This window comes from Actinocorallia aurea (assembly GCF_054783995.1).
The window spans coordinates 1-55,299 of record NZ_BAAGPQ010000032.1; the positions used below are offsets into that span (position 1 = coordinate 1).

General features: G+C 70.8%; 56 protein-coding genes, 1 pseudogene and 2 riboswitches (1 of these 59 only partly in view). Of the genes and pseudogenes, 23 read left to right on the top strand and 34 right to left on the bottom strand.

Translation table 11 applies throughout. The features are described 5' to 3' along the window. The 3 genes and pseudogenes from ACYVOM_RS34740 to ACYVOM_RS34750 form a co-directional block, all read right to left on the bottom strand. Positions 1-286: pseudogene (locus ACYVOM_RS34740) on the bottom strand (hypothetical protein); the annotation flags it as partial. Between the two features lie 170 nt (positions 287-456). Next, positions 457-1,596, bottom strand: a complete 1,140-nt coding sequence (gene macS / locus ACYVOM_RS34745; protein ID WP_460307826.1) for a MacS family sensor histidine kinase — start codon at positions 1,594-1,596, stop codon at positions 457-459. A gap of 39 nt (positions 1,597-1,635) precedes the next feature. Next, positions 1,636-2,355: a lysophospholipid acyltransferase family protein gene (locus ACYVOM_RS34750; protein ID WP_460307827.1), complete on the bottom strand. Its 720-nt coding sequence runs from the start codon at positions 2,353-2,355 to the stop codon at positions 1,636-1,638. Positions 2,356-2,534: 179 nt separating this feature from the next. On the opposite strand from ACYVOM_RS34750, the gene ACYVOM_RS34755 reads away from it, so the two are divergent. Then, positions 2,535-3,272, top strand: a complete 738-nt coding sequence (locus tag ACYVOM_RS34755; protein ID WP_460307828.1) for a hypothetical protein — start codon at positions 2,535-2,537, stop codon at positions 3,270-3,272. Positions 3,273-3,317: 45 nt separating this feature from the next. Here the strand turns inward: ACYVOM_RS34755 and ACYVOM_RS34760 are convergent, their stop codons facing one another. The 6 genes from ACYVOM_RS34760 to ACYVOM_RS34785 form a co-directional block, all read right to left on the bottom strand. Then, a complete protein-coding gene (locus ACYVOM_RS34760; RefSeq protein ID WP_460307829.1) occupies positions 3,318-3,734 on the bottom strand; it encodes a hypothetical protein in 417 nt (138 codons plus the stop codon). 124 nt (positions 3,735-3,858) lie between these two features. Beyond that, the gene (locus ACYVOM_RS34765; RefSeq protein ID WP_460307830.1) at positions 3,859-4,545 is read right to left on the bottom strand and encodes an endonuclease/exonuclease/phosphatase family protein; all 687 of its coding nucleotides are present in this window, start codon (positions 4,543-4,545) and stop codon (positions 3,859-3,861) included. Positions 4,546-4,562: 17 nt separating this feature from the next. After that, positions 4,563-5,507 (bottom strand): ROK family glucokinase, encoded by a 945-nt coding sequence (locus ACYVOM_RS34770; RefSeq protein ID WP_460307831.1) that lies wholly within the window; start codon positions 5,505-5,507, stop codon positions 4,563-4,565. A 50-nt stretch (positions 5,508-5,557) separates the two neighbouring features. Further along, the gene (locus tag ACYVOM_RS34775; protein WP_460307832.1) at positions 5,558-5,941 is read right to left on the bottom strand and encodes a DUF5304 family protein; all 384 of its coding nucleotides are present in this window, start codon (positions 5,939-5,941) and stop codon (positions 5,558-5,560) included. A 79-nt stretch (positions 5,942-6,020) separates the two neighbouring features. Further along, on the bottom strand, positions 6,021-6,470 hold the full coding sequence (locus ACYVOM_RS34780; protein WP_460307833.1) for an SRPBCC family protein: 450 nt from the start codon (positions 6,468-6,470) through the stop codon (positions 6,021-6,023). Positions 6,471-6,502: 32 nt separating this feature from the next. Next, positions 6,503-7,276 carry a metallophosphoesterase family protein gene (locus ACYVOM_RS34785; protein WP_460307834.1) on the bottom strand — a complete coding sequence of 258 codons (774 nt, stop codon included), beginning with the start codon at positions 7,274-7,276 and terminating at the stop codon, positions 6,503-6,505. A 138-nt stretch (positions 7,277-7,414) separates the two neighbouring features. Between ACYVOM_RS34785 and ACYVOM_RS34790 the strand changes: the two genes are divergently transcribed. Together ACYVOM_RS34790 and ACYVOM_RS34795 are read left to right on the top strand one after the other, a co-directional pair. Continuing rightward, positions 7,415-9,196, top strand: coding sequence for an AMP-dependent synthetase/ligase (locus ACYVOM_RS34790; RefSeq protein ID WP_460307835.1), 1,782 nt, complete (start codon positions 7,415-7,417; stop codon positions 9,194-9,196). Between the two features lie 100 nt (positions 9,197-9,296). Further along, a complete protein-coding gene (locus ACYVOM_RS34795) occupies positions 9,297-9,452 on the top strand; it encodes a hypothetical protein (RefSeq protein ID WP_460307836.1) in 156 nt (51 codons plus the stop codon). Positions 9,453-9,664: 212 nt separating this feature from the next. On the opposite strand, the gene ACYVOM_RS34800 is transcribed toward ACYVOM_RS34795, so the two are convergent. The 6 genes from ACYVOM_RS34800 to ACYVOM_RS34825 form a co-directional block, all read right to left on the bottom strand. Continuing rightward, on the bottom strand, positions 9,665-10,789 hold the full coding sequence (locus tag ACYVOM_RS34800; protein WP_460307837.1) for a glycosyltransferase family 4 protein: 1,125 nt from the start codon (positions 10,787-10,789) through the stop codon (positions 9,665-9,667). Between the two features lie 75 nt (positions 10,790-10,864). Continuing rightward, positions 10,865-12,052, bottom strand: a complete 1,188-nt coding sequence (locus ACYVOM_RS34805; protein ID WP_460307838.1) for a hypothetical protein — start codon at positions 12,050-12,052, stop codon at positions 10,865-10,867. A gap of 77 nt (positions 12,053-12,129) precedes the next feature. Next, a complete protein-coding gene (locus ACYVOM_RS34810) occupies positions 12,130-12,942 on the bottom strand; it encodes a CHAP domain-containing protein (protein ID WP_460307839.1) in 813 nt (270 codons plus the stop codon). An 11-nt stretch (positions 12,943-12,953) separates the two neighbouring features. Further along, positions 12,954-13,107: riboswitch (cyclic di-AMP (ydaO/yuaA leader) on the bottom strand. Between the two features lie 103 nt (positions 13,108-13,210). Beyond that, the gene (locus tag ACYVOM_RS34815) at positions 13,211-13,729 is read right to left on the bottom strand and encodes a C40 family peptidase (protein ID WP_460307840.1); all 519 of its coding nucleotides are present in this window, start codon (positions 13,727-13,729) and stop codon (positions 13,211-13,213) included. A 46-nt stretch (positions 13,730-13,775) separates the two neighbouring features. Beyond that, positions 13,776-13,977, bottom strand: a riboswitch (cyclic di-AMP (ydaO/yuaA leader). Between the two features lie 457 nt (positions 13,978-14,434). Beyond that, complete coding sequence (locus ACYVOM_RS34820; protein ID WP_460307841.1) at positions 14,435-15,415, bottom strand: C40 family peptidase; 981 nt, start codon at positions 15,413-15,415, stop codon at positions 14,435-14,437. 196 nt (positions 15,416-15,611) lie between these two features. Further along, on the bottom strand, positions 15,612-16,955 hold the full coding sequence (locus tag ACYVOM_RS34825; RefSeq protein WP_460307842.1) for an NYN domain-containing protein: 1,344 nt from the start codon (positions 16,953-16,955) through the stop codon (positions 15,612-15,614). A gap of 23 nt (positions 16,956-16,978) precedes the next feature. Here ACYVOM_RS34825 and ACYVOM_RS34830 point away from each other — a divergent pair, with 23 nt between their 5' ends. The 3 genes from ACYVOM_RS34830 (at position 16,979) to ACYVOM_RS34840 (ending at position 19,793) form a co-directional block, all read left to right on the top strand. Continuing rightward, entirely contained in the window at positions 16,979-18,715 is a 1,737-nt protein-coding gene (locus tag ACYVOM_RS34830; RefSeq protein WP_460307843.1) for a DEDD exonuclease domain-containing protein, read from the top strand. Then, complete coding sequence (locus tag ACYVOM_RS34835) at positions 18,696-19,445, top strand: rhomboid family intramembrane serine protease (protein ID WP_460307844.1); 750 nt, start codon at positions 18,696-18,698, stop codon at positions 19,443-19,445. The genes ACYVOM_RS34830 and ACYVOM_RS34835 overlap by 20 nt, the downstream gene beginning before the upstream one ends. A gap of 66 nt (positions 19,446-19,511) precedes the next feature. Beyond that, positions 19,512-19,793 carry an Lrp/AsnC family transcriptional regulator gene (locus ACYVOM_RS34840; protein ID WP_460307845.1) on the top strand — a complete coding sequence of 94 codons (282 nt, stop codon included), beginning with the start codon at positions 19,512-19,514 and terminating at the stop codon, positions 19,791-19,793. Between the two features lie 84 nt (positions 19,794-19,877). Here ACYVOM_RS34840 and qcrB read toward each other — a convergent pair whose 3' ends face one another. The 4 genes from qcrB to ctaE are packed head-to-tail and all read right to left on the bottom strand — an operon-like array spanning position 19,878 to position 24,057. Beyond that, positions 19,878-21,500 (bottom strand): cytochrome bc1 complex cytochrome b subunit, encoded by a 1,623-nt coding sequence (gene qcrB / locus ACYVOM_RS34845; protein WP_460307846.1) that lies wholly within the window; start codon positions 21,498-21,500, stop codon positions 19,878-19,880. Positions 21,501-21,502: 2 nt separating this feature from the next. Next, on the bottom strand, positions 21,503-22,585 hold the full coding sequence (gene qcrA / locus ACYVOM_RS34850; RefSeq protein ID WP_460307847.1) for a cytochrome bc1 complex Rieske iron-sulfur subunit: 1,083 nt from the start codon (positions 22,583-22,585) through the stop codon (positions 21,503-21,505). After that, positions 22,582-23,409 carry a cytochrome bc1 complex diheme cytochrome c subunit gene (gene qcrC, locus ACYVOM_RS34855; RefSeq protein WP_460307848.1) on the bottom strand — a complete coding sequence of 276 codons (828 nt, stop codon included), beginning with the start codon at positions 23,407-23,409 and terminating at the stop codon, positions 22,582-22,584. The genes qcrA and qcrC overlap by 4 nt, the downstream gene beginning before the upstream one ends. A gap of 12 nt (positions 23,410-23,421) precedes the next feature. After that, positions 23,422-24,057, bottom strand: coding sequence for an aa3-type cytochrome oxidase subunit III (ctaE, locus tag ACYVOM_RS34860; protein ID WP_460307849.1), 636 nt, complete (start codon positions 24,055-24,057; stop codon positions 23,422-23,424). Between the two features lie 193 nt (positions 24,058-24,250). Here ctaE and ACYVOM_RS34865 point away from each other — a divergent pair, with 193 nt between their 5' ends. Then, on the top strand, positions 24,251-24,679 hold the full coding sequence (locus ACYVOM_RS34865) for a response regulator (RefSeq protein WP_460307850.1): 429 nt from the start codon (positions 24,251-24,253) through the stop codon (positions 24,677-24,679). A gap of 100 nt (positions 24,680-24,779) precedes the next feature. After that, complete coding sequence (gene trpD / locus ACYVOM_RS34870; RefSeq protein ID WP_460307851.1) at positions 24,780-25,847, top strand: anthranilate phosphoribosyltransferase; 1,068 nt, start codon at positions 24,780-24,782, stop codon at positions 25,845-25,847. A 99-nt stretch (positions 25,848-25,946) separates the two neighbouring features. Here the strand turns inward: trpD and ACYVOM_RS34875 are convergent, their stop codons facing one another. From ACYVOM_RS34875 to ctaC, 4 genes are all read right to left on the bottom strand, one after another. Then, positions 25,947-27,236 carry a L,D-transpeptidase gene (locus ACYVOM_RS34875; protein WP_460307852.1) on the bottom strand — a complete coding sequence of 430 codons (1,290 nt, stop codon included), beginning with the start codon at positions 27,234-27,236 and terminating at the stop codon, positions 25,947-25,949. 238 nt (positions 27,237-27,474) lie between these two features. Then, positions 27,475-27,885, bottom strand: coding sequence for a cytochrome c oxidase subunit 4 (locus tag ACYVOM_RS34880; protein WP_460307853.1), 411 nt, complete (start codon positions 27,883-27,885; stop codon positions 27,475-27,477). 4 nt (positions 27,886-27,889) lie between these two features. Further along, the gene (ctaD, locus tag ACYVOM_RS34885) at positions 27,890-29,593 is read right to left on the bottom strand and encodes an aa3-type cytochrome oxidase subunit I (RefSeq protein WP_460307854.1); all 1,704 of its coding nucleotides are present in this window, start codon (positions 29,591-29,593) and stop codon (positions 27,890-27,892) included. Then, a complete protein-coding gene (gene ctaC / locus ACYVOM_RS34890) occupies positions 29,590-30,399 on the bottom strand; it encodes an aa3-type cytochrome oxidase subunit II (protein WP_460307855.1) in 810 nt (269 codons plus the stop codon). The genes ctaD and ctaC overlap by 4 nt, the downstream gene beginning before the upstream one ends. Positions 30,400-30,569: 170 nt before the next feature. Between ctaC and ACYVOM_RS34895 the strand changes: the two genes are divergently transcribed. Then, entirely contained in the window at positions 30,570-31,703 is a 1,134-nt protein-coding gene (locus ACYVOM_RS34895; protein WP_460307856.1) for a cysteine desulfurase family protein, read from the top strand. 47 nt (positions 31,704-31,750) lie between these two features. Then, complete coding sequence (locus tag ACYVOM_RS34900) at positions 31,751-32,053, top strand: sulfurtransferase TusA family protein (protein ID WP_460307857.1); 303 nt, start codon at positions 31,751-31,753, stop codon at positions 32,051-32,053. Positions 32,054-32,093: 40 nt separating this feature from the next. Here the strand turns inward: ACYVOM_RS34900 and ACYVOM_RS34905 are convergent, their stop codons facing one another. Then, the gene (locus tag ACYVOM_RS34905; RefSeq protein WP_460307858.1) at positions 32,094-33,056 is read right to left on the bottom strand and encodes a carbohydrate kinase family protein; all 963 of its coding nucleotides are present in this window, start codon (positions 33,054-33,056) and stop codon (positions 32,094-32,096) included. 110 nt (positions 33,057-33,166) lie between these two features. Continuing rightward, positions 33,167-33,511: a HesB/IscA family protein gene (locus tag ACYVOM_RS34910; protein ID WP_460307859.1), complete on the bottom strand. Its 345-nt coding sequence runs from the start codon at positions 33,509-33,511 to the stop codon at positions 33,167-33,169. 299 nt (positions 33,512-33,810) lie between these two features. Between ACYVOM_RS34910 and nadA the strand changes: the two genes are divergently transcribed. Beyond that, positions 33,811-34,962 carry a quinolinate synthase NadA gene (nadA, locus tag ACYVOM_RS34915; protein WP_460307860.1) on the top strand — a complete coding sequence of 384 codons (1,152 nt, stop codon included), beginning with the start codon at positions 33,811-33,813 and terminating at the stop codon, positions 34,960-34,962. A 70-nt stretch (positions 34,963-35,032) separates the two neighbouring features. Here the strand turns inward: nadA and pspAA are convergent, their stop codons facing one another. After that, on the bottom strand, positions 35,033-35,311 hold the full coding sequence (gene pspAA, locus ACYVOM_RS34920; RefSeq protein ID WP_460307861.1) for a PspA-associated protein PspAA: 279 nt from the start codon (positions 35,309-35,311) through the stop codon (positions 35,033-35,035). A 3-nt stretch (positions 35,312-35,314) separates the two neighbouring features. Continuing rightward, positions 35,315-36,100 (bottom strand): PspA/IM30 family protein, encoded by a 786-nt coding sequence (locus ACYVOM_RS34925; protein ID WP_460307862.1) that lies wholly within the window; start codon positions 36,098-36,100, stop codon positions 35,315-35,317. A 115-nt stretch (positions 36,101-36,215) separates the two neighbouring features. Here ACYVOM_RS34925 and ACYVOM_RS34930 point away from each other — a divergent pair, with 115 nt between their 5' ends. After that, positions 36,216-36,803 (top strand): DUF3043 domain-containing protein, encoded by a 588-nt coding sequence (locus tag ACYVOM_RS34930; RefSeq protein WP_460307863.1) that lies wholly within the window; start codon positions 36,216-36,218, stop codon positions 36,801-36,803. Positions 36,804-36,855: 52 nt separating this feature from the next. After that, positions 36,856-37,857, top strand: a complete 1,002-nt coding sequence (locus ACYVOM_RS34935; RefSeq protein WP_460307864.1) for an aldo/keto reductase family protein — start codon at positions 36,856-36,858, stop codon at positions 37,855-37,857. A gap of 300 nt (positions 37,858-38,157) precedes the next feature. On the opposite strand, the gene ACYVOM_RS34940 is transcribed toward ACYVOM_RS34935, so the two are convergent. Beyond that, positions 38,158-38,382: a hypothetical protein gene (locus ACYVOM_RS34940; protein ID WP_460307865.1), complete on the bottom strand. Its 225-nt coding sequence runs from the start codon at positions 38,380-38,382 to the stop codon at positions 38,158-38,160. Between the two features lie 83 nt (positions 38,383-38,465). Between ACYVOM_RS34940 and ACYVOM_RS34945 the strand changes: the two genes are divergently transcribed. The 6 genes from ACYVOM_RS34945 (at position 38,466) to ACYVOM_RS34970 (ending at position 45,679) form a co-directional block, all read left to right on the top strand. Beyond that, positions 38,466-39,398, top strand: a complete 933-nt coding sequence (locus ACYVOM_RS34945) for a bifunctional adenosylcobinamide kinase/adenosylcobinamide-phosphate guanylyltransferase (RefSeq protein ID WP_460307866.1) — start codon at positions 38,466-38,468, stop codon at positions 39,396-39,398. A 55-nt stretch (positions 39,399-39,453) separates the two neighbouring features. Continuing rightward, complete coding sequence (locus ACYVOM_RS34950; RefSeq protein WP_460307867.1) at positions 39,454-40,209, top strand: adenosylcobinamide-GDP ribazoletransferase; 756 nt, start codon at positions 39,454-39,456, stop codon at positions 40,207-40,209. 64 nt (positions 40,210-40,273) lie between these two features. Continuing rightward, a complete protein-coding gene (locus ACYVOM_RS34955; protein WP_460307868.1) occupies positions 40,274-41,743 on the top strand; it encodes a leucyl aminopeptidase in 1,470 nt (489 codons plus the stop codon). A gap of 124 nt (positions 41,744-41,867) precedes the next feature. Then, positions 41,868-43,247, top strand: a complete 1,380-nt coding sequence (gene lpdA, locus ACYVOM_RS34960; protein ID WP_460307869.1) for a dihydrolipoyl dehydrogenase — start codon at positions 41,868-41,870, stop codon at positions 43,245-43,247. 65 nt (positions 43,248-43,312) lie between these two features. Further along, positions 43,313-44,749: a 2-oxoglutarate dehydrogenase, E2 component, dihydrolipoamide succinyltransferase gene (sucB, locus tag ACYVOM_RS34965; protein WP_460307870.1), complete on the top strand. Its 1,437-nt coding sequence runs from the start codon at positions 43,313-43,315 to the stop codon at positions 44,747-44,749. Positions 44,750-44,785: 36 nt separating this feature from the next. Next, positions 44,786-45,679, top strand: a complete 894-nt coding sequence (locus ACYVOM_RS34970) for a TIGR01777 family oxidoreductase (RefSeq protein WP_460307871.1) — start codon at positions 44,786-44,788, stop codon at positions 45,677-45,679. A gap of 98 nt (positions 45,680-45,777) precedes the next feature. Here ACYVOM_RS34970 and ACYVOM_RS34975 read toward each other — a convergent pair whose 3' ends face one another. Together ACYVOM_RS34975 and ACYVOM_RS34980 are read right to left on the bottom strand one after the other, a co-directional pair. Further along, the gene (locus ACYVOM_RS34975; RefSeq protein ID WP_460307872.1) at positions 45,778-47,148 is read right to left on the bottom strand and encodes an aldehyde dehydrogenase family protein; all 1,371 of its coding nucleotides are present in this window, start codon (positions 47,146-47,148) and stop codon (positions 45,778-45,780) included. Between the two features lie 22 nt (positions 47,149-47,170). Beyond that, on the bottom strand, positions 47,171-48,706 hold the full coding sequence (locus ACYVOM_RS34980; protein ID WP_460307873.1) for an acyl-CoA synthetase: 1,536 nt from the start codon (positions 48,704-48,706) through the stop codon (positions 47,171-47,173). A gap of 99 nt (positions 48,707-48,805) precedes the next feature. Here ACYVOM_RS34980 and ACYVOM_RS34985 point away from each other — a divergent pair, with 99 nt between their 5' ends. Then, positions 48,806-49,405, top strand: coding sequence for a TetR/AcrR family transcriptional regulator (locus ACYVOM_RS34985; protein ID WP_460307874.1), 600 nt, complete (start codon positions 48,806-48,808; stop codon positions 49,403-49,405). 250 nt (positions 49,406-49,655) lie between these two features. Here ACYVOM_RS34985 and ACYVOM_RS34990 read toward each other — a convergent pair whose 3' ends face one another. Continuing rightward, a complete protein-coding gene (locus tag ACYVOM_RS34990; RefSeq protein ID WP_460307875.1) occupies positions 49,656-50,132 on the bottom strand; it encodes a hypothetical protein in 477 nt (158 codons plus the stop codon). Positions 50,133-50,387: 255 nt separating this feature from the next. Further along, positions 50,388-51,812: a type I glutamate--ammonia ligase gene (gene glnA, locus ACYVOM_RS34995; RefSeq protein WP_460307876.1), complete on the bottom strand. Its 1,425-nt coding sequence runs from the start codon at positions 51,810-51,812 to the stop codon at positions 50,388-50,390. Positions 51,813-51,946: 134 nt separating this feature from the next. Here glnA and ACYVOM_RS35000 point away from each other — a divergent pair, with 134 nt between their 5' ends. Then, entirely contained in the window at positions 51,947-52,420 is a 474-nt protein-coding gene (locus tag ACYVOM_RS35000) for an RDD family protein (protein WP_460307877.1), read from the top strand. A gap of 320 nt (positions 52,421-52,740) precedes the next feature. Here the strand turns inward: ACYVOM_RS35000 and ACYVOM_RS35005 are convergent, their stop codons facing one another. Beyond that, positions 52,741-53,415: a DUF4191 domain-containing protein gene (locus ACYVOM_RS35005; RefSeq protein WP_460307878.1), complete on the bottom strand. Its 675-nt coding sequence runs from the start codon at positions 53,413-53,415 to the stop codon at positions 52,741-52,743. Between the two features lie 10 nt (positions 53,416-53,425). Next, the gene (gene lipA / locus ACYVOM_RS35010) at positions 53,426-54,358 is read right to left on the bottom strand and encodes a lipoyl synthase (RefSeq protein ID WP_460307879.1); all 933 of its coding nucleotides are present in this window, start codon (positions 54,356-54,358) and stop codon (positions 53,426-53,428) included. 58 nt (positions 54,359-54,416) lie between these two features. Here lipA and ACYVOM_RS35015 point away from each other — a divergent pair, with 58 nt between their 5' ends. After that, positions 54,417-54,737 carry a heavy metal-binding domain-containing protein gene (locus tag ACYVOM_RS35015; protein ID WP_211359576.1) on the top strand — a complete coding sequence of 107 codons (321 nt, stop codon included), beginning with the start codon at positions 54,417-54,419 and terminating at the stop codon, positions 54,735-54,737. A gap of 111 nt (positions 54,738-54,848) precedes the next feature. Continuing rightward, a protein-coding gene (locus ACYVOM_RS35020; RefSeq protein ID WP_460307880.1) for a DUF1877 family protein crosses the window boundary here: on the top strand, positions 54,849-55,299 show its 5' portion. It continues 38 nt past the right edge of the window; 451 of the gene's 489 nt are visible here — the first part of the coding sequence; the start codon lies at positions 54,849-54,851; the stop codon falls past the right edge of the window.

The window sequence follows — 55,299 nt, forward strand, 5'->3', positions numbered from 1 at the left end:
GCACGGGCGGCAGGGCTGCGCCCGGCGCGGGCAGCGCGGAGGCGACCGGCGGCGCGGAAGGCGTTACGGGCGGCAGCGCGGAGGCGACCGGCGGCGCGGAAGGCGGCACGGGCGGCAGCGGCGCGGTGGCCGCGGGGCCGGGCGCGGACGGTGAGGGCGGCTCCGGCGCGGGGGCGGCGGCGTCCTGCTCGGGCGCCTTCGCGGGCGCGTCGGACTGCGGGGCGGGAGCGGGAGCGGGCAGCTTGCCCTTCTCACCCGCGACGGGCTTGTCCTGGCTCTCAGACATCGGGCTCTCCCTGGGCCGGCGCTTTCGGGGGTCGGGGGAGTGCGGCGGCGGCCCGAGCCCATCATGCCGGGAACCGGGTAAGCGCGACGTCAACCCGCGACGCTCAGCACGGCACCGTCAGCGCACCGTCAGCACGGCACGCTCAGCGCGGCTCAGTCAGCACGGCACCGTCAGCGCGGCACCGTCAGTTCGATCTCGGTGCCCTGGCCGGGCGCGGAGACGATCTCCACGGTGCCGCCGAGATCGCGGACCCTGCCGCGCACCGACTGGGCGACGCCGAGCCGCCCGTCCTCGGCGGCCTGCGCCAGCCGCCCCGCGGGCATCCCCGGCCCCTCGTCGCGGACGCTGACGGTCACCGCGGCCCCGTCGTCCTCGACCAGCACCCAGGCGCGCGTGCCGGGCGGGCAGTGGGCCGCGACGTTGTCCAGGGCCGCCCCGACGGCCGCGGCCAGCTCCCGGGCGGCGGTCGCGGGCAGCGGCACCGGCGTCGCCGGGGTGGCGAGCTGGACGGTGGCCGAGGCCCGCCGGGTGAGGAGGGTGCGCAGGTCCACTTCGTCGCCGTCCAGCGCGCTGGACGCCCCGGGTAGGCCGGGGACGGACGGAGGGTCCGAGGGGCCGGAGATCAGCGCGCGCAGGGCGGCCTCCTGTTCCCCCGCGAGCCTTCCGAGCTCCGCGGCCTCGCCGCCGAGCTCACCGCCGCGCCGCTGCACGAGCGCGAGGATCTGCAGGACCGAGTCGTGGATGTCGCGGGCGAGCCGCTCGCGCTCGCGGGTCGCGGTCTCCATCGCCACGGCCCGGGCCATCCGCCGCTCGGCCGCCAGCGCCAGCGTGCCGAGGGATCCGACGATCACGCCGACCATGAGCAGCAGGACGATCCCGTTGAACGTCGTCTGGGTGAAGACCCCCGCGTAGCCCGCGCGCAGCGCCACGTCCGGCACCGCCACCGCGACGGCCGCGGCGACCCCGTGCCCGACCCCGCCGCGCAGCGCCCACGCCATGACGGGCGCGGCCACCCAGCTGACGGTCAGGTTGGGCGTCCCCGAAGCGAGGTCCGCGCGGGTCTCCACCAGGCCCGTCGCCAGCAGGCACGAGACCGAGACGGCCAGGTCGGCCAGCCCGAAGACGGTCCCGCCCCGCACCCGCGCGGCCACCGCCGTCCAGCCGGCCATCACCGCGAGGACGGCGAAGCCGCCCAGCGGATGCCGGTAGCCGCCGTGCCCCGAGATGATCAGGATCCCCGCGTAGGCGCAGGCGACCACCCGGAAGACCGCGATCGACCGCCACAGGACCGCCTCGACGCCCGCGCTCACGCGCCGCACCTCACCCGGCGCCGCTCACTCGTCGTCGGCTCACTCGTCGTCGTCGTCCGACCGGCGCGCCTCGCGGCCCTGCTGCTCGGCCTTGACCTCGGCGGCGTACCTGTCGACGTACTCCTGGCCGGACAGCTCCTGGATCGCCTTCATGATCCGGTCGGTGACCGTGCGGAGCACCTCGCGGTCGTCCTCGCGGCCGTAGTACTCCGAGAAGTCCAGCGGCTCGCCGAACCGGACGCCCGGCCTGCCGGGCAGCCCGAAGACCTTGGGCCGCGCGCCCGCCGGCATCAGCTCGAACGTGTGCATCATCGCCATCGGGACGACCGGGACGCGGCCCTGCAGGGCGAGCCGGGCGACGCCGGTCTTGCCCTTGAACAGCCGGTTGTCCGGCACCCGGGTGCCCTCGGGGTAGATCCCGAGGAGCTTGCCCTCGCCGAGCACGCGCAGGCCCGTCACGAGGGCCTCCTCGCTGGCCTTGCCACCGGTCCGGTCGATCGGGATCACCCCGACGCCGCTGAAGAAGAACCGGCTGAACCAGCCCTTGATCCCCTTGCCGGTGAAGTAGTCGCGCTTGCCGAGGAAGACGATCCTGCGGCGCAGCGGCAGCGGGCCGAAGAAGTGGTCGGCGAAGGACAGGTGGTTGCAGGCGAGGATCGCCGGCCCCTGCTCGGGCACATTGCCGAGCCCGCTGTTCTTCGGCCGCCAGACCACCCAGAGAATGGGACCCAAGATGGATTTGACCACCCACCAGAACATCCGCGCCCGCCTCTCTTCGCCGTGCACCCGTATCCGATGCGCGAGACATCTTCGCACGGACGGGAGCCGTTTCCCCGGGGGAGTCTCCGCAACGATCGCGTCCCCGCGCGCTCCATGGGACGATTCGCACCGTAGGCTCATCGCATGATGGCCGACGGGTACCCGAGGAGCTGAGGGAAGTGAACCGCCGCGAGAACGGGCTGTCAGCGGACACCTACACGCCCTTGATCGACCTCGTCCCCGACCTCGCCGACGAGCTGCTCGCCGTGCTGGGCGCCGCGGGGATCGCCGCCTACGCGCTGGCGGGCGAGACCGCGGGCCCCGACGTGCTGGACCGCGTGCACGTGGACGCCGACCACAAGGGCGAGGCCGAGAAGCTGCTGCATCCCCTGCTGCGCGAAAGGCTGGCCGCCTCCCCTGCGGCGCCGGCCACCGAGCGCAAGGAGCCCGCCGAGCGCGACCAGAGAGCCGACGACGCGGCCTTCGCCGAGATCATCGCGGGTTTCGACGACGAGCCCGCCGAGCAGTCGTGGCCGGATTCGGAGCATCTGGACCCGGGTGAGGACCGCACCGGCCGCCTCCCCACGGCCCGGATCGTCTTCTCCGGCCCTCCCCCGGGCGACGACGAGGACGACGAGCCCGCCGTCAAGGCCGACGGATCACTCGAGGAGGACGCGGAGGGCCACTATGAGCCCCCGCCCCCTCCCCCACTGCCCACCGGCGACCCGACCACCCGGCTCGCCTGGGCGTGCCTGGTCGGCGGCCCCGCCTACATCCTCACGACCGTGGTGCTGCGCTGGTCGTCCCCGGGATGGGCGGCGTTCCTCGCGGTCGCGGCCTTCATCGGCGGGTTCGTCACCCTGGTCCTGCGGATGGGCGACGAGCCGCGCGACGGCGACGACGGCGCGGTCGTCTGACCCGCCGGCCCGCCTGCCGTTCTGCCCGCTGATCTCTCCGGCGATCTATCCGGCGACCTTGAGGTAGGCCTTCTCCACGGTGACGGTCGTCGTGCCGAAGTTCTCCACCTCGGCCCGGTAGGACTTGTCCGCGAACAGCGACACCAGCCCGGTCAGCGTGTACTCGACCTTGGTCCCATTGCCGACCTTGTCCTCGCCGACGAGGTCCTTGACGCGTGCGGACCCGTCCCGGGCGTACTCGGCCACCGCGAGCTTGAGCTTCTCGCCCGCGGTCTGGCCGCTGACGGTCACCGTCAGCGTGGTCACGTGCGGCCCGGACCGCTTCGGCAGCCACGCGGCGGTCGCGCCCCCGGCGTGCACCCCGTCGGGATCGTTCCACTCCACGTCGAAGGCGATCGGCACCCGCTTGCCCGGGGCCACGGTCACCGCCTTGCCGATCCCGAGATTGATGAGAATCTCCATGCCCGCCCTCCCACGCTGCCTGCTGCCGAAATCGGACTCTAGTGGCAGCGCGCCGGGCGCGGCGGTGAAGCGCGCCAGCGCGTCTGACCTGACCGGGCCGTAGGGTCCCGCAGTAAGCCGCCGGTCAGGACGGGCCGAGCCGCAGCAGGACCGGGAGGTGGTCCGTCGCGAGGGCGAGGTCGGCCTCGCGCGGGACGGGCGGGACGCCGCAGCCGAGGACCGGAAGATCCGGATCGGTGAAGAAACCGTCGATCCGCCGTCCGGGGCGCCAGGCCGGGAAGGTCATCTCACCGCCTTCGGGCGCGGTCGCATAAGCGTCGCGCAGCACCCCCGAGAGCAGGTTCCAGGCCCTGCCGTCCGGCGTCTCGTTGAAGTCGCCGCCCAGCACCACCGGGGCCCCGTAGGCGGGCAGCAGCCCCAGCAGCTCCCGGACGTGCCCGACCCGCTCGACCGGGTCGAGGCCCAGGTGCACGGACGCGACCGCGAGCTCCCGCCCCGCAACCTCCACCACCGCGACGGCCAGCGCCCTGCGGTGCCGGGGCGGCGCCCAGCTCAGCCGGTGGAACCCGGCCCGCACCAGCCGCACCCCGGGCCCGCCGAGGACTGCCAGGCCCGCGGTGCGCCGCCCGGCCAGCACCCGCATCCCGACGGCCCGGGCCAGCCCCTCCCGCGCCGCGCGCCAGCGGCCGTAGCGGGGCACCTCCTGAAGGCACAGCAGGTCGGGGGCGCAGGCCCGCACGACGCGCGCGAAGGCGGCCGGGTCGTCGCGCAGCGACCTCGCGTTGTAGGTGAGCGCCCGCACCGCGGCCACCCGACCTCCTCCCGCCGCTACTGGTGCCGGGCCAGATCCGCCGCGCCGACGATCCCCGCGTCCGGCCCCAGCTCGGCGATCCGGATCTCCGCGAGGCCCCGGTGGCCGCGGCCGGTGACGCTGTCGGCGTAGGCCTTGGTCATCCGGTCCAGGAAGAGGTCCGCGACCGCCGACAGCCCGCCGCCGATGATGAACAGCGCAGGGTCCAGGGTCGCGGTGAGGTCCGCGAGGCCCTGGCCCGCCCAGTCCGCGACGGTCTCGAAGCACTCCAGGGCCGCCGCGTCGCCTTCCCGGGCCGCCTCGGACACCGCGAGTCCGGTGATCTCCACCGTGCCGCCGCTCAGCTCCATCATCCGCGCCGCCCGCTTCGGCTCCACCCGGGCCAGGTCGCGCGCCTCGTGCGACAGGGCGTTGCCCGAGGCGTACTGCTCCCAGCAGCCCCGGTTGCCGCACCCGCAACGCCGCCCGTCCGGGACGACCCGGACATGGCCCAGCTCCGCGCCGATGCCGTGCCTGCCGCGGTAGAGCCTGCCGTCGACGATGATCCCGCCGCCGATCCCGGTGCCGAGGGTCACGCAGACGACATGGTCCTCACCGCGGCCCGCGCCGAACCGGTACTCGCCCCACGCCATCGCGTTGGCGTCGTTCTCCACCACCACGGGCAGACCGGTGAGCTTCTCGACCTTCTGCTTCAGCGGCTCGTCCCGCCACGCGAGGTTCGGCGCGAACAGCACGATCGAGCGGGTCTCGTCCACGAACCCCGCCGCGCCGAGCCCGACCGCGCTGACGTCGGCGTACTTGGCCTTCAGCAGGTTCGTCACCTCCGCGATGACCCCGGCGGTCAGCTCCGGGTTCGTCGACGGCGTCGGCCTGCGCAGCTTCTCGAGGATTCGCCCCTGATCATCGACCACTCCCGCGGCGACTTTGGTGCCACCCACATCCACACCGATGGTCAGCGACATCGCCGAATCCTCCTCTTCCCCCCGGACATCCATCGTCCGGGCGATCCACCTCAGCCGATGTCCAGCGGGTCGTCCCCGCCGGACCCGCGCTCCCCTTCCCGGGGGGCGCGATCCGCCCGCCACGTCTCCGCCCCTCCTTCGGGACGGGACGAGCGCGTGCGCTCATACCCCGCCACGGCCTCCTGGAAAGCGGCGAAAAGAGCCTGTCCGGCGTCGACCACATGGCCGACGACATCGGGCCCGGCGGCCTTGGCGGCCTCCATCGCACGGCACGCGGGGCAGTTGTGCGGGCAGCGGGCTTCCGCCGTCTCCTCACGTACCGCCTCGCTCCACACGTCGCCGCCCTGGCCCGGACGGTCGTCGCCCACCCTGCGGCGCACCGCCTCGAACAGCTTGAAGGCCTCTTCGAGGACGTTTCCCGGCTGATCGGTCATGCGCTTCCCATTCACCTCATGGTCGGCCGGTAACCGTACCGTGCCCGGCCGGTTACCCGCACGTACTGCCTGCGGGGGTTCAGTTGGCGGCCGCCGCCACCTCGACGCGGCGCTTCAGGCCCTTCAGGGCCGAGTCGATGATGACCTTCTCGGCCTTGCGGCGGATCATGCCGATCATCGGGATCTTGACGTCGACCGCCAGCTCGTAGCGGACCTCGGTGCCGTCGCGGCCGTCGGCCAGGGCGTACCTGCCGCTCAGGCCCGAGACCACGGCGCCGGCCTCGGAGAGGTCCCAGCGCAGCTCGTCCTCGCCGCTCCAGTGGCAGCGGACGCTGTAGGTGTCCTTGATCGGGCCGGACGCCAGCGTCATCCGGACGACCTCCGGCCTGCCCTGCTCGTCGGAGCTGACGACCTCGGCCGCGGAGATGCCGTCGGCCCACTGCGGGTAGGCGGCGTAGTCGGCGATCACCCCCATGATCTGCGACTTGGCGGCGTTGATCGTGATGCTGGAACTGGTCCGGTCGGCCATCGCGTCCCCTTCGTCATGGTCCTAGGCGGAGATTACTCCTCCAGGCTGAGCACGTAAGGCTCTCCGCTCGCCCGGAAGTGCCCGACGTTGACGCACTCGGTCCTGCCGATCCGGGTGCGCGTCGCCAAGGGCTGGTGCACATGGCCGAACAGCACGTACCGGGGCTGCGTCTCGCGGACCGCGTCGAGCAGCGCGTCGCTGCCGCGCTCGAACCGCCGGGCGACGGTGTCGTAGAGCAGTTCGGGGACCGCGGGCGGGATGTGGCTGCACAGCACGTCCACCGCGCCGACCGCGGCGACCTTGGCCGCGAACTCCTCGTCGGTGATCTCGTTCGGGGTGTGGTAGCGGGTGCGCAGGCCCCCGCCGACGAACCCGAAGGTCAGCCCGCCGATCTTGGTGGTCTGCCCGTCGAGGACGGTGTGGCCGTCGCGGACGAACTCGGGCCACAGCCCGGGGACGTCGACGTTGCCGTACGTCAGGTAGGACGGCACGGGCATGGCCGCGAACAGCGCGCTGTACTGGCGCCGGACCGCCGCCTCGATGTAGGTGCGCGGATCGCCGTCGAGCGAGGCCCACAGGTCGTCGGCCAGGGCCCGCGACCGCGCGTACTCCCCTACCGCTCGCAGCGCCAGGTACTCCTTGGCGGCCACCTCGCCGAACAGCTCCCCGAACAGGCCCTGGGCCGGATCGGCATAGTCGACGAACAGGATCAGGTCGCCCAGGCAGACCACCGCGTCGGCCCCGTCTCCGGCGCGGGCCAGCGCGTCTGCCCTGCCGTGGACGTCGCTCACCACGTGGATCCGCATGTCCTCCAACATAACGTCGCGCTGCGGTCAAGGAACGAGCACGCCGCGATATCCTCGAATCCGGGGCTACCCGCCGGTAGCCGATTCACGGTACGTTCCTGCGAGCCCCTGCCCGCGAAGACGCGAAGGACCAGTTCAGTGCGTGAATACACCGCCCCCGCCCTGGTGGAGGTGCCCGCCTCGGCCACGACGACGGACACCGTCTTCGAGCGTGCCGCCCGCGACCCGCGCAAGATCGCGTTCAGGCGGCCCGACGGCAAGGGCGGCTGGCGCCCTGTCTCGATCGGCGAGTTCCGCGACCAGGTCGTCGCGGTCGCCAAGGGCCTGGTGGCCCTCGGCGTCCAGCCGGGCGACCGGATCGGCCTGCTCTCGCGCAACCGGTACGAGTGGACCGTCATCGACTACGCGATCTGGACGGCGGGCGCCGTGACGGTGCCGATCTACGAGACCTCCTCGGTCGAGCAGATCACCTGGATCCTCTCGGACTCCGGCGCGTTCGGCGTCTTCACCGAGAACACCGCGCACAAGGCCTCCGTCAAGGAGGCCGGGGGCGAGCGCGTGTGGGTGATCGAGGACGGCGGCCTGGACGAGCTGGCCGAGGCCGGCGCCGAGGTGTCCGACGAGCTCCTCGAAGAGCGCCGCACCTCGCGCCGGCTCTCCGACCTCGCCACCCTGATCTACACCTCGGGCACGACCGGCCGCCCCAAGGGCTGCGAGCTGACCCACGGCAACTTCGTGGAGCTGTGCCGCAACGCCAAGCTGGGCGAGCTCGACGAGATCCTCGGCCACGCCGGAGGCTCGACCCTCCTGTTCATCCCGCTGGCGCATGTCTTCGCCCGGATGATCCAGGTCCTGGTGATCGAGTCCGGTGTCGTGCTCGGCCACAGCCCCGACATCAAGCACCTCCTGGACGACCTCGGCTCCTTCAAGCCGAGCTTCCTGCTCGCCGTCCCGCGCGTGTTCGAGAAGGTCTACAACGGCGCCGAGCAGAAGGCGATCGCCGGCGGCAAGGGCAAGATCTTCGCCAAGGCCGCCGAGACCTCCATCGCCTACAGCAAGGCGCTGGACGCCCCGGGCGGCCCCGGCTTCGGCCTCAAGGTCAAGCACACGGTCTTCGACAAGCTCGTCTACGGCAAGCTCCGCGAGGCGGTCGGCGGCAACGTCACCCACGCGGTGTCGGGCGGCGCGGCCCTCGGCGAGCGGCTCGGCCATTTCTTCCGCGGCGTCGGGATCACCATCCTGGAGGGCTACGGCCTCACCGAGACCACCGCGCCCCTGTCGGTGAACACCCCGCGCCACCTCAAGATCGGCTCGGTCGGGCGGCCCGTGCCCGGCACGTCGATCCGGATCGGCGAGGACGGCGAGGTGCTCGCCCGAGGCATCGGCGTCCTGGCCGGCTACTGGAACAACGAGCAGGCCACCAAGGACGCGATCGAGGACGGCTGGTTCCACACCGGCGACCTCGGCGCGCTCGACTCCGACGGCTTCCTGTCGATCACCGGGCGCAAGAAGGAGATCCTGGTGACCGCGGGCGGCAAGAACGTCGCCCCGGCCCCGCTGGAGGACCGCGTCCGGGCGCACCCGCTGGTCAGCCAGTGCCTGGTGGTCGGCGAGGGCCAGCGGTTCGTCGCGGCCCTGGTGACCCTCGACCCCGAGGCGGTCGAGCCGTGGCAGGCCGCCAACGGACTGGCCGGCAAGTCGATCGCGGAGCTGGCCGAGGAGCCCAAGGTCATCGCGGAGATCGCCAAGGCGGTCGAGTCGGCGAACCTCTCGGTCTCGCACGCCGAGCAGATCAAGAAGTTCAAGATCCTCGACGAGGACTTCACGGTGGAGAACGACTACCTGACCCCGTCGCTCAAGGTGAAGCGCCACCTGGTCGTCAGCGCCTTCGCCCCGGTGATCGAGGAGATCTACCGGTAGATCTACCTTTCACCGGTTCCGTCCTGGTTCAACCCCCTAAATACTGATTGTCAACCGATGGATGGTTTCTGTGACCGTCCGTAGAGGGGGTTGACCAGCGATGGCCCGGCTATCACGCAATGAGATCGAAGAGGGCACCCAGAACGACCGCCGCCGCTCCGCCCGCAACAAGGCCCGCCAACAAGCCCAGGCCAAGACCGGAAGGCACGGCACGGCCAAGAAGTCCCTCCCGTTGCGCCGCGGCCAGGGGCGTTGATATTGGCGCCGCCTTCGGCGTCGCGGTGATCGGGCGCTTGAGATCCCTGGGCTGCCGGCCTCCGGGCCTGTTCGTGGGTGTTTCGATCGTGGGTGGCCGCGCCTGGCGGCGCTCCCGGGAACCGTTCGGGGGCGCCGCCTTTGGGCGGGCGTGGAAACTGCTTTTTTGGTGGGTTTTAGCTGGCTTCTGGCGGGTGTGAACTGGTCTTTTGGTCAGGTGTCCAGGATGGCGCTGAATCTTTCGGACTGGCGGGACCAGGTCCATTCGCGCTCTACCCAGGTGCGGCCTCGCTGGCCCATGGCGCGGGCCTTTTCGGGGTCGGACAGGAGGGTCGCGACCGCGTCGGCGACCGCGCCGGGGGAACGGCCGGGGGCCACTAGGCCGGTCTCGCCCTTCAGGACTGCGTCGGGAGCGCCGCCGGAGTCGCCGGCCACGACGGGGAGGCCTGTCGCGGAGGCCTCCAGGTAGACGATGCCGAGGCCCTCGACGTCGAGGCCGCCGCGGCGGGTGCGGCACGGCATCGCGAAGACGTCGCCCGCGTCGTAGTGGGCGGGCAGCTCCCGCCACGGCACCGCGCCGGTGAACACCACCGAGTCGCGCACCCCCGCCTCGTCGACCAGGCGCTCCAGCTCGGCCCGGTGGGGACCGCCGCCGACGAGCAGCAGGGCCGCGTCCGGCACCCGGGCGCGGACCGCGGGCCAGACCCGGATGAGGGTGTCCTGGCCCTTGCGGGGCACCAGCCGCGACACGCACACCGCCACCGGGCGGCCGTCGAGCCCGTGCCGCTTGCGCACGTCCGCGCCGCCCGCCCCGGCCCGGAAGACCGTCTCGTCGACGCCCGGGGCCAGCCGCGTCAGCCGGGCGGCGGCCTGCGGCGACAGGGCCTCGGACATGCGGGACCGGGTGTAGTCGCCGAGGTAGGTGAGCACGTCGAGGCCGTCGCCGATCCTGCGCAGCAGGCTCCGCGCGGCGGGCAGCTGCGCCCACGCGGCCTCGTGGCCGTGCGTGATCCCGACGGCCCGGCCTATCCCCGTCCGGCGCAGCGCGGGCGCGAGGAGGCCGAGCGGAGCGGCGGCCCCGAACACCACCGAGTCGCAGCCCTCGGCGCGCGCGATGTCGCGGGCACGCCGCAGCACCGACGGCTCCGGCAGCATCAGCGACGTGGGGTGGCGCACGATCGGGAACGGCTGCGCCGCGTCGAACGCGCGGTCGCCCTTCCACCGGGGGGCGTAGACCACCACCGAGCCCTCGGGCCTGCGCAGCGCGAGCTGGTGGACGAACTGCTGGATACCGCCCGCCCGGGGCGGGAAGTCGTTGGTCACTATGAGACTCTTCATCGCAGCCCCCACAATGCCAGCAACCCCGCGATGCCGCGGAACCGCCCGTACCGCCCGGCGGCGGGTCCGGCACGGTCAGCCGAGGCGGGCCGTCAGGTAGTCGCGCCAGGCGGGGACGATGTCGGCGGTGCCGAGCACGTCGCGCAGGGCCTCCTTCTCCGGGCGGTCCCGGGCGGCGCGGTAGAGGGCGACGAGCTTGGCCTGCCCGTAGGTCTCGGCGATCATGCGGCAGGCTAGCCAGGACTCCTGGTATGCCTGGCTGAGCCGGGGCGAGGAGCCGCCGAAGGCGTCCTTGCCGGGGAGCGCGCTGGGCAGGTCTCCGGCTTCCACCTCGCGTGCCAGCTCCACGGCCGCCTCCCGGTCCGTGGCCCCGGCGCCCAGGTATCCGACGTAGTCCGCGAACCCCTCGACCAGCCACAGCGGCGTGGTGGTGTCGGAGGCGGCGTCGGCCGCGATGTGGGTGAGCTCGTGGGTGAGGACGACCCTGCGGCCCAGCGCGCTGAGGCGGGGCCAGGCTTCGGGCGAGACCAGGATGCGGGCCGGCGGCGTGCTGCCGTCGGCGTTCGGCGGGGCCGCGGCCAGCGCGGCGATCTCGGCGAGGTCGCGGTCGCCGGCGAGGACGCGGGCGTGCTCGCCGTCGACCGGCACCAGCGCGATCGCCCTGCGCGCCCAGCCCTTCCCGACGACCGCGGTGACCGCGGGGGCGGCCCGGTCGAGCCCGGCCGCCACCTGGTCGAGCGGCCCCTCCCCCACCACGAGGCAGGACTCGCCCTGAACGGCCCGGACCCGCCCGCGCGACCAGATCTGCGGATCGTCGGCGTGCCCGTCGCCGCCGTCCCCGGTGATCCCGGACGGGCCCACCCGCAGGTAGGCGGTGCGCACCGCCTGGGCGGTGTCGAAGCCCTGGTAGGAGTGGGAGGTCCGGAGCGTCGCGAGGCTCCCGTCGAAGGACTCCAGGTCCTCCCGCCAGACGGCCAGGGGCAGCCCGGCGAGCACGTCGAACAGCTCCTCCTGACGGGCGAGGAACCCCGGTTCGGCAGGATCCACGGTGGCCAGGAACGCCGCCTTGTCCTTGGCCGGGACCGCCGCGGCACGGGCTGCGAGCAGGGACTTCACCGCCTCGGGCGCCGGGCCCGTCGCGGCGGGGGCGGGGGTCTGCGCGGCGCGGCAGCCCGCGAGCAGCCCCGCGCCCGCCAGCGCCCCCGCGCGCAGCACCGCGCGGCGGCTGCGGACATGGGAAGGCCCCGGGGCGTCGGACTCCATGGGCAGCGATCCTATGACCGCGCCCGGATTCCGAGGCTCCGGGGCCTTCGCGCTGATCGGCGTCAGTGGCCGGTCCGTCAGCTCTTGTAGTCCGGGTAGCCGTAGCCGACGATCTGGTCGGCGGAGCGGACCTTCTGCTGGACCTCGTTGCCGGTGTTGCCCTCGACGGTGTGGATGGTGCCGTCGTCGTCGACGTGGTCGACGATGCCGACGTGCTGGATGTCGTCGAGGCCCTTCTCACCGCTCCAGTTGAAGAAGACGATGGCGCCCGCCTTCGGGGTGGTGCCCCAGCGGCCTTCCTCCTTGAACCACTTCGCGTGCGCGACGGTCCAGGCGTCCTGTCCGACGGTGTCCTCCATGCCGGTCTGCTCGGCGACCCAGGAGACGAACATGTTGCACCATTCGGCGTCCAGGTAGCCGGCGCGGCTGCCGCCGTCGCGCTCGACGGTCTCGGCGGCGCGGTCGGTCTTGGAGTACCACTCGCTGAACTTGGTCTCGCCGCTGGAGTCCTCGGCCTGGCCCACCTGGGACTTGGCCTCGGCGACGAACTCCTCGGCGGTGACGCCCGCGATGGCCTGCTTCTCCTCGGTGTCGCGCTTGGCCTCGTCGGAGGAGGCGTCGGCGGAGGCGTCCTCGGAAGCGGTGCTGGAGTGGGCCTTGGTCTTGCCGTCCAGCTTGACCTGGATGGCCGACAGGCCGCCCTTGTTGACGGCGCCGAGGCCGGCGAGGTTCAGCGCGGACGCGGTGATCTCGGCGTTGGTCTTGGTGTTCTCTTCCACGGTGTTGGCGTGGGCCGCGGCACCGAAGGTGCCACCGAGGAGGCTTGCGGCGATGACGCCACCGGCGAGCTTGAGGGTCAGGGCAGTCTGCTTGGCGTGACGACCGGACATAGCTTTGCTTCAACTCCTGTTTCCATGCCGCCTACCGGGTTAGCTGACGGATTCGGGCCTGGAATAGCCCTACGGTGGCGAGCCACCGATTCACCCCGTGCCGATCGCTGATCGGCGAGTGGGTCCCCGGCTCCGCGCTGGGCGCGGACTCGGCGGGAGGACGGCCCCCATGACTTCTGGGGGCCAATCCCGCGTGCATTGACTGAATGAGGTGCGCGGCGGAGATCCCGGAGGGTCTTGCGGGAACCTCCGCCGTGGGTCCGCACGCCTAGTAGGGGCGCACGGCTCCGTTGAAGTTCTTCTTGCGGTAGCTGTCGAGCAGTACCTGACGGACGTGGTCACCGGTGCGGGGAGAGTGGATCATCCACACCTTGTTGCCGGACACCTTGGAGATGATGCCGACGTGGCTGCGGCCTCCGTAGAAGAAGACGAGGTCTCCCGGGTAGAGGTCCTTCCACTTGATCTTCCGCTTGAAGTGCGCGTAGATCGACGTGGTCGTCCTCGGTAGCTTCACGCCCGCCTTGCGGTAGACGTAGCCCACGAGACCGGAGCAGTCGAAGGAGTTCGGGCCCGCCGCGCCGTAGACGTACGGCTTGCCCTTCTTCCTCTTCGCCCAGGCCAGGGCCTTCTGCGCGGTCTTCTTGCGCTCGGACCAGGCCTTCTTTTTCTTCTTGGTGGCCTTCTGCGTCGTGGCCGTCGTTTCGGCCGCGGCGGCCTGCGCGGGAACCGCTATGAGGGCTCCCGGGACGAGGACCGAGGTGGCGAGCAGGCCGGAGGCCAGCCGCACACGCCGGTTCGAGGGCAGGCGAGTGCCAAGGGTGCGAGACAGGGGAATCTCCTTCTTCCTGACGCCTACCGGGTTAGCTGTCGGGTGCGGGCGGAAGTGGAGAAGTGCCCTACGGCCTGCCGCTTGATGGAGCGGCCCGGCCGATTAACCCCGCCGCGGGCATGGCTCGAACCCTTTGGGGGTGGTTCGGGGTGCCTGCGGGTTGGGTCCCCGGCTCCGCGCGTACGCGGACTCGGCGTTAGCCGTCGCGGTCTCCGGGCGTGATGGGGCCCGGGAGGGCGGATTGGGATACCGCCGCACGACCGCGCGACTGCGGGTTGGGTTGTCGGTGACGCCGACGCCCTTCAAAAGGGCTCAGATCGCTCTGTCCTACGCTTCACTGCGCGGCGCGGGTGTCGTCCTAGACACCGGCTCTCGGATCAGGCTGGTCGGCGGGTGTACCACGGGTGGCCGCTGGGTGAGGCCACCGGTCGGCAACGTTCGGATAACGCCGCCTTCAACTCGAAGGTACCAAAGAAACAGCGAAAGGCAAATGGCCCGCAAAGATGACCACGCCCAGGTATGCCCTGGTGAAGCGGGCTTTTGCCCGAGGGTGACACAGGTCTCACCGGACCGGTGAGCCTTCCGGGACCCGAGAAACAGGCCATATCGGGCGTTTCCGGGGTGTTGCCGTGGTGTTGCGCGGGGCCGCCTGGACGGCTCGGGCTACGGCCGGCCGCCGCCGACGAAGCGGTCGTAGTAGTAGCCGGAGGTAATGGAGACGATCTCCACGTTCTTGCCCGTGCGGGGCGCGTGGATCATCTTGCCGCCGCCGACGTACATGCCGACGTGGCCGAGGCCGCTGAAGAAGATCAGGTCGCCCGGCTGGAGGTTCTCGCGGGAGACCCGCTTGCTCGCGGTGTAGTTGTACTGCGAGGCGGCGGTGCGGGGGATCGCCACTCCGGCGGCGGCCCACGACTTGGAGGTCAGACCGGAGCAGTCGTAGCCCGTGGGGCCGGTGCCGCCGTAGATGTAGGGCTTGCCGAGCTGGGCGTAGGCGTAGTCCAGGGCGGTGCGGGCGGGGCCGCTGGCGGGGCCGGTGTAGGTGCCGCCGACGGGGCCGCTCGTGGTGGTGTCGCCGCCGAGGCTCTCGACGAGGTCCTGCTGCTTCTTGATGGCCTTGTCGATCACCGCCTTCTGGTCCTTGATGTCCTTGACCTTGGCGTTGACCTTGTCGAAGGCGTCCTGGGCGTTGCCCTTCTCGCGCTCCATCCGCTGCGTGGAGGCGAGGAAGTCCTTGATCTTGTCGCCGCGCTGGTTGCTCACGTGGGAGAAGATCGACACCTGGTCGAGGACGTCCTGGGGGTCGCCGGAGGACAGCAGCGAGGAGATGTCGCTGATGTCGCCGGTCTTGTAGGCGTCGGCGGCCATCGCCACGATGCCCTCGCGCGCCGAGTCGAAGGCCTTCTTCTCGCGGGAGGCGGCCTTCTTGGCGGAGGTGAGCTTGCGCTGGGCGATCTTGAGGTCGCCTTCCAGGCCGTTGTACTTGTCGACGAGCTTCTCGACCTGCTCGTTGAGCTTGTCCAGCTTCTTCTGGGCCTCGGCCTTGCTCGGCTCGGCCTGGGCGGCGCCGGGGACACTCCAGACGAGGGCTGCGGCCAGGCACGCGACGGCCAGGCTGCGGAACTTCGGAGTGTCTACAGCCACAGCGGAAACGCCCCTTCTTGCACTGGTTTGTCAGCGCTTGACCCTAGTGCCGAAGGGGCCCCCTCACAACCGGAACGCCGCTATTTCACGCTTTTCTCACGCTTGACGGGTTTAGCGGGACAGCGCCCACGTCAAGGCAGCTCAGTGCCCGGAATCGGCGGTCGGAACCCGCCCTGAAACTCCCGGAGGCAGGCGGTCAGAAGCGCCCGAGCCGCTTGAGCAGCAGACCCGACGTCGCCGCCCGGCCGCCCGCGCGCCGCGCCGACGCCGCGACCTCCTGGTCGGACGAAACCACGACGAACACCCGGCCCGGCGGCTCGGCCTGGACGAGTTCGGCGATCAGCTCGTCGGCGATCTGGCCGGGCCTGCTGAACAGCACCCGGACCCCGCGCGGCGCCTGCACCGCGACATGCCCCTCGACCTGGGCGCCGTCGAACACCGCGGTGATCTCCGCGTGCGTCTGGGAGTACAGCCCGCCGAGGCCGCTGATCAGCCGGGCGCGCTGATCGGCCAGCGGCAGCTCGCCGTATCCCGTCTTGGTGACGTTGTAGCCGTCGACGATCAGATGGGCCCGCGGCGCCATCAGCAGCTCCTGGAAGAGCTGCGCGTCGCTCTCGGCGAGGGACCTGCCATGCGGGGTCCCCGCCTCCGCCGCGCCCGCTACGAGGTCGGCGGGCCGGGAGATCACCGACGGGAGGTTCAGCTCGCGCCGCACGCCCTGCGCGGCGTCGACCAGCGTGTCCAACAGCAGCCGCAGCCTGACGTCCTCGATGCTGCGCCCTTCGCGCGCGGCCTTGCGGTGGGACTCCAGGGCCGCCTCCGACGACGCCAGCTTCGTCTTCAGCGCCTTCAGCTCCCGCTCCAGCGCGCCGAGCGCGGCCGCGGACTCCTCCCGGTCGGCCCTCCGCGCGGCGTCCAGCTCCGCCGTGCGCTCGATCGCCTCGCGGGCGGTCCTGCGCTCCTCGCCGAGCTTGCGGCGAAGATCGGCCACCTCGGCCCTGGCGGTCTTCAGCTCGGCCCTCAGCCCGCCCGTCTCGGCCGCGTGGGCCGCCCGGGCCTCCTCCAGCCGGTCCCGCATCGTCTCCGCCTCCTGGACGGCCTGGGACTCGCGGGCGTCCTCGGCGGCGCGGACCAGCTCGGCCCTGGCCGCCTCGACGTGCGCCGGCCACCCTCCCGGGCGGAGCAGGTAGGCCGCGGCGGCGACCCGGACGGCGTCGGCACCTTCGGGGCGCTCCCCCCGCTCCAGGGCCTCGGCCAGCTCCGGCTCGGACTCCCGGAGGCGATCGCCCACCCGGGCGCGGAACGCCGCGTCGGCGTCGAGCTGCTTGGCGATGACCGAGCCGCCCTCGCGGGCTCTGGCCTTCGGCCGGAACTTCACGATCCGCCGGAGCGGCACCGGGACGTCCTCGGCGGGCAGCGCGGCCAGCACTTCGGCGGCGGCGTCCACCACGCGGCGGCGCACCGCCTCGGGCAGCGGCCCGCTGAGGCTCTCGTCCGAAGTGATGGTCCCGCTCCTTTCGGTCTGTGCAGATTTTGTCACACGCGGCCCCTACGGTGCCGACCATGCAAGGCGTTCAAGGCACACTCGACGACCTCGGCACCCCACTGGCCGAGGTCACCTTCACCGTCGTCGACCTGGAGACCACCGGAGGCTCCGCCGACGAGTGCGGCATCACCGAGATCGGCGCGGTCAAGGTCAAGGGCGGGCAGGTCGTCGGGGAGCTGGGCACCCTCGTTGACTGCGGGCTGCCCATTCCGCCCTTCATCTCCGTGCTCACCGGGATCACCCAGCAGATGGTCGTCGGCGCCCCCCGGGTGCCCGAAGTCCTCGCCTCCTTCCTGGAGTTCGCCCGCGGCACCGTCCTGGTCGCCCACAACGCGCCCTTCGACGTGGGCTTCCTCAAGGCCGCCTGCGCCCGTCACGGGTACGCCTGGCCCGCCTTCCCCGTCCTGGACACCGCCGATCTGGCCCGCCGCGTCCTCACCCGCGACGAGGTGCCGAACCGCAAGCTCGGCACCCTCGCCCGCTTCTTCCGGGCCGCCACCACCCCCAACCACCGCGCGCTGGCCGACGCCCGCGCCACCGTCGACGTCCTGCACGGGCTGCTGGAGCGGCTCGGCGCCTTCGGCGTCGCCAGCCTGGAGGAGGCCAAGGCCTTCGCCAAGGCGCCCACCAAGGAGCAGCAGGCGAAGCGGCACCTCGCCGACGGCGTCCCGTCCGGGCCCGGCGTCTACCTCTTCGAGGACGCCTCCGGGGAGATCCTCTACATCGGCAAGAGCGGCGACCTGCGCACCCGCGTCCGGTCGTACTTCACCGCGAGCGAGACCCGCGGGCGCGTCCGGGAGATGGTCGGGATCGCCGAGCGGGTGCGCACCATCGCCTGCCCCACCGCGCTGGAGGCCGAGGTCAGGGAGCTGCGCCTGATCGCCGAGCACAAGCCGCGCTACAACCGCCGCTCGAAGTTCCCCGAGCGGGCCGTCTGGCTGAAGCTCACCGACGAGGCCTTCCCACGGCTGTCCGTCGTCCGCGAGTGCCGGGCGGACGAGGCCGCCTACCTCGGGCCCTTCCCGTCCGCCGGGTCGGCCGAGGAGGCGAAGACCGCCCTGCACGAGACGGCGCCGCTGCGCCAGTGCAACCAGCCGCTGACCGAGCGCCGGATCGCCGCGGGCAAGACGCACACCTGCGCGCTCGCCGATCTCGGCCGCTGCGGCTCCCCCTGCGACGGCCGCGAGAGCCCCGAGGCCTACGCGGGGCACGTCGCGCTGGCCCGCGGCGCGATGACGGGCGCCGCCGGCCCCGTCGTCCGGGCCGCCCGCGGCAGGATCGACAGACTGGCGGGCGAGCTGCGCTACGAGGAGGCAGGCGCCTGGCGGGACCGGCTCGCGGCCTTCCTGCGGGCCGCCTGGCGGGCGCAGCGGTTCGCCTCCCTCGCGGCGTGCCCGGAGCTGGTCGCGGCGCGCCCGGAGCCGTCGGGCGGTTGGGAGCTCGCGGTCGTCCGTCTGGGACGGCTGGCCGCCACCGGCGCCATCCCGCCCGGAGCACCCCGCTACCGGCCCTACGTCGACGCGTGCGTGGCGACCGCGGAGACCGTCCTGCAAGGCCCTCAGCGCTTCGCTGCGGCCCCCGAGGAGATGGAGTGCGTCCTGCGCTGGCTGGAGTCCCCGGGGGTCCGGCTGGTCGAGGTGACGGGGGTGTGGGCCTGCCCGGTCGGCGGCGCGGAAGGACTGCGGGCGTGGATCGACGGTGCCTACGGGGACCCGAAGCCCTACGCTGGCCGACGTGGCGATTCCCCTGTATGACAACCAGCCCACCAGGCGGGTCCCGCTCGTCACCTATGCCCTGATCGCGGCGAACTTCGTGGTCTTCCTGCTGACGCCGATGGCGGTCTTCGGCAACGACAACGCCGACGCGCTGTCCCTGAGCTGCGCGCAGTCGGTGTTCATCCACGAGTTCGGGGCCATCCCGCGGGAGCTGACCTCGGACGAGGCGATCCCGCTGCCGGCCGAGGTGATCCACGAATGCGGCGCGCGGTCCTACGCCAAGATCCCTCTGCTGTCGGCCTTCAGCTCGATGTTCCTGCACAGCGGCTGGCTGCACCTGCTCGGCAACATGATCTACCTGTTCGTCTTCGGCCAGGCCACCGAGGACAGGCTCGGCAGGATCCGCTTCCTGCTCTTCTACCTGGCCTGCGGCCTCGCCGCCGTCTACGGGTACGCGATCACCCAGCCCGGCTCGGAGACCCCCCTCATCGGGGCATCCGGGGCCATCGCCGGGGTCCTCGGCTCCCACCTGGTGATCCACCCGCGCTCGCGCACGATCGCGCTGGTCAGCGGCTTCCTGCCGTTCCGGCTCCCCGCCTGGGTCCTGCTCGGCCAGTTCTTCGTGCTCCAGTGGCTCAGCCTCGGCGCCGCCGACGACGTGGCCTACGTCGCGCACATCTACGGCTTCGCCGCCGGAGCCCTGCTGGGCCTCCTCGCCCGCCGCCCCGGCGTCATCGCCAGAGGCGCCGCACTGGCGTCCCGCCGCTAGCCCGTGATCTCCTCTCCTCCGTTCCCCTCGTAACCTGGGAGGAACCGGACTAAAGGAGGAGGCCCCTTGATTACCGCCATCGTGCTCATCCAGACGGAAGTGGACCAGATCAACGAGGTCGCCGAGGCCATCGTGAAACTCGACGGGGTCAGCGAGGTGTACTCGATCACCGGCGACCACGACCTGCTGGCCATGGTCCGCGTGCGCCACCACGACGAACTGGCCGAGGTCATCCCCGGCCGCCTCAACAAGATCCCGGGCGTCGTCCACACCGACACCCACATCGCCTTCCGCACCTACTCCCGCCACGACCTGGAGTCCGTCTTCTCCCTCGGTCTGCCGGACTGAACTCGACCTGCCAGGCCCAGCGAAAAGGGCCCGCCACCCCCTGCGGGGTGGCGGGCCCTTTTTTCGGCTGTGTGGCAACCGGGTCTAGTGAGTCAGCTCCTTGTGCTGCTCGTCATGACCGTGGGAGTGCGGGTCGCCGTCGCCCTCGACGGGGACGGAGTCGCCGTTGTACCACATGGCCAGGCGGGTCCTGAGGTGGCCGATCGGGCCCTTGGTGCCCTTGGCGGGGACGCCGTTGGCGTCGACCGCGGGCAGCGGGGCCTTCGGCTCCTCCTTGGACAGCATCTTGGCCTTCTCGGAGTTCGCGGGCTCCTTGTGCAGCTCGGAGAACTCGCCGTCCGGGCTCATCACGATGGTGCCGGACTCGTAGCCGTGCGCCATCGTCGCGGCGTCGCTGCGCTGGAGGCCCAGGCAGAGGCGCTTGGTGATGATGAACGCGAGGACCGGGCCGATGAAGACGAAGAACCGGAAGAACCAGGTCGTCGCGTACAGCGACAGGTGGAACTTCTCGGCCAGCACGTCGTTGGCGCCGGCCAGCCACAGGATGCCGTAGAACGCGACCATCGCGACACCGAGGCCGGTGCGGGTGGGGGCGTTGCGCGGGCGGTCGTTGACGTGGTGGTACCGGTGGTCGCCGGTCACCCAGCGCTCCAGCCACGGCCAGATGCCCGCTCCGGTGAACACGATGCCGAGCGGCACCAGCGCCGGGATGAGCACGTTGAGGCTCAGCGTGTGGCCCCAGGCGGTGATCTCCCAGTTCGGCATGAGCCGCAGCGAACCTTCCAGCAGACCCATGTAGAAGTCGGGCTGCGAGGCGGCCGAGATGGCCGACGGGTCGTACGGGCCGAACAGCCAGATCGGGTTGATCTGGGCGAACGTGCCGAGCAGGGCGATGATGCCGAAGGTGTACAGGAAGTACGCGCCGGCCTTGGCCATGAAGACCGGGTAGAACGGGTAGCCCGTCACCTTGGTCTCGGTGCCGCCGGTGCCCGGCATCTGGGTGTGCTTCTGGTGCCACATGATCATCATGTGCGCCGTCACCAGGGCGAGGATGATGCCCGGGATCAGCAGGATGTGCAGGGTGAACATGCGCGGGATGATGTCCACGCCGGGGAACTCCCCGCCGAACAGGAACATGTACCCGTACGTGCCGACGATCGGGATCGCCTCGAGCACACCCTGGGTGATGCGCAGACCCGTGCCGGACAGCAGGTCGTCCGGCAGCGAGTAGCCGAAGAGGCCTTCGAGCATGCCCAGCGTGAACAGGCCGAGGCCGATCAGCCAGTTGATCTCACGCGGCTTGCGGTACGCGCCGGTGAAGAACACGCGGAGCATGTGCACCATGAGGGAGGCCATGAACAGGATGGCCGCCCAGTGGTGGATCTGCCGCATGAGCAGACCGCCGCGCACGTCGAACGTGATGTGCAGCGTCGAGGCGTACGCCTCGGACATCAGCACCCCGTGCAGCGGCTCGTAGGAGCCGTCGTAGTGCACTTCCAGCATGCTCGGCTTGAACCAGAGCGTGAGGAAGGTGCCGCTCAGCAGCAGGATGATGAACGAGTACAGGGCGATCTCGCCCAGCAGGAACGACCAGTGGTCCGGAAAGACCTTCTTGACGTTCCGCTTCATGAAGCCGACCGTGCCGAGCCGGTCGTCCACGAAGTTCAGCGGTCCCGCGACCGCCTTGGGCAGGGTCTCGTCTGCCATGGTCAGCCACGCTCCCAGAAGCTAGGCCCGATGGGCTCGGGGTAGTCACCCGTCGCGATGAGGTAGCCCTCGTCGTCGACCGCGAGCGGCAGCTGGGGCAGCGGACGGGCGGCCGGGCCGAAGACGACCTTCGCGCCGTCGGTCGCGTCGAACGTCGACTGGTGGCACGGGCACAGGATGCGGTGCGTGGTCTGCTCGTACAGGGCCGCGGGGCAGCCGACGTGCGTGCAGATCTTGGAGTACGCGATGATCCCGTTGACGGTCCAGTTCTCGCGGCCCTTGACCGGCTTGATGAGGTCGGGCTCGATGTTGACGAGGATCGTCGACGCCTTCGCGATGAGGGTCAGCGACTCCTCGCCGTTCTCGTGGATGCCCTCCGGCAGCACGGTGATCATGCCGCCGGGCGAGTTGAAGTCCGAGGCCTTGAGCGGGGCGTTGGTGCCGTCGACGACGATCCGGACGCCCTTCTTGCCCTCGCCCTTGGCCTTCTCCACCGCCTCGCCCCACCAGGTGCTGCGCAGGCGCTTCTCCGGCAGCGGACCGAGGTCGCGCAGCAGGAACAGCGGCGCGAGGCCCAGCGGCGCGGCGGCCAGCAGGAGCGTGCGGCGCACGAGCGGGCGCTTGACGAACCCGCTGTCGGCCGCGCCCTGCTGGAAGTCGCGGGCGAAGGACGCGCGGGTGGCCTCGTCGGTGGCGAGGTCGTGGCGCTCCTGCTCGATCGGCACGCTGGTCATCAGCCGCCGGAACCAGACGGTGACGCCCGCGGCCAGGGCCAGGAACGCCAGCGTCATCAGGCCGCCGAGCCAGAGGTTCGACTCCTGCGCGCGGTGGATGCCGTGCATCCCGCCGTCGCGGCCGCTCCAGCCGATGAAGTAGACCATGAAGCCGACGCTCGCGGCGAAGGCGAGCAGGAAAAGCGTCGCGACGATGCGCTCGGCCTTCTTGGCCTTGCGCTCGTCGAGCTCGTAGCCGGCCTCGACGGGTCCGACCTCGTCGTCGGCGACCAGGGCCTTGCCGGCCGGAGCCGCGGCCGGGGTGCCGATCACGCGCTCTGGCGCGGGATTCTCGTTGGTTTCGTCGCTCATGACTTCTTCAGCTTCTTCGGCTTCTTGGCGGTGATCCAGATGGACGCGAAGACGAGCAGGCCGATACCGACCACCCAGCCGGCGAGGCCCTCGGAGACCGGGCCCATGCGGCCGAGTCCGTGGCCGCCGGGGTTGGGCTCCTCGCGGACGGTCTCAAGGAACGCGATGATCGCGGCCTTGTCCGCCGGCGTGAGGGTCGTGTCGTTGAAGACGGGCATGGCCTGCGGGCCGGTGAGCATCGCCTCGTAGATCTGGGTCGGCGTGGTCTCCAGCAGGTCCGGCGCGTACTTGCCCTCGGTCAGGGCGCCGCCCTGGCCGGTGAAGTTGTGGCACTGCGCGCAGTTGGTGCGGAAGAGCTTCCCGCCCAGCGCGACGTCGCCACCCTCGGGCACGGCGGGGACACCCGGGCCGCCACCCAGGGACTGGATGTACTCGGCGACCGCGGTGATGTTCTCCTCGTCGTCGAACGGCGCGACGACCTTCTTGCTGGGGATCTGCGCGGCCGTCGTCATCGCCGGCATGCGACCGGTGCTGACCTGGAAGTGGACCGACGCCGCGCCGACGCCGATGAGGCTCGGCGCGATCGTGTTGTCGGCGGCGTCCTTGGTGCCCTCGGCGTTGATGCCGTGGCAGCTGGCGCAGTTCTGGTTGAACAGCTCCTTGCCCTTGGCGAGGTCGGCTGCCTGGGCCTGGGTGCCGGTCGCCTGCGCCTGATCGGTGGCGGGCGACACACCGGCGTAAATGGCGCCGATGGCCACCAGAGCGGCCAGCACGACGGCGTAGCCCGCCCAGGAGCGCCGGCGCCATGCGGTGAACCTAGTCACGGATGGTCCTCGTTATCGGATCAGGTAGATGGTCGCGAACAGGCCGATCCAGACCACGTCCACGAAGTGCCAGTAGTACGAAACGACGATCGCGCTCGTCGCCTGCTCATGGGTCCAGCGCTTCGCGGCGTACGTGCGTCCCAGGACGAACAGGAACGCGATCAGGCCTCCGGTCACGTGCAGGCCGTGGAACCCGGTGGTCAGGTAGAAGACCGAGCCGTAGGCGTGAGACGAGAGAGTCGTGCCCTCGTGGATGAGCTCCCGGTACTCCCAGAGCTGTCCGAGCACGAAGTAGAGGCCCATGAGGAAGGAGATCACGTACCAGAAGCGCATCTTCCGGAGACGGTCGGCGTCGGAGCCGCCCTTCTTCTCGACGGCGAAGACGCCCATCTGGCAGGTCACGGAGGAGAGCACGAGGACCAGCGTGTTGACCGCCGCGAACGGCAGGTTCAGCTCGGCCTGGGGCCACTCGTCTCCGAGGCCTGTCGTCACCGACCGGATGGTGAAGTACATCGCGAACAACGCCGCGAAGAACATGAGCTCGGACGACAGCCAAACGATCGTCCCCACATTGACGAGGTTCGGACGATTCGCCCGGCCGCCATGCGTAGTTGTCTTTATCGCGGATGCAGTTGCCACGGGCAGCATTATTACGGCACCTCGCCGCCACCCTGCGCAGGACCCCCCGTTTGCGGCCGAAGCTTCGGTCACAACTTGGACCTTCGACGCGTGCGGCCGGGAACTTCCGCGCGGGCGGCCGCGTTGGGAACGGCCCCGCCGCGATCACCCTCCGGGCCGCGTCCGCCCTTGTGGGAACGTGCTGAAGGAGTATCTTTGCGCCATGAGCACCACGGACGCCACCGCCTCCCCGGTCAAGGTCCTCGTCTACAGTGACGACGCAGCCACCCGTGAGCAGATCCGGCTGGCCATCGGCCGCCGGCCCGCCGCCGACCTCCCGCCCGTGGAGTACGTCGAGTGCGCGACCCAGCCCGCGGTCGTCCGCCTGCTGGACGCGGGCGGGATCGATCTCGCGGTCCTCGACGGCGAGGCGCAGCCCGCCGGCGGCCTCGGCGTGTGCCGCCAGGCCAAGGACGAGGTGTACGACTGCCCGCCGGTCCTCGCGGTGATCGCCCGCCGGGACGACGGCTGGCTGGCCACCTGGTCGCGGGCCGACGCCGTGGTGACCCAGCCGCTCGACCCGTTCGCGGTGGCCAAGTCCGCCGCCCAGCTCCTGCGGCGCCGCGCCGCGGACCGCCTGCCCGTCCTGTAGGGCGGGCCCCGAGACACGTTCGCCGCCGCGGACCGCCCGGCCGCAAGGCCGGTCCGGTCCGCGTCCGACTTTCCGTCCACGAGCCCGAAAGAGATCCGCCGTGAGCGCCCGACCCGCCGTCAGCAGAACCACATGGCCCGCCCTGATCAACGCCCTGCTGTCCGGGGAGTCCCTGACCGCGGAGGAGACGGGCTGGGCGATGAGCCAGATCATGGCGGGTGCCGCGACGGACGCGCAGATCGCCGGGTTCGCGGTGGCGCTGCGGGCCAAGGGCGAGACGGTCGCCGAGGTCGCGGGCATCGCGGCCGGGATGCTGGCCAACGCGACCCCGCTGGACATCCAGGGCGATCTGGTCGATCTCGTCGGCACCGGCGGCGACCAGCACCACACGGTGAACTTCTCCACGATGGCGGCGATCGTCGCGGCGGGGGCGGGCGCCAAGGTCGTCAAGCACGGGAACCGGGCGGCCTCGTCGTCGTGCGGCACCGCCGACGTCCTCGAGGCGCTCGGCGTGGTGATCGACCTGCCTCCGGAGGCGACCGAGCGGGTGGCCCGGGAGGCCGGGATCGCGTTCCTGTTCGCGCCCGTCTACCACCCTGCGTTCCGGTACACCGCGGGACCCCGGCGCGAGCTGGGCACGCCGACGGTGTTCAACTTCCTCGGCCCGCTGACGAACCCGGCCCGGCCGAACGCGTTCGCGGTCGGGGTCTTCCACGAGCGGATGGCGCCCGTCCTGGCCGGCGTGTTCGCCGAGCGGGGCTCGACCGGCCTGGTCTTCCGCGGCGAGGACGGCATGGACGAGCTGTCCACGACGGGCCCGTCGAAGGTCTGGACGGTCCGGGACGGCCGCGTGGGCGAGACGGTCTTCGACCCGGCCGAGCTGGGCATCCCGCGCGCCGCCCTGGCGGACTTCCGGGGCGCGGACGCGACCTTCAACGCCGGCGTCGTGCACAAGGTGCTGGCGGGCGAGCCCGGCCCGATCCGGGACATGGTCCGGCTGAACGCCGCGGCCGCGCTCGTCGCCGCCGCGGGCGCCCCGGACCCCGATGGCCTCGTCCCGGCCCTGAAGGACGCCTACGAGCGCGCCGGGGAGGCGATCGACTCAGGGGCGGCCAGGGACCTCCTGGAGCGCTGGGTGGGCATCTCACAGCGCCACAGGCCCGCCTGACGTCCCCGGGACGGTTCGAGCGCCCGGTTCGAGCACCCGAGGTTCGAGCGAATCAGGAAAGGGGGGCCCGGAGGCCCCCCTTTCCTCGTCCGGTGCCGCTCAGGACTCCCCGGTGCCGCCGTCCTTGACGGCGGGCGCCGCTGGCACGCCCGGCGCCTTGTTCGGGGTCTTCCCCTGGACCGCGGCGTCGGCCTCGGCCTTGGCGTGCTCGCTTCCGTCCATCGACGCCGTGGTGATCGCCTGGGCCTTGCTCGTCTTCAGCCAGCCCTTCCAGTCGAGCTGCCAGTAGCCCCAGCCGTTGTCGGGCTCCAGCGGGCGCTCGGTGCCGATGATCTTCACCGGGTCGCCGCGGTGGCTGATCTTGTGGAACCACTTGGCGTTCTCGGGCGACAGGTTGATGCAGCCGTGGCTGACGTTGGCGTAGCCCTGCGAGCCCATCGACCAGGGCGCGCTGTGCAGGTACTCGCCGCTGTTGGAGATCCGGACCGTCCAGTAGACGTTCTGCTGGTAGTAGCCGGGGTCGCCGGGGCCCGCGTCCGGCGAGGTCATGACGGTCATGTACTCCTTCTCCATCGTCAGATGGTTCCCGGAGGTCGTCAGGTACTTGTAGGCGCCGCCCATGCCCATGCTGGCGGGCATCGTGCGGGCCTTCTTGCCCGCCACCTTCACCTCGACCTTGTGCGTCTTGGCGCTGCCGACGGTCTCGATCCGCTCCCCCACCCGGAAGCTGCGGTCGACGTTCTGCGCCCCGTAGACGCCCTTGGCGAGCTGCACGCCGGCCAGGTGCCCGATGAGCCTGATCTTGGTGTGCGCGGGCCAGTAGTCCTTGGTCCGGAAGATGACGCTCTTGTCGTCGAACCACCGCCAGGCGCCTTGGACCGGCTGGGAGGCGCGCACCTCAAGCGCGCGCTCGACGGCGGCCTTGTCGGTGACCTCGCGATCGAAGTTGATCTTGATCGGCATGCCGACGCCGACGGTCTCGCCCGCCTCCGGGAACTCGATTACCCCGGCGGCCGTCTGAGACGGCTTGTTCGTCGTGAACGCCGACTCGGCGGTCTGCACCTGCCCGTCGGCGCCCAGGGCCGTCGCGGCGACCGCGTAGCGCGCGCCGGGGTCGAGCGGGTACTTGGACTTCCAGGAGGCCCCGTCGGCGGCCAGGACGCCCGGGACGGCCTGCCCCGCGGCGTCGGTGACGGTGACGTTCTGAAGCTTGCCCCTGGTCGCCTGGACGGTGACCGGAGCGTCAGGCTGGACGGCGCCCGCGTTGGCCGGCGTGATCGCCAGGCCCGCCTCCGGTGGCGCCGACTTCTCGCCCGAGCAGCTCGCGAGCAGCGGGACCAGGAGCAGCCCTGCGGCTCCGGCCCTGACGGCGGCGCGGTTGACCTGCAACGTTCAACCTCCTGTGTGTCGTCCCGTCCTGGGCCCCCGAAGACCACTGCGGAGGGTGCGGGATCTCCGCCTCCTGCGATCTTGATACCCGTGCGGCGCTCGCCCGGAAACATCGGCGGGTGAACGCCCGGTGACGGTACGCAAGTATGCCGAAGGCCGGCGCCTCCCTTGGGGAGACACCGGCCTTCGGCATGAGGTTTTGCCTAGCCGGGAAGGGCTACGCAGGCACAGGACGGGGCTAAGCCACGTACTGACCGCGGTAGTACTCGAACACGAAGCCGATCGCGCCGAGGATGACCAGGGCGGCGCCCAGCAGCATCAGCCAGGTGCCGAAGATCATCCCGAGGCAGAGCGTCGCGCACGCGAGCCCCACCCACAGCGGCCACCAGCTGTGCGGGCTGAAGAAGCCCTGGTCGCCGGCGGAGTCGGCGATGTCGCCGAGCTTGTCGTCCTCGGGCAGCTCGCCGCCGCGCAGCCTCTCGATCCGGTTGACCGTGAAGTGGATGTAGACGCCGATCATGAACGCGAGGCCGACGGCCAGCGCCATGGCGGTGGTACCCGTCCAGTCACCCGAGAAGATCCAGTACACGATGTCGGTGATCAGGAAGAAGATCCCGCACCCGTAGAACATGAACGCCTGAACGCGCATGGGATCAGGACCCCTTCCTCACGTCGCCCGCGCCGATCGCGCTGACGTCGACGCCCGCGAGCTCCGCCGCCTCGGCCGCCTCGGCGGCGTGGTGCAGGTCGAAGGCCGGACGCTCCGAGCGGATCTTCGGAATGGAGTTGAAGTTGTGCCGCGGCGGCGGGCAGGACGTCGCCCACTCCAGCGAGCAGCCCCAGCCCCACGGGTCGTCCACTTCGACCTTCTTGCCCTTCTTCCACGTGATGTAGACGTTGTAGAAGAACGGCAGCATCGAGGCGCCCAGCAGGAACGACCCGACGGTCGACAGCTGGTTGAGGCCGGTGAACTCCGACGCGTAGTCGGCGTAGCGGCGCGGCATGCCCTCGGCGCCCAGCCAGTGCTGGACGAGGAAGGTCATGTGGAAGCCGATGAAGAGCGTCCAGAAGTGGATCTTGCCCCAGCGCTCGTTGAGCATCTTGCCGGTCCACTTCGGCCACCAGAAGTAGAAGCCCGCGAACATCGCGAACACCACGGTGCCGAAGACGACGTAGTGGAAGTGCGCCACGACGAAGTAGGAGTCCGACAGCTGGAAGTCCAGCGGCGGCGAGGCGAGGATGACGCCGGTCAGACCACCGAAGAGGAACGTCACGAGGAAGCCGAGCGCGAACAGCATCGGCGTCTCGAACGACAGGTGGCCGCGCCAGATCGTGCCGATCCAGTTGAAGTACTTCACACCGGTCGGGACCGCGATGAGGAACGTCATGAACGAGAAGAACGGCAGGAGGACCTGGCCGGTCACGTACATGTGGTGCGCCCAGACCGTGATCGACAGGCCGGCGATCGCGATGGTCGCGCCGACGAGGCCGATGTAGCCGAAGACGGGCTTGCGGCTGAACACCGGGAGGATCTCCGTCACGATGCCGAAGAACGGCAGCGCCAGGATGTAGACCTCTGGATGTCCGAAGAACCAGAACAGGTGCTGCCACAGCAGCGCGCCGCCGTGCTCGGCGTCGAAGACGTGCGCGCCGAACTGGCGGTCGGCGTACAGCGCGAGGAGCGCGGCGGCCAGGACCGGGAAGGCCAGCAGGACCAGGATCGAGGTCAGCAGGACGTTCCACACGAAGATCGGCATGCGGAACATCGTCATGCCCGGCGCGCGCATCCCGATGATGGTCGTGATGAAGTTGACCGCGCCGAGGATGGTGCCCAGACCGGACAGGGTCAGGCCGACGACCCACATGTCGCCGCCGATGCCCGGCGAGCGGACCGCGTCCGACAGCGGGGCGTAGGCGAACCAGCCGAAGCTGGCGGCGCCGTCCGGCGTGAAGAACGCCGCGACGACGATGAGGCTGCCGAACAGGTAGAACCAGTACGCCAGCATGTTCATGCGCGGGAACGCCACGTCGGGCGAGCCGATCTGCAGCGGCATGATGACGTTCGCGAAGCCGCTGAACAGCGGGGTCGCGAACATCAGCAGCATGATCGTGCCGTGCATGGTGAACAGCTGGTTGAACTGCTCGTTGCTCACGAAGTCCTGGCCGGGCTCGAAGAGCTCGGCCCGCATCACCAGCGCCATGACGCCGCCGATGAGGAAGAAGGAGAACGACGTGATGATGTACAGGTAGCCGATGACCTTGTGGTCCGTCGACGTGATCCAGTTGACGATCAACCGGCCCTTGCTGGTGCGCGGGGCCGCGGAGATCGCCGCGGGCTGCTCTGAGACTGCGGTCACTGCGCGCCCCCGCCCTTCTGCTCGGCGATGTAGGCGTCGAACTCGGCCTGCGTCACGACCTTCACCTGGAACAGCATCCGGGAGTGGTCGACACCGCACAGCTCAGCGCATCGGCCCTCGTAAGTGCCGGTCTTGCTAGGCGTGAGCTGGAACTGGTTCACGTAGCCGGGCATGACGTCCTTCTTGTAAAGGAACGCGGGAACCCAGAAAGAGTGGATGACGTTGTCCGACTTGAGGTTGAAGTGGACCGTCTTGTTCACCGGGAGGACCAGCACGGGCTTCTCACCGTTGCCGGTGCCGCCGGGCGCGTCCGGAGCGGTCGGCGTGCCGGCGACGCTGATCGGGGTGCCGTCGGCCCTGTTGAAGTCGGCGCCGATGTAGTCGAACTGCCAGCTCCACTGGTAGCCGATGACGTCGACCGTCACGTCGGGGTTGTCCTTGATGTCCTCGACGTAGTTCTGGTCGCGCGCCGTGTAGAAGAACAGGACGCCGATGATGACGAACGGCACGGCGGTGTAGAGCATCTCGACCGGCAGGTTGTAGCGCACCTGCTTGGGAAGGCCCTCCTGGCCCTTCCGCTTGCGGTGGAACACTATCGCCCAGGCGATCAGGCCCCAGACGACGACGCCGACGGCCAGCGCGGCGATCCACGTGCCCTGCCAGAGCTGGAGCATGCGATGCGCCTGCTCGCTGGAGGGCTCGGGGAAGCCTACGCGCTTCCATTGTTCGGCGTCGCAGGCGGTGGCCGCCATAGCCAGCAGAGCCAGCGCGGACGCGCTGGTCAGCGCTCGGCGGCGGCCACTCACTGGCTCACGCCGCTCCCTAGAGCGGGTCGGACTCACGGATTGCCTTCCCCACAGATGAAGCCCGGGAGCTTCCCCGGGCGGCTGCAATTCACTTGGTTCCCTCGTTGTGCTGGACACATTAGCGCGGGTGTCCGGAGAGGCCCCGGCGGGACCCCCGTTAGTGTCGTGGTGTGCCTTATTTCGACGCCGCCTCGACAGAGCCTCTTCACCCCGCCGCACGCACCGCGCTGCTGGAGGCGTCGCTGACCGGCTGGGCCGATCCGGCACGCCTGTACGGATCGGGACGACGGGCCAGAATGCTACTGGATCAGGCACGCGCGCGGATCACCTCGCGGCTGTCGGCGCGACCCGACGAACTCGGTTTCACCGCCTCCGGCACCCAGGCCGTCCACCTGGGGATTCTCGGTGCGCTGGCCGGCCGTCGGCGCGTCGGCCGGCACCTCGTGGTGAGCGCCGTCGAGCACTCCAGCGTGCTGCACGCGGCCGAGGCCCACGAGCGCGACGGCGGCGAGGTCACCGAGGTGCCCGTCGACCTGTGCGGACGGGTCGATCCTGCGGCGTTCGCCGCGGCGCTGCGGCCGGACACCGCCCTGGCCTGCCTCCAGTCGGCCAACCACGAGGTCGGCACCGTCCAGCCCGTCGCCGAGGTGGCGGCGGCGTGCCGGGAAGCGGGGGTGCCGCTGCTGGTGGACGCCGCCCAGTCGCTCGGCCGGATGGAGGTGCCGGACGGCTGGTCGCTGCTGACCGGGAGCGCGCACAAGTTCGGCGGGCCGCCCGGCGTCGGGCTGCTCGTGGTGCGCAAGGGCACGCGCTGGCGCTCCCCGCTGCCCGAGGACGAGCGGGAGGGCCGCCGCGTCCCGGGCTTCGAGAACGTGCCGGCGGCGGTCGCCGCGGCGGCGGCGCTGGAGGCCGCCCTGGACGAGGCCCCGCGGGAGAACGCGCGGCTGTCCGCGCTGGTCGAGAAGATCCGCCGTGAAGTGCCGCGGCTCGTGCCGGACGTCGAGGTGGTCGGCGACCCGGTGCGGAGACTGCCCCACCTCGTCACCTTCTCCGTTCTCTACGTGGAAGGCGAGGCCATTGTCACCGAACTGGACCGCCTGGGTTTCGAGGTTTCGTCGGGCAGCTCGTGCACGGCGGATAGCCTTCGTCCTAGCCACGTCCTGGAGGCGATGGGCGTGATTACCCACGGAAACGTCCGGGTATCGCTGCCCAGGGGAACTTCCGCCGAAGCGGTCGACCGGTTCCTCGCCGTCCTTCCCGAGACGGCGGCCCGGTTGCGCCGCGGCGCGGGCGTGACCAGCTGACCCGCACGCGCCGGCCGCACCGCCAGAGACCAGAAGGGAAGCAGACCATGCGCTTCCGCCGCCGTTCCCCCGAGCAGGCTCCGCCCGCACCCGCGCCCGTCCCCGTCCCCTCGGGGCCGCCCGCCTACCTCGTGCTGGACGCGCTGGGCCGCAAGTGCCCCATCCCGATCATCATGCTGGCCGAGCGCATCCGCGACGTGCCGCTCGGCCAGATCGTCGCCGTTCAGGCCGACGACGTGGCCGCGCGCACCGACATCCCGGCCTGGTGCCGGATGAAGTCGCAGACCTTCGTCCGCGAGGAGACCCTGCCGCAGGGCGGCTGGGCCTTCCACATCAAACGGGACTACTGAAAGAGCCGCCCCGAAGGGCGGCTCTTCCCCGGTCTCGGCCTCAGCTCAGGTGGGCGGCGATGTCGGCCGAGGCGTCGGCGCCGTAGGCGGCGGCCATGCGCTCGATCAGCACCGCCTTGTCCAGCGCGTACTCCTGGCCGCCGGCCGTCTCCAGCGCGTGCGCGGCGACGAGGTTGCCGAGCTGGGCGGCGCGCTCCAGGCCCAGGCCCCAGGCCACCGCGGCGAGGAAGCCCGCGCGGAACGCGTCGCCGACGCCGGTCGGCTCGACCTTGCGTACGTCCGGCGCGGCCGGGACGTGCAGGCCGGGCTCGCCCCTGCGGTCGATGACGACGCCCTTGCCGCCCAGGGTCGTCACCCGGATGTCCACCTGGTCGAGCGTCTCGGCGTCCGACCAGCCGGACTTCTGCTCGCAGAGCGCCTTCTCGTACTCGTTGGTGAACAGGTAGCGGGCGCCGCCGATGAGCCGGCGGACCTCCTCGCCGTCCATGCGGGCGAGCTGCTGGGAGGGGTCGGCGGCGAACGGGACGCCCCGCTCGCGGCACTCGTCGGTGTGCCGGACCATCGCCTCGGGGTCGTTCGGGCTGATCACCACGAGGTCGAGCTCGCCGAGCGGGGCCAGCTCGATGTTGCGGGCCTCGGCCATCGCGCCCGCGTAGAACGACGCGATCTGGTTGTGGTCGGTGTCGGTGGTGCACATGAACCGGGCGGTGTGGCGCAGTTCGGAGACGTGCACGCCGGAGCAGTCGACGCCGTGCCGCTCCAGCCAGGCCTGGTACTCGGCGAAGTCGGAGCCCACCGAGCCGACGAGCAGCGGGCGCAGGCCGAGGGAGCCGAGACCGAAGGAGATGTTGGCCGCGATGCCGCCGCGGCGGATCTCCAGCTCGTCCACCAGGAAGGACAGCGACACCTGGGCGAGCTGGTCGGGCAGGAGCTGATCGGAGAACCTGCCGGGGAAGGTCATCAGATGGTCTGTCGCGATGGAACCTGTCACGGCGATGCGCACGGCGGTAGCTCTCCTCGTCGGCTGACGTCAGGGGAAAAGAAAAAGGGCCTGCACAGATTACTGTGCCAGGCCCTGCGAGGGCTGAACACCCTCGTGAACGACGCCGCTCGTCAGGAGAAGCTGTCGCCGCAGGCGCACGAACCCGTCGCGTTCGGGTTGTCGATCGTGAAGCCCTGCTTCTCGATGGTGTCGACGAAGTCGACGGTGGCGCCGCCCAGGTACGGGGCGCTCATGCGGTCGGTGACCACGCTGACGCCGTCGAAGTCGGCGGTGATGTCTCCGTCCAGCGACCGCTCGTCGAAGAACAGCTGGTAGATGAGGCCGGAGCAGCCGCCGGGCTGCACGGCGACGCGCAGGGCCAGGTCATCGCGACCCTCCTGCGCCAGCAGGTCCTTGATCTTCTGCGAGGCGGCGTCGGTGAGGATGATCCCCGACTGAGTGCTGGTCTCCGTCATGTTCATTACTCCCGGTGCGGGGCGAGTTTCTGCGTCGGCAGTCGGACTGCCTTCAAGTGACAACGTACCTGCCCGCGGGGTTCTTCCCCGCACGGCGGGATTTCTTCATGGTCCCACAGGCCCTTCTCCCCCGGGACCCGGTGACCTTCTCCCCTGGCGCCCCCTGGCCCGCAGGCCAGACGGATATGCCAGGCACCACCCCGGATTTACGGCGATGGTGGGCGTTGTGGTTACATGGGTTTCGTCAGAACGACGATAAGTCCCGAAGCCAGTTCCCCGTTCGCGGGAAGGGAGCCCCCGTGACGACCACCACCGACCTGCCGCTGCTCTTGCTGGGCCAGGCCGCAGACCCCGCCAGCGAGCGCGGCGTCGACTGCCCCGGAGACCTGCCTCCGGCCTCGGACCCCGCGCTCGTCGCGCGGGCCCGCGCGGCCAAGGAGGCGCTGGGCGACAGCGTCTTCGTGCTCGGCCACCACTACCAGCGCGACGAGGTCATCCAGTTCGCGGACGTCACCGGCGACTCCTTCAAGCTCGCCCGCGACGCCGCGGCCCGCCCCGAGGCGCCCTACATCGTGTTCTGCGGCGTCCACTTCATGGCCGAGTCCGCCGACATCCTCACCGGCGCCGACCAGAAGGTGATCCTCCCGGACCTCGCCGCGGGCTGCTCGATGGCCGACATGGCGACCTTCGACCAGGTCGAGGACTGCTGGGACGCCCTCAGCGACGCCGGGATCGCCGACCGGGTCGTGCCGGTGACCTACATGAACTCCTCGGCCGACATCAAGGGCTTCGTCGGCCGGCACGGCGGCGTCGTCTGCACCTCGTCGAACGCCAAGCGCGCGCTGGACTGGGCCTTCGCCCAGGGCGAGCAGGTCCTGTTCCTGCCCGACCAGCACCTCGGCCGCAACACCGCGGTGCTGGAGATGGGGATGACGCTGGACGACTGCGTCGTCTACAACCCGCGCCGCCCGAACGGCGGGCTCACCGTCGAGCAGTTGCGCGACGCCAAGATGATCCTCTGGCAGGGGCACTGCTCGGTGCACGGCCGGTTCAGCAAGGCCTCGGTCGACGAGGTCCGCGAGCGGGTCCCGGGCGTCAACGTCCTGGTGCACCCCGAGTGCCGGCACGAGGTCGTCAACGCCGCCGACTTCGTCGGGTCGACCGAGTACATCATCAAGGCCCTCGACGCCGCCGAACCCGGCAGCTCCTGGGCCATCGGCACCGAGCTGAACCTGGTCAAGCGCCTCGCGAACGCCCACCCGGACAAGAACGTCATGTTCCTGGACAAGGCGGTCTGCTTCTGCTCGACCATGAACCGCATCGACCTGCCCCACCTGGTCTGGGCCCTGGAGTCCCTCGTCCGCGGCGAGGTCCCCAACCAGATCACCGTCGACGCCGAGACCGCCCACTACGCCCGCGTCGCCCTCGACCAGATGCTGGCCCTGCCGTAAAGGCCGCGCCCCTGTTCTCCCCGCCACGACGGGGAGAACAGGGGCGCGATCCGACCCGTGGGCCCGGGGCTCAGTCGGGGATCAGGCCCGAGTCTCCGAGCATGCTGCGGACGTCGTCGATGTGCGCGTCGGCGGGCGGGAGGATCAGCTCCGAGGCTTCCAGGCTGTCGTCGGGCAGCGGGGTGCCCAGTTCGCGGACGCGTTCGAGGAGCGCGGTGAACGCGGCGCGGAAGGCCGCGTCGTCCTTGCCCTCGATCGTCGACTCGAGCGTGTCGTCCAGCTTGTTCAGTTCCGGCAGATCGCCGTCGGCGACCTGCAACTGCCCCTCACCCATGATCCGGACGATCATCGCTCAGCCCCCCTGCTGCGGCCTCTGGTCCTGCGGCTGGCCCTGCTGCTGCGCCTGCGGAGCACCGGGGTCGAGCTGCTTTTGCAGGCTGCCCTGGTTCAGCTCGGCCTTCAGCCGCTCCATCTCCAGCTCGACGCTCGAGTTCGCACCCATGCGGTCGAGTTCGGCCTGGATGTCGTCGCGCGGCCCGGAGAAGTCCTCCAGCGCGCCGGAGGCCAGCAGCTCGTCGATCGCGCCGGCGCGCGCCTGGAGCTGCGAGGTGCGGTCTTCGGCCCGCTGGATCGCCAGGCCCACATCGCCCATCTCCTCGGAGATGCCGCTGAAGGCCTCGTTGATCCGGGTCTGCGCCTCGGCCGCGGTGTAGGTGGCCTTGATCGTCTCCTTGCGGGTACGGAAGGCGTCCACCTTGGCCTGGAGCCGCTGCGCGGCGAGGACCAGCTTCTCCTCCTCGCCCTGGAGCTGCTGGTACTGGACCCTGAGGTCGGCCAGCTGGTTGTCCAGGCCGGAGCGGCGCTCCAGTGCCGAGCGGGCCAGATCCTCCCGGCCCAGCTCCAGCGCCTTGCGGCCCTGGTCGGTCAACTTGTTGTGCTCGCCTTCGATCCGGGAGATCTGGAGTTCAAGGCGCTTGCGCGAGGTCGCCACGTCGGCCACGCCCCGCCGCACCTTCTGGAGCATCTCCACCTGGCGCTGGTAGGAGTAGTCCAGGGTCTCCCGCGGATCCTCCATGCGGTCCAACGCGTTGTTCGCCTTGGACCTGAAGATCATCGACATTCGCTTCATCACGCTCATCGCGCGCGGACGTCCCTTCGTGTTACGGGTCGGGCTCTCCTTCACCCTACGCTTTCGACGCTCGGGGGATCTACGAGGTTCCTCACCGGTATAGGCATCAAATATCCTTCCTTTCGTGTTCCGACGTGGCAGTGCAACCCCGCAGACCGCTGAGACGGCTGAAGACCGCCCCCTCAAGGAGGGCGGTAAGAACCGTCCGACGCCCAAGCGCGCCGAGGCCGAGGGCATCCGGCGCCAGCAGCGCGTGACCGCGCCCAAGGACCGCAAGGAGGCCTACAAGGCCGTCCGCGAGCGCCAGGCCCGAGACCGCGAGAAGACGCGCGAGGGCATGGCCAAGGGCGATGCCAAATACTTGCCGAAGCGTGACCAGGGCCCGGTCCGGCAGCTCGCCCGCGACTACGTGGACGCCCGCCGCACGGTCGGCTCTTACCTGATGCTGATCATGTTCGTGGTCGTCATCGCGAGTTTCGTCCAGAACCCGATCACGGTCCTGATCTTCACGCTCGTGCCGCCGGTCCTGCTGGCCGTCGTGCTCACCGAGAGCCTCCTGCTCGCCCAGGGCGTCAAGCGTCTCGCCAAGGAACGGTTCCCGGACGAGAGCGTCAAGGGCGTCGGCCTCTACGCCGCCTCCCGCTCGCTCCAGATCCGCCGCCTGCGGCTGCCCAACCCGCGCCGCAAGCCGGGCGAGAAGAACCTGGTCTGAGGCCCTTCGCACGACTGAGGCCCTTCGCACGCTCCGGTCCTAAGATCCAGGAATGGAATTCCGATACCTGGGCCGGAGCGGGCTGAAGATCTCCGAGATCGCCTACGGCAACTGGATCACGCACGGGTCGCAGGTCGAAGAGGACGCCGCGCGCGCCTGTGTGGCCGCGGCGCTCGACGAGGGCATCACCACGTTCGACACCGCCGACGTCTACGCGGGCACCCGCGCCGAAGAGGTGCTGGGGCGCGCGCTCAAAGGGGTGCGGCGCGAGTCCCTGGAGATCTTCACCAAGGTCTACTGGCCGACAGGCCCCGGCCCCAACGACCGGGGCCTGTCGCGCAAGCACATCATGGAGTCGATCAACGGCTCGCTGCGCCGCCTCGGCACCGACTACGTCGACCTCTACCAGGCGCACAGATACGACCACGAGACGCCGCTGGAAGAGACCCTGCGGGCCTTCGAGGACATCGTCCGGCAGGGCAAGGCCCTGTACATCGGGGTCTCCGAGTGGCGGGCCGAGGAGATCGAGGCGGCGCTGAAGATCGCCGGCGAGCGCGGATTCGACCGGATCATCTCCAGCCAGCCCCAGTACTCCATGCTGCACCGCGTCATCGAGGCCGAGGTCGTGCCGCTGTGCGAACGCGAGGGCATCGGCCAGATCGTCTGGTCGCCGATCGCCCAGGGCGTCCTCACCGGCAAGTACCTGCCCGGACAGCCGCCGCCCGCGGGCTCGCGCGCCACCGACCCGCAGGGCGGCGCCGACTTCGTCAAGACCTGGCTGGGCGACGACGTCCTCGCCCGCGTCCAGGCCCTGAAGCCGATCGCCGACGAGGCGGGCCTCACCATGGCGCAACTCGCCGTCGCCTGGGTCCTGCAGAACCCGAACGTCTCGGCCGCCATCATCGGCGCCTCACGCCCCGAGCAGGTCCGCGACAACGTCAAGGCGGCCGGCGTGAAACTCGACCCGGCCCTCCTCACCCGCATCGACGAGACCCTCGCCGACGTGGTCATCAGGGACCCGTCCCACACCAAGTCCCCGGCATCACGGCCGTAACACTGCCGCGCTGTGTTCGATCGCCGCGGCGTGATCGGGCGCTTGAGATCCCTGGACCGTGTCTGATCGCGCCGCCTCCGGCGACGCGTGATCGGGCGCTTGAGATCCCTGGACTGCCCCTCCGGCCCTGGGGGCCTACGGGGCAGCCCAGGGGCGCCCGATCACTGGTCCTCGGCCCCAGGGGGCCTGCGGCGTGCAACTTGCCCGATGCGGTTCACGGTTCTCCGGCGCGGTTGACGGTTCTCCCGATGCGGCTCACAGCTCCTGCGGGCGGATGTGTCAGGGCCGCAGAGGTGAAGGTCATTCCTTCAAGGCGAGTTTCATGGGGCCGTAGACGACTCGGTCGTCGTCCAGGAGGTGGACCTGGGCGACGCCGGCGGCGGCCAGGGTGCGCCAGTTCTCGCCGAGCCAGCTTTCCGCGTCGCTCTGGGTGGACTGGTACTCGGGCTGTTCGTGGACGGCGGGGAGCCCGTTCGGGGGGATCACCGTGCCGTCGTCCTTCTCGTAACGCCAGCTCCACGCCATGTTCGCCTGACTCCCCTCGACCCCGGCAGAGTTCCGCGCGCCCCCGCGCCGGGACGGAGTGGACGCCCCGAGATCATAGTCGGGTGGACCTCGCGATAGACGGTGACGCCGCACCCGGGGGCTGGCCCGTCCCGGACTGCCGCTGCGCCTCCTGCCGGTCGGCGCGGGCCGCGCCGCACGCGCCGTTCCGCGCCCGGGTCGACGGGGTGCCGCTGGAGCGGCTGGAGGCCCGGCGGGTCTCCGGCGGGTTCGCGGCGGACGCGCCGGGCGGCGGAAGGCTGCTGTGCGCCGATCCCGGCGGCCTTCCGGAACCGGAGGACGGCGTCGTCTACGACGCGGTCCTTCTGGACCTTCTCGCCGATCCGTCCCACCTGGGCGCCCTGCGCGCGCTGGGCGCGGTCGTGTCTGAGACGGCCGTCCGCGCGATCCACGTGGACCACAGGGTCCGCGACGAAGCGGAACTGGCCCGCAGGCTCGCCTTCTGGACCTCCCCGGTGCGAGGCCCTCACCGGACGCTCCTGCTCGGCGGTTCCCGCTCGGGCAAGTCCGCCGAGGCGGAGATGCGCCTCATCGCCCACCCGGACGTCACGTACGTGGCGACGGGCCCGACCGGGGACTCCGATCCGGATTGGGCGCGCCGCGTAGGGGCGCACCGAGACCGCCGCCCCGGCCGGTGGCGCACCCTGGAGACGACGGACCTGGACGCCGTACTCTCCCGGGCCGAAGGCGCGCTGCTCATCGACGGCATGGGCACCTGGCTAGCAGCGGCGATGGACGAGACCGGAGCCTGGGAGTCCCCCGGTGCGGTGCTCCCCCGCCTGGAGTCCTTGACCGCGTCCTGGCGGGCCGCCTCCGCCATCGTCGTGGCGGTCTCGGACGAGGTCGGCCTCTCTCTCGTGCCCGACAACCGGGCCGGGCGGCTCTTCCGGGACCTCCTCGGCGACGTCAACCAGCGGCTCGCCGCCGCATCGGAGTCGGCGGCCCTCGTCGTCGCGGGCCGAGTCCTGGAGCTGTGAAAGCCGACTGCTGCGGCGGCCCCGAGAGGTAGGGTCGGCGGCCGTGGAGGTTCCTGTGGGGTTGCGGCTTTCGTTCGGTCTGCTCAGCGTGCTGCCCGTCCGCTACGCGCGGGCCGGCCGGGCGGAGTTCGGCGCGGCCATGCGGCTCGCGCCGCTGGTCGGGCTCGCCATCGGTGTGTGCCAGGGCGCCCTGTTCTTCGCGCTCGACCTCGCCGGGGCCGGCCCCCTGCTCGCCGCCGTCCTCGCCGTCGGGCTCGGCGCGGTGCTGACGCGCGGCCTGCACTGGGACGGCCTCGCCGACGTCGCCGACGGCCTGGGCAGCGGACGGCCCGCGGAGACCGCCCTGGAGATCATGAAGAAGTCCGATATCGGACCCTTCGGTGTGCTCACGCTCACCTTCACCGCCCTGGCGCAGATCGCCGCCGTGACCGCGACCGACCACCCTGCCCTGGCGCTCGCGGTCGCCGCCGTCGCGGGCCGGGCCGCGATCGTCCGCGCCTGCGCGCCCGGGGTCCCGGCGGCCCGTCCGGACGGCCTCGGCTCGATGGTCGCCGGAACCGTCGCGCGGGGCCCGGCGACCCTGCTGACCGGCGCGGTCCTCGCCGTCTCCGGCCTCGCCGCCTTCGCCTGGACCGGCTCCCCGAGGGAGGCTCTGCCCTACGCGCTCGCGCCCCTCGCCGGCCTCCTCGCGGCAGGCCTGTTCCGCCGCCACCTGGTGCGCAGGTTCGGCGGGATCAGCGGCGACGTACTGGGCGCACTGTGCGAACTCACCGTGACCACGACCCTGATAGTGCTCACTCTCGGTAAGTGATCCGACCGCGACGCTTGATCGAAACGGCGAAATCCGGTGCGGGGGGCGAGTAATGTCGAGAGACGTGACGACGATTCTCAACCTCACCCAGAACGAACCGGCCTCCCTGGACGTCGACGCGGTCGTCGTCGGCCTCCTGCCCGGTCCCGAGCTGGCGCCTGGCGCCGCCGGGGTCGACGAGGCCCTGGGCGGGCGCCTCGTGGAGGCGCTCAAGGCCGTCGGCGCGACCGGCAAGGCCGGTGAGGTGCACAAGCTCCCGACCCTCGGCGCGCTGCCCGCCAAGGTCGTCGTGGCCGCCGGGCTGGGCGGGGACCCGTCCGCCGAGACGCTGCGCCGCGCCGCGGGCGCGGCAGTGCGGGCGCTCGCGGGCTCCGCGAAGGTCGCCCTCGCCCTGCCCGCCGCCGACGCCGACGCGGCCTCCGCGATCGCGACCGGCGCGCTGCTGGGCAACTACGCCTTCGCCCGCTACCGCACCGGCGAGCAGCCCGAGACCGTCGGCGAACTCCTGCTCGCCGCCCCGGCCGAGGCCGCCGCGCGCGTCGCACAGGACACCGCGATCGCCGAGGCCGTCACCCTCGTGCGCGACCTCGTGAACACCCCGCCGTCCCACCTGTCCCCCGAGGACCTCGCCGACGTCGCCGACCGCGTCGCCAAGGCGTCCGGCCTCGGCGTCGAGATCCTCGACGAGAAGGCGCTGGTCGACGGCGGCTACGGCGGCCTCGTCGGCGTCGGGCAGGGCTCGGTGAACCCGCCCCGCCTGGTGCGCCTGGCCTACACCCACCCCGAGGCCGACAAGAACGTCGTGTTCGTCGGCAAGGGCATCACCTTCGACACCGGCGGCATCTCGATCAAGCCCGCCGAGGGCATGGACTGGATGAAGTCCGACATGGGCGGCGCGGGCGCCGTCCTGGGCGCACTCCAGGCCATCGCGGCGCTGAAGCCGAAGGTCAACGTGATCGGCTACCTGACGATCGCGGAGAACATGCCGTCCGGCACCGCGCAGCGCCCCTCCGACGTCATCACCATGTACGGCGGCAAGACCGTCGAGGTGCTCAACACCGACGCCGAAGGCCGCCTCGTCATGGCCGACGCGATCGTCCGCTCGGCCGAGGACACCCCGCACCTGCTCGTCGACGTCGCCACCCTCACCGGCGCCGCGCTCGTCGCGCTCGGCGTGCGCCTCACCGGCGTCATGGCCAACGACGACGACGTGCGCGACAAGATCGTCGCCGCGGCCGAGGCCGTCGGCGAGCCGTCGTGGGGCATGCCGCTGCCGGAGGAGCTCCGCAAGGGCTTCGACTCCCCCGTCGCCGACATCGCCAACATCCCGAGCGAGCGCTGGGGCGGCATGCTCGCCGCCGGCGTCTTCCTCAAGGAATTCGTGCCGGACGGAGTCCGTTGGGCCCATCTGGACATCGCCGGCCCCGCCTACAACAAGGGCGAGGCCTACGGTTACACCCCCAAGGGCGGGACGGGGGCCGCGACCCGGACCCTCGTCCGTCTGGCCGAGGAAGTGGCCGACGGGAACCTGTGACCCGTCTCATCTCCACACCCCGGCCCTACCGGTCAGTACAAGTGAAAAGATTGTCCTACCTGGCATTTCTCGGCTACACCCCGCCGGGTCGTTCAGCGTAGATCGGCTTATAAGGAGTAATCCAGTGGCGAACAAGGGCCCGTACGACCTCGTCGTACTCGGAGGCGGGAGCGGGGGCTACGCCGCGGCGCTACGCGCGTCCGAGCTGGGCATGCGCGTCGCCTTGATCGAGAAGGACGCCAACCTCGGAGGCACCTGCCTGAACCGGGGCTGCATCCCCACCAAGGCGCTGTTGCACGCGGCCGAGGTCGCCGACGAGATCAACGAGGCGAAGACCTACGGCATCAAGGCGACGTTCGAGGGCATCGACGTCGAAGGCGTGCAGGGGTACAAGAACAAGATCGTCTCCACGACGGTCAAGGGCCTCACCGGCCTGATCAAGGCCAAGGGCATCGACGTCGTCAACGGCTTCGGCCGCCTGGCCTCGGCCACCACCGTGGCCGTCGGCGACGACGTCTACGAGGGCGACCACATCCTGCTGGCCACCGGCTCGGTGCCCAAGTCCCTTCCGGGCCTGGAGATCGACGGCAACCGGATCATCTCCAGCGACCACGCCCTGGAGCTCGACCGCGTCCCGGCCTCCGTGGTGATCCTCGGCGGCGGCGTCATCGGCGTCGAGTTCGCCTCCGTCTGGCGCTCCTTCGGCGCCGAGGTGACCATCGTCGAGGCGCTCCCGCACCTGCTGCCGCTGGAGGAGGAGTCCTCCTCCAAGCGCCTGGAGCGGGCCTTCCGCAAGCGGGGCATCAAGTTCGAGATCGGCGTCCGCTTCGCCGGCGCCAAGACGACCGACACCGGCGTGTCGGTCAGCCTGGAGAACGGCAAGACGATCGACGCCGAGCTGCTGCTCGTCGCCGTCGGCCGTGGCCCGGTCTCCCAGGGCCTGGGCTTCGAAGAGGCCGGTGTGCACCTCGACCGCGGCTACGTGATCGTGGACGAGTACTGCCAGACCTCGGTCCCGACCATCTCCGCGGTCGGCGACCTCATCCCGACCCTCCAGCTCGCCCACGTCGGCTTCGCCGAGGGCATCCTGGTCGCCGAGCGGGTCGCGGGCCTCAACCCGACCCCGATCGACTACGACGGCGTGCCGCGCATCACGTACTCCAACCCCGAGGTCGCCTCCGTCGGCATCACCTCCGCGAAGGCGCGTGAGCTCGGCAAGGAGATCAAGGAGGTCACCTACGACCTCGCGGGCAACCCCAAGAGCAAGATCCTGGGCACCGCGGGCGAGGTCAAGATGATCGCCGAGGTCGACGGGCCGATCCTCGGCGTCCACATGGTGGGCGCGCGCGTCGGCGAGCTGGTCACCGAAGGCCAGCTGCTCTACAACTGGGAGGCCCTCCCCTCCGAGGTCGCGCAGCTCATCCACGCGCACCCCACCCAGTCCGAGGCCGTCGGCGAGGCCGCACTCGCGCTCGCCGGCAAGCCCCTGCACGTCCACGGCTGACCCAGCCGACCCATCCACGGCTGACACAGCCAAAAAGCAGTTAGATCAAGGAGTCGCTGAGAACCATGCCGGTCTCCGTCACCATGCCCCAGCTCGGCGAGAGCGTCACCGAGGGCACCGTCACCCGCTGGCTCAAGAAGGAGGGGGAGACCGTCGAGGTCGACGAGCCCCTCCTCGAAGTGTCGACCGACAAGGTCGACACCGAGATCCCCTCCCCGGCCGCGGGTGTGCTGACCAGCATCGCCGTCGCCGAGGACGAGACCGTTGAGGTCGGCGCCCTGCTGGCGACCATTTCCGACGCGGGCGAGGCCCCGGCTCCGGCCGCCGCGCCCGCCGCCGCTCCGGCTCCCGAGCCTGAGCCCGAGCCCGCGCCGGCTCCCCTGGCCCCGCCCGCCCCGGCCCCGACCCCGGCTCCCGCGCCGACCCCCGTGGCCGCCGCTCCGGCCCCCGCGCCCGAGCCCGAGCCGGCTCCCGCCGCGTGGCCGGCCGCCGCGCCCGCCGCCGCCCCGGCCGCCGCTGCCGCCCCGGCCGTCGAGGCCGAAGGCGCCTACGTGACCCCGCTGGTCCGCAAGATGGCCGCGGAGCTGGGCGTCGACCTCGCCGCCGTCACCGGCACCGGCGTCGGCGGACGCATCCGCAAGCAGGACGTCCAGGACGCCGCCGCCAAGGCCAAGGCCGCCGCTCCGGCTCCGGCCGCCGCCCCGGCCGCCGCTGCCGCCGCAGCGCCCGCTCCTGCCGCCGCCCCGGCCCCTGCCGCGGTTCCGGCCGCCGCCGCGGCCAAGCGCGGCACGACCGAGAAGATGTCGCGCCTGCGCCAGACCATCGCCCGCCGCATGGTGGAGTCCCTCCAGGTCTCCGCCCAGCTGACGAGCGTCGTCGAGGTGGACGTCACCAAGATCGCCCGCCTGCGCGACCGCGCCAAGGCCGACTTCCAAGCCCGCGAGGGCGTCAAGCTGTCGTTCCTGCCGTTCTTCGCCCTCGCCACCATCGAGGCCCTGAAGGCGCACCCGAACGTCAACGCGGTCATCGACTCGGCCGAGAACACCGTCACCTACCACGAGGCCGAGCACCTCGGCGTCGCGGTGGACACCGACAAGGGCCTCATCGTCCCGGTGATCAAGGACGCCGGCGAGCTCAACCTCGCCGGGATCGCCCGCAAGATCTCCGACCTCGCCGAGCGCACCCGGACCAACCGGGTCAGCCCGGACGAGCTGGGCGGCGGCACCTTCACGCTGACCAACACCGGCAGCCGCGGCGCCCTGTTCGACACGCCGATCATCAACCAGCCGCAGGTCGGCATCCTCGGCACCGGCGCGGTCGTCAAGCGCCCGGTCGTGGTGAACGACGAGGCCCTGGGCGAGGTCATCGCGATCCGCTCCATGGTCTACCTGGCCCTCACCTACGACCACCGGATCGTGGACGGCGCCGACGCGGCCCGCTTCCTCAGTACGATCAAGGCGCGGCTCGAGGAAGGCCACTTCGAGTCGGAGCTCGGCCTGTAGAAGATCATCCCGGCTCGTAAGGGCTAGTCTTCGGGCATGCGAGCGATCATCTCGGGTGCCTCAGGACTGATCGGCGGAGCCCTCGCCGCGCATCTGCGCGGTGCGGGCTTCGCCGTTTCCACGCTGGTACGGCGCGAGCCGCGGCATTCCCGCGAGGTGTTCTGGGACCCTTCGGCGGGCCGGATCGACGGCACCGGGCTGGAGGGTCTCGACGCCGTCATCCATCTGGCGGGCGCGGGCATCGGCGACCGGCCGTGGACCGACGCCTACAAGAAGAAGATCCGTGACAGCAGGGTGAAGGGCACCGCCCTCCTCGCGCACACGCTCACGGAACTCGACGCGCCGCCGCGCGTGTTCGTCAGCGGGTCCGCCGTCGGCTTCTACGGCTCGACCGGCGGGGACGTGCGCGACGAGGAGGATCCGCAGGGCGGCGGCTTCCTCGCCCAGGTCGTCGCCGACTGGGAGGGCGCCGCCTCCCCAGCCGCGGCGGCCGGGATCCGGGTCGTGCATCCGCGGACCGGGATCGTGCTGGCGCGCGAGGGCGGCATGCTGAAGCCGCTGCTGCCGCTGTTCCGGTTCGGGCTCGGCGCGCGGCTCGGCGGCGGGCGGCAGTGGATGAGCTGGATCACCCTGCGCGACGAGGTCCGCGCGCTCGCCCATCTGCTGGGCTCCGAGCTGTCGGGGCCGGTCGATCTCACCGCGCCGGAACCCGTCACGAACGCCGAGTTCACCAAGGAGCTCGCCGGAGCGCTGGGCCGCCCGTCGTTCCTCGCGGTGCCCGCGCCGCTGATGCGGCTGGCACTGCGCGAGTTCGCCGACGAGGGCCCGCTCGTCAGCCAGCGGGTCGTGCCGACCCGGCTGCTCGCCGACGGCTTCGACTTCGCCGACCCGTCCCTGGGGCCCGCCCTGCGCGCGATGTTCGCGCACTGAGCGAGGAGGCCCGATCCCCGGGGTGGCGGGATCGGGCCGTCGCGAGCTTCGTCCGGCGCCTGCGCGGGGCGCCGGAGGACGCGTCAGAGGGGGCGGCGTCAGAGGAGGCGGCGGAGCAGCTTCTTCGTCGACTCGGTGTACGGCGGGTAGATGAACTTCGGGTCGGGCGACGTGCCCTTGCGCATGACGGCCTTGCGGTGGCTGAACACCTCGAAGCCGAACTCGCCGTGGTAGGCGCCCATGCCGCTGTTGCCGACGCCGCCGAACGGCAGGTTCGGGTTCAGCACGTGGTAGCCGACCTGGTTGATCACCGCGCCGCCCGCCGAGACGTCGGCGAGGAACTTGCGCTCGTCCTCCTTGGACGGGCTGAACAGGTATGCCGCGAGCGGCTTCGGCCGGGAGCGGATGAACTCCAGCGCCTCGCCGAACGAGCCGTAGGAGACGACCGGCAGGATCGGGCCGAAGATCTCCTCGGTCATGAGCGGCGAGTCGGTGTCCGGGTCGAGGACCACGGTGAAGTCGACCTTCTTGGCGTCCGGCTCGGACCCGCCGCCGTGCACGACCTTGCCGCCGTGCCCGTCGAGCAGGCCCGCGAGGCGCGCCGCGTGCCGCTCGTTGACGATCGGCCGCGCCTTGCCCTCGGTCCCCTCGGTCATCGAGTCGACGGCCTTGGCGACCTCCTTGGCGAAGTCCTCGGCGACCGCCCGGTCGGCCAGCACGTAGTCGGGCGCGATGCAGGTCTGGCCCGCGTTCAGGTGCTTGCCGTAGGCGACGCGCCGGGCCGCGACCGCGAGGTCGGTGCCCTTGGTGACGATGACCGGGCTCTTGCCCCCCAGCTCCAAGGTCACCGGAGTGAGGTGCTTGGCCGCGCCCGCCATGATCGCCTTGGCGATGCCGGGCCCACCGGTGAACAGGACGTGGTCCAGCCCCTGGTCCAGGAGGTCCTGGGTCTCCTCGGCCGCGCCTTCCACGACGGCGACGGCGTCGGCGTCGAGGTAGGCCGGGAGCAGTTCGGCCAGCAGCGCCGAGGTCGCCGGGGCGTGCTCGGACGGCTTGACGATGACGCAGTTGCCCGCCGCCAGCGCCGCGATGACCGGGCCGATCGCCAGGTAGAACGGGTAGTTCCACGGGCTGATCACCAGCACGACGCCCAGGGGCTCGTACTGGATCCACGACTTGCCGGGCTGCATCGACAGCGGAGTCGACACCTTGCGCGGCTTCATCCACTTGCCGAGGCTCTTCTTGGCGTCGACGAGCTCGATGCGGGTCGAGGCGATGTCGGCGAACCAGGATTCGAACGACTCCCGGCCGAGGTCGGCCGAGAGCGCCTCGACGATCTGGTCCTCGCGCTCGACGAGGAGCCGGCCGAGCGCGTCGAGCTGGCGCTGCCGCCAGGCGGCGGGCTTGGTCCGACCCGTGGCGAACGTCGCGCGCAGCCGGGCGACGGTCTCGGCGATCGAGGGGGACATGTCGGGTCCTTCCCGAAACTGATTAGGACTGCTGGGCGTATTCGTCGCGCAGGACGCGCTTGAGAAGCTTGCCGGTGGGGTGGCGCGGCAGCTCGTCCCGGAAGTCGAGCGACCTCGGGCACTTGAAGTGGGCGAGGTTCTCGCGGCAGTACGCGATCAGCTCGGCCGCCAGCTCGTCGCTCGCCTCCGACGGGTCGGAGAGCTGGACGACGGCCTTGACCTCCTCGCCCATCTCCGGGTTGGGCACGCCGAAGACCGCCACGTCGGCGACCTTCGGGTGCACCGCGAGGAGGTTCTCGGCCTCCTGCGGGTAGATGTTCACGCCACCAGAGATGATCATGTGGGACTGGCGGTCGGTGAGGTAGAGGAATCCGTCCTCGTCGACGTGTCCGATGTCGCCGAGGGTCGTCCAGCCGCGGCCGAGGGGGTCCTGGGACGACTTGGTCTTCTCCGGGTCGCCGTGGTACTCGAACTGCGGCCCGTTGCCGAAGTAGAGGGTGCCGGTCTCGCCCGCGGACACCTCCTCGCCGTCCGGCCCGAGCACATGCACCTCCCCGAGGATCGGCTTGCCGACGCTGCCGGGGTGGGCGAGCCAGGAAGCCGAGTCGGTGTAGGTGAAGACGTTGCCTTCGGTGCCCGAGTAGTACTCGTGGATGACGGGGCCCCACCAGTCGATCATCTGGTGCTTGACCGGGACCGGGCACGGTGCGGCCGCGTGCACGGCGTACTTCAGCGAGGACAGGTCGTAGGCCTTGCGGGTCGCCTCCGGCAGCTTGAGCAGCCGGATGAACATGGTCGGCACCCACTGGCTGTGGGTGACGCCGTAGCGCTCGATCGCCTTGAGGGCGTCCTCGGGGTCGAACTTCTCCATGAGGACGACGGTCGAGCCGAAGCGGTGGAAGACCATCGAGTAGCGCAGCGGGGCCGCGTGGTAGATCGGCGCCGGGCACAGGTACACGGAGTTCTCGTCCGGGGAGAACAGCATCTGGATGAGCGTGTACAGGATGCCGGGCTGCTCGCCGAAGGCGATGCGCTCCAGCTTCGGCTTGATGCCCTTGGGCCGTCCGGTCGTGCCGGAGGAGTAGAGCATGTCCACGCCCTCGAACTGCTCGGCGAGCGGTTCGGGCGACGCGGCGGCCAGCGCGTCCTCGTAGGAGTCGAATCCGGGGGCGGGCTGCTCGGGCATGAGCTTGACGAGCAGCTTGGGACTGTCGGCCACGACCTTGCCCGCGATCTCGGCGACGGACGGGGAGGCGATGAAGGCCTTCGCCTCGCAGTTGTCGACGATGTAGGCGGTCTCGTCCAGGGTGAGCTTGTTGCTGACCGCGGTGTAGTAGAGGCCGGAGCGCTGCGCCGCCCAGGCGACGGCGAGGGCCTCCCAGCGGTTCTCCATCATGAACGCGATGTGCTCGCCGGGCCTGATGCCGGCCGCGTGGAACACCTGGGCGAGCCGGTTGGAGGCCTCGTCCAGTTCCTTGAAGGTCACGACCAGTCCGGAGCCGGTCATGATCACCGCGGGCTTGTCCGGGTTCCGAGCCGCGATGGTTCCGAGATCCATGAGCACCTCAACGTTGAAGCAGTGTTACGTTTTTCGCATTCTGTAACATGACGCCTCGGTAAGGGAAGACTTATCCGAACCCGATTCTAGGAGTTGCTCGTGCTGGCCCGCCCGTCGCGCGACCGCGACCGCACCACCGCACGCATCCTCGACGCCGCCCTCGCGGAGTTCCTCCAGGTCGGCATACGCAAGGCCCGCATGGAGGAGATCGCCAAACGCGCCGGAGTCTCCCGGGTGACCGTCCACCGCAGGTTCTCCAGCAAGCAGGACCTCGTCTCGGCCGTCCTCATCCTCGAAGCCCGCGCCCTGTACCGCCGCTGCCAGGACGAGGCCGCCCGGCACGCGCTGCTCACCGACAAGATCGCGGCCTGCTTCGCCCTAGTCCTCGACGCCTGCCGCAACGGGGCCCTCTCCCCGCTCCTGCACGACGACCCCGGCCCGTTCCTGCCCGCGTTCACCGTCCACGGCGAACCCCTCATCGCCCTCATGCGCGCCTTCTACCTGGAGCTCCTGCGCGAGGGGGGCGTCTCCTACCCGTCGATGGAGCAGGCCACCGATGTGCTGGCCCGCGCCGTCGTCAGCTACTGCCTGTCCCCCGCGGCCCTCACGCCCCTCGACGACCCCGGCACCGCCCGCGCCTTCGCCCGCACCCACCTCGCCCCGATCATCCTGCCCCCGATCGCGCCGCGCCCACGCTGAAGCGCCCGTCCTTCTCCCGTCCGGCCGGAAGCCCGCCCCGGCTTGCGCCTGCGAACACCCGAAGAGGGCCCCCGACCGAACCGCGCCGACCACCCCGCCGACGCAAGACTAAGGTTAGCCTAACCTAATAAACCTGTCACGCCGGGCCGCTGGTCCAGCACAGAGGACGCCACGAGCCGGCCCCCACAGCAGCGCGACCACCCTCTCCGCGGTACCACGCCCCCGCCGTCAGAGCCCTCCCGTGCACGCCCTAGGCGAGCCACACCGCCAGGGCCGCGGGCGCGGACAGCGCGATCGCGACCCGCGCCGCCCGCGGCGTCCGCCGGTCGAGCACATAGGAGGTCGCCGCGAAGGTCACCACGGCCGCGACGAGCCCCAAGGCGACGGCCGCCCCCAGGCCGCCCGCCGGCTCCAGCAGGACGGCCCCGTACGCCACGAGCAGGCACGGCCCGAGGAGCACCTCGTCGACGACGGACGGCACCTTTCCCCAGCGCAGCAGCAGCGGCGTCACCACCAGATACACGATCGGCACCGCCACCAGCCAGGCCCCCACCAGGGGAACCGCCGCCAACTGATCGCCGTCCCCCGCCGACCGCGCCCCCGGCCCGAACACCACCGCGAACCCCGGCACCAGCACCGCGAGCACCACCCCCGCCGCCCCCAGCCCCGCCACCCGCAAAGCCCGCTGGTGCACGCCCACATCCGCCTCCGCTCGACCCGACGCCATTGCGGGCACTCTCCCACCGGCACCGCACGCACCGCCCGACTTTCCGACCGTTTCGGGCTTCCATGATCGAAAATCGCAGAAGGCCCGCAGCGGGAGAACCCGCCGCGGGCCTCGTGGACCGCGCAATCAAACGCCCGCTCAGATGCGTCCCTCGCCTCACCTCCGGGAGGCGAACGCCGCTACCCGCCGCCCTCAGACGTCGTTACGACTCTCGTTCTCCCCTGTGAGGGGGAACGCCGCAACCTACCGAAGTGCTCAGACGTCGAAGTACAGCTCGAACTCGTGCGGGTGGGGGCGGAGGCGGATGGGGTCGAGTTCGTTCTCGCGCTTGTAGGTGATCCAGGTCTCGATGAGGTCCTGGGTGAAGACGCCGCCTTCCAGGAGGAAGTCGTGGTCGGCTTCCAGGGCGTCGAGGACGGCGTCGAGGGAGCCGGGGACCTGCGGGATGCCGCGGGCCTCCTCGGGCGGGAGCTCGTAGAGGTCCTTGTCGACGGGCTCGACCGGCTCGATCTTGTTCTTGACGCCGTCGAGGCCCGCCATGAGCATCGCCGCGAACGCGAGGTACGGGTTGCAGGACGGGTCCGGCACCCGGAACTCGATGCGCTTGGCCTTCGGGTTCGTGCCCGTGATCGGGATGCGGATGCAGGCCGAGCGGTTGCGCTGGCTGTAGACGAGGTTCACCGGGGCCTCGTAGCCCGGGACCAGGCGGTGGTAGCTGTTCACCGTCGGGTTCGTGAACGCCAGCAGGGCGGGCGCGTGCTTCAGCAGACCGCCGATGTAGAAGCGGGCCGTGTCCGACAGACCGGCGTAGCCGACCTCGTCGTAGAACAGCGGACTGCCGTCCTTCCACAGCGACTGGTGGCAGTGCATGCCCGAGCCGTTGTCGCCGAAGATCGGCTTCGGCATGAACGTGACGGCCTTGTTGTTGGCGCGGGCCACGTTCTTCACGACGTACTTGTAGAGCATCAGCTGGTCGGCCGACTGGAGCAGCGGCGCGAACCTGATGTCGATCTCGGCCTGGCCCGCGGTGCCGACCTCGTGGTGCTGCATCTCCACGTCGATGCCGACGGCGATGAGCTGCTGGACCATCTCCGAGCGCAGGTCGGTGTAGTGGTCCATCGGCGGGACGGGGAAGTAGCCGCCCTTGTAGGGGGGCTTGGCGCCGAGGTTGCCGCCCTCCTCCTTGCGTCCGGTGTTCCAGGCGCCCTCGATCGAGTCGAGGAAGTAGAAGCCCTCGTTCGCGGCGGTGCGGAAGCGCACGTCGTCGAAGACGTAGAACTCGGCTTCGGGGCCGAAGTAGACGGTGTCGGCGATGCCGGTGCCGATCAGGTAGTCCTGGGCCTTCTTGGCGACGTTGCGGGGGTCGCGGCTGTAGGGCTCGCCCGTGAGCGGGTCGTGCACGAAGAAGGTGATGTTGAGCGTCTTGTGCTGGCGGAACGGGTCGATGACCGCCGTCGACGGGTCCGGCAGCAGGAGCATGTCGGATTCGTGGATCTCCTGGAATCCGCGGATGGACGACCCGTCGAACATCAGGCCGTCGGTGAAGACGTTCTCGCCGAAGTTCGAGGCGGGGAACGTGAAGTGCTGCACCGTGCCGGGCAGGTCGACGAAGCGGACATCGATGAACTGGACGTCCTCCTCCCGGATGTAGCTCAGGACTTCCTCGGCGCTGCTGAACATCCAGCCTCCTAAAACGGGCGGTTCCTACCGATCATGCGAGGTCACATCCTTGTAACCCCGTGCCAGCCTACGCTTCGCCGTCCGAGCGCGCGGGTCACGACAGTCCGCCTGGCCGGTACCGGTAGTTTTGTGGGGTGAGCGGTAACGAGAAGGGTCCGAGCTGGACCGGCACGTGGCTGACCGGGGCCCGCACCGCGGGCGCCGACCTGGGTTATCCCGGTGAGCGGCTGGGCCTGCCGAAGAACGGGTCGGGTTCGGTCGCCGGCTACGCGCGGCGGCTGGTCGCCCTGCTGATCGACTGGTTCGCCTCGATGCTCGTCGCGGGGCTGATCGCCGGGATGCTGGGCTGGTCGGACCAGGCGAACTCGGTGCTGAACCTCGTCGTCTTCGTGCTCCAGGCCTGGATCGGCGTCGCGCTGATCGGCACGACGCTGGGCAAGCGGCTCGCGGGCCTGCGCGTCGTCCGCCTGGACGGCCGCCCCGTCGGCCCGCTGTGGGCGGCGGCCCGCGCCCTGCTCCTCGGCCTCGTCATCCCGGCCCTCCTGTGGGACCGCGACCACCGCGGCCTGCACGACCGGGCCTCGAACACCGCGGTGATCGAGCTCTAGCCGCGCCCTCGACCTCCGGCCGGTTCCCCGAGGGGACCGGCCGTTCTCGTCCCCGGAGAGCGCCGTCCGGCCATGCCGGGGTCTCCGTACGTTCACCCGTACGGCCCTGAGCTCCGCCAGACGCGCCCCACACCCTCGGATCAGCCCGACATGCCCGACAAGTCGGTCGAGGCCAGGAGATGCCCGCTCACGGCCTCTCGCGACGTCCCCGCCACCAGCCCGCCTCGCCACCGATCCCGTCTCAGACGGTCAGCACCCCCAGGAGACCCGAAAGCCCGCGACCGAGGCGGTCGCGGGCTTTTCCGTGCGTCTTCGGGGGCTCAGCGCCTGGGGCGGGGGCCCTTCGGCATCCGGACGCCCTTGGGGACCGGGCCGCCGGGGGCGGCCGGGCGCTGCGGCAGCGCGCGCATCCTGTCGTTCAGGTCGTTGACCTGGGCCTTGGTCAGGTTGCGCGGCAGCTTGGCGAGCTTGCCCTGCAGCTTCGACAGCGGAACCTGGCCTTCTTCGTCGCCGACCTGGATGTCGTAGATCGCGACGCCCGAGGCGAGCCGGGAGATCTTCTTCTTCTCCGCGCCCAGCAACGACCCGACCCGGCTCGACGGCCCCTCCGACACCAGGATCACGCCGGGCCGTCCGACGACCCGGTGCACCACGTCCATGTTGCGGTTGCCCGCGACGGCCGGGGTGACGACCCAGTTGCCGCGCATCGTGTCCAGGACGCCGTAGGCGGCGCCGATCTGGCCCTCCAGCATGCGGTACTGGGTGCGCTGCGCGAACTGCCCGAACACGACGAGGCCGACGATGATCGCCACCATCACGCCGAGCGGGATCATGAACCACAGCTGGCCGACGAAGATCCCGATCAGCACGAAGATCGCGAGGGCGAGCAGCGCCGAGCCGAAGACGATGGGAAGCGCCTTGCGGTCGGCCTTGGCCACCATCCCGGCGACCATGCGGATCTGCTTGAACCGCCCGGGCTGTTCGTTCTCTGCCATGCTGCTCATCCTAGTGATCGGCGCGGGCGTCGATCGCCTGCCGGTACAGGCGTCCCGCGCGGTAGCTGGACCGTACCAGGGGTCCGGACATCACTCCGGCGAACCCGATCTCGGTCGCCTCTTCCTGGAGCTCGACGAACTCCTCGGGCTTGACCCACCGCTCCACGGGATGGTGGCGCGGCGTGGGCCGCAGGTATTGGGTGATGGTGATCAGCTCGCAGCCCGCCTCGTGCAGGTCCCGCAGAGCCTCCGAGACCTCCTCGCGGGTCTCGCCCATGCCGAGGATCAGGTTCGACTTCGTCACCAGCCCGGCCGCTCGGCCCTGCGTGATGACGTCCAGGGACCGCTCGTAGCGGAATGCCGGCCGGATCCGCTTGAAGATCCGCGGCACCGTCTCCAGGTTGTGCGCGAACACCTCGGGAGCCGCCTCGAAGACCTGGCCGAGTAGCTCGGGCTGCCCGTTGAAGTCGGGCGCGAGCAGCTCGACGCCGCAGCCCGGCACGGCCTGGTGGATCTGCCGCACCGTCTCGGCGTACAGCCACGCGCCCTGGTCGGGCAGGTCGTCGCGGGCGACACCGGTGACGGTCGCGTACTTCAGCCCCATCGCCGCCACGGACTCGGCCACCCGGACGGGCTCGCCGGTGTCGTACTCGGCGGGCTTGCCCGTGTCGATCTGGCAGAAGTCACAGCGCCGGGTGCACTGGTCGCCGCCGATGAGGAACGTCGCCTCGCGGTCCTCCCAGCACTCGAAGATGTTGGGGCAGCCCGCCTCCTGGCAGACCGTGTGCAGCCCCTCATCCTTGACGAGCTGGGTCAGCTCCCGATACTGGGGCCCCATCTTCAACCGCGTCTTGATCCACGGCGGCTTCTTCTCGATCGGAACCTCTGCGTTGCGCACTTCAAGGCGCAGCAGCTTGCGTCCTTCTGGGGCCACAGCACTCACCCGTTTAGAGTACGTCCAGGAAAGGCCCCCTCACGCCCCCCAAGGAAGGCCGGCCGCTGTGATCGTGTCCACCATGAACGACATCCCCGGCTACGAGGTCACCGAGGTCATCGGAGATGTGTTCGGTCTCACCGTGATGGTCCGCAGCGGTCTGTCCAGCATCGAGGCGGGGATCAAGACGTTCCTCGGCGGCGAGCCACAGGGCCTCGCCCGGGAACTCCACGACTTCCGGCTCCAGGCGCGCGAGCGGCTGATCGCCGCGGCGAAGGCCAAGGGCGCGGGCGCGATCCTCGCCGTCCGGTACGAGAGCAACGACCTGCGCGACACCGGGACGGAGATCTGCGCCTACGGCACAGCCGTCAAAATACGCCCTCTATAACAATCGGGGGGCGCATGAGCGCCGATTCCCGCGATTCGCGCCCCCTGCCGCCGTTGACCTCTCTAGGGTGACTCGCTGTTGTCAAGCTTGGAGCAAGGGAGAGGATCCGCCGTGGCGCTGGCCATGACCTATTTGAGGCTGCCCGTGGAGGGAGGCGCCGACCCGGGCGACCTTGCGAGGCGGGTGTTCGGAAACGCCGGATGGCGGCAGGCCCAGCACGGGCGCGTGCTCGACCTGGGCGGCAACTGGCAGGGACTGCACTACCTGATCACCGGGGACCCGTGGGAGGGGCGCTCGCCCGAGGCCGACATCGTCTGCGGCGGGCGGCTGCTCACCGAGGACGGCAACGAGGCGCTGGGCTTCGACGTCATCTTCCTGTCGCCCGACCGGGTGAAGGTCGCCGCCGACCATCTGGCGGCGACGCCCTTCCCCTCGCGGCGGTTCGACCTCGTCGCGATGGCCGAGGCCGACGTGCAGGGCGTCAACGCCTGGGGCGAGGACGCGCGCGACAAGCTGTTCCGGCCGGGCTACGACGCGCTCGGCCGGTTCTTCACCGACGCCG

Coding starts and splice junctions, on each gene's coding strand:
- ACYVOM_RS34795 (WP_460307836.1), top strand. CDS start 9,297: ATGGCCCGGCTATCACGCAATGAGATCGAAGAGGGCACCCAGAACGAC.
- ACYVOM_RS35005 (WP_460307878.1), bottom strand. CDS start 53,415: ATGGCAGAGAACGAACAGCCCGGGCGGTTCAAGCAGATCCGCATGGTC.
- sucB (WP_460307870.1), top strand. CDS start 43,313: ATGCCGGTCTCCGTCACCATGCCCCAGCTCGGCGAGAGCGTCACCGAG.
- ACYVOM_RS34940 (WP_460307865.1), bottom strand. CDS start 38,382: ATGGCGTGGAGCTGGCGTTACGAGAAGGACGACGGCACGGTGATCCCC.
- ACYVOM_RS34865 (WP_460307850.1), top strand. CDS start 24,251: ATGAGCACCACGGACGCCACCGCCTCCCCGGTCAAGGTCCTCGTCTAC.
- glnA (WP_460307876.1), bottom strand. CDS start 51,812: ATGTTCAGCAGCGCCGAGGAAGTCCTGAGCTACATCCGGGAGGAGGAC.
- ACYVOM_RS34800 (WP_460307837.1), bottom strand. CDS start 10,789: ATGAAGAGTCTCATAGTGACCAACGACTTCCCGCCCCGGGCGGGCGGT.
- qcrB (WP_460307846.1), bottom strand. CDS start 21,500: ATGGCAGACGAGACCCTGCCCAAGGCGGTCGCGGGACCGCTGAACTTC.
- ACYVOM_RS34980 (WP_460307873.1), bottom strand. CDS start 48,706: ATGGATCTCGGAACCATCGCGGCTCGGAACCCGGACAAGCCCGCGGTG.
- ACYVOM_RS34780 (WP_460307833.1), bottom strand. CDS start 6,470: ATGGCCGACCGGACCAGTTCCAGCATCACGATCAACGCCGCCAAGTCG.
- ACYVOM_RS34770 (WP_460307831.1), bottom strand. CDS start 5,507: ATGTCGCTGACCATCGGTGTGGATGTGGGTGGCACCAAAGTCGCCGCG.
- ACYVOM_RS34925 (WP_460307862.1), bottom strand. CDS start 36,100: ATGAGCGTGATGAAGCGAATGTCGATGATCTTCAGGTCCAAGGCGAAC.
- qcrA (WP_460307847.1), bottom strand. CDS start 22,585: ATGAGCGACGAAACCAACGAGAATCCCGCGCCAGAGCGCGTGATCGGC.
- ACYVOM_RS34760 (WP_460307829.1), bottom strand. CDS start 3,734: ATGGAGATTCTCATCAATCTCGGGATCGGCAAGGCGGTGACCGTGGCC.
- ACYVOM_RS34910 (WP_460307859.1), bottom strand. CDS start 33,511: ATGACGGAGACCAGCACTCAGTCGGGGATCATCCTCACCGACGCCGCC.
- ACYVOM_RS34880 (WP_460307853.1), bottom strand. CDS start 27,885: ATGCGCGTTCAGGCGTTCATGTTCTACGGGTGCGGGATCTTCTTCCTG.
- ACYVOM_RS34900 (WP_460307857.1), top strand. CDS start 31,751: ATGCGCTTCCGCCGCCGTTCCCCCGAGCAGGCTCCGCCCGCACCCGCG.
- ACYVOM_RS34830 (WP_460307843.1), top strand. CDS start 16,979: ATGCAAGGCGTTCAAGGCACACTCGACGACCTCGGCACCCCACTGGCC.
- ACYVOM_RS34775 (WP_460307832.1), bottom strand. CDS start 5,941: ATGACCGATCAGCCGGGAAACGTCCTCGAAGAGGCCTTCAAGCTGTTC.
- pspAA (WP_460307861.1), bottom strand. CDS start 35,311: ATGATCGTCCGGATCATGGGTGAGGGGCAGTTGCAGGTCGCCGACGGC.
- ACYVOM_RS34990 (WP_460307875.1), bottom strand. CDS start 50,132: ATGGCGTCGGGTCGAGCGGAGGCGGATGTGGGCGTGCACCAGCGGGCT.
- ctaE (WP_460307849.1), bottom strand. CDS start 24,057: ATGCTGCCCGTGGCAACTGCATCCGCGATAAAGACAACTACGCATGGC.
- ACYVOM_RS34785 (WP_460307834.1), bottom strand. CDS start 7,276: ATGCGGATCCACGTGGTGAGCGACGTCCACGGCAGGGCAGACGCGCTG.
- ACYVOM_RS34805 (WP_460307838.1), bottom strand. CDS start 12,052: ATGGAGTCCGACGCCCCGGGGCCTTCCCATGTCCGCAGCCGCCGCGCG.
- ACYVOM_RS34935 (WP_460307864.1), top strand. CDS start 36,856: ATGGAATTCCGATACCTGGGCCGGAGCGGGCTGAAGATCTCCGAGATC.
- ACYVOM_RS34750 (WP_460307827.1), bottom strand. CDS start 2,355: ATGTTCTGGTGGGTGGTCAAATCCATCTTGGGTCCCATTCTCTGGGTG.
- ACYVOM_RS34810 (WP_460307839.1), bottom strand. CDS start 12,942: ATGTCCGGTCGTCACGCCAAGCAGACTGCCCTGACCCTCAAGCTCGCC.
- ACYVOM_RS34975 (WP_460307872.1), bottom strand. CDS start 47,148: ATGTCCCCCTCGATCGCCGAGACCGTCGCCCGGCTGCGCGCGACGTTC.
- ACYVOM_RS34970 (WP_460307871.1), top strand. CDS start 44,786: ATGCGAGCGATCATCTCGGGTGCCTCAGGACTGATCGGCGGAGCCCTC.